Here is a 56,338-nt window from a genome sequence, read left to right on the forward strand (position 1 = left end):
GACCAGCATGGCACGACGATGGAAGCCATCGACGCAACGCATGTGTGGCAACACCGCCATTCATAGATGCCTGCCATTTCGTTCGCGGGTATGCCCGCATCTGCCACGCCGGTTAGCTTGGGTGGCATGACGATGACGCAACCGACCGCCGCCGAGCTCTTCTCGCTCGACGGAACCGTGGCTCTCGTGACCGGGGCGACCTCGGGTCTGGGTTTGGCGAGCGCCGAGCTCTTGGCCTCGGCCGGTGCGCGAACGGTGCTCAGCGGGCTCGCGGGCGAACGACCGGCCGAGGTCGCCGCGACGATCGCGGCACGCGGGCTGCCGATCGAGGGAGCCGTCTGCGACGTGACGTCGCTCGAAGAGCTGACGAGCCTCGTCGAGACCACGTTGGACCGATACGGCCGCATCGATACCGTCTTCTGCAACGCCGGCGCGGCGCTCGACACCGGCCCGCACACGACCAGCACCGACGAGCAGCTCGACCGGATGATCGATATCCACGTGCGCAGCGTGATCCGCCTCGCGAATCTCACGATCCCGCAGATGGCGCAGCGCGGCAGCGGCTCGTTCATCATCATGTCGAGCCTGTCGGGAGTGCGCGGCAACTCGCACATCGGCCTGTACGGTGTCACCAAGGCGGCGAACGCTCAGCTCGCGCGCAACCTCGCCGTGCAGTGGGGGGCGACCGGTGTGCGGGTCAACGCCATCTCCCCGGGTGTGATCGCGACCGAGTTCGCGAAACCGATCACGGAGGGCGCCGGCCGCGACGAGCGTCTGCGCAAGACCCCGATGCGCAGGTTCGGCGAACCGTCGCACGTCGCCGGCACGGTGCTCTATCTCGCTTCCGCAGCCGGGGGGTTCACCACCGGTCAGAACCTCATCGTCGACGGCGGAACCGTGGTGAGCGACTGACAGTGGATCGCGTCCCCGCACAGGGGCTCGCGCTCATGCAGCGCCGTCGCACGTCGATCTCAGGCGTCGGCGCCCTCCGCGTCGACTCCCTCCGCGTCGGCGGTCTCGAACTCGACGCGCTCCGCGGTCTTGCGCAGAATGCCGACCAGCCAGCGCAGCGCCGGGTCATCGTTCTTCGACGGGTGCCAGTGCACCGCTTCCACCAGCGTGCGATGACTCAGCGGCGTCTTCGCGACCGTGAGCCCGAGACGGGCCGAGAAGATCTCCGCGACGCGGGCCGGCACAAAGCCGTACATCTCCGTTCCCTCGATCATGTACGGAACGGGCAGGAAGCCGGGCACCTGCATCGCGACGCGCGGAGTCACCCCCGCTTCCACGAGCGCGTCGTTCGCCACCATGATGACGTCTTCGGAGAAGGTGACGTCGATGTAGGGCATCGCGGCGAGGTCTTCGAGCGTGAACTCATCGTCTTTCAATCGGGGGTGGTCGGCGCTCACCAGGCAGACGAAGGTATCGGAGAACAGCGACTGGCGCTTCCCCGGCACCCCGCGGTTCGCCGATGCGACCACGACGTCTTTGCGCAGCAGATCGACCGGATCGACCTCGACCAGCGAGTCGAATTCCACCGAGGCGTTCGGCGCCTCCTCGGCGAGCACCCGCAGCAGCGGCGCCGTCATCACCGAGAGCGCGTAATCCGATGCGGCGATGCGGAACTGCCGATCGCTGGTGAGCGGATCGAACATGGGCCTCAGATTGAAGGTGCGGCCCACCTGGTTCACGGCTTCGCGAACGAACGGCTGAAGCTTTCTCGCGCGCTCGGTCAGTTCGAAGCTGCGGCCGGACCGTACGAGCAGGGGGTCGCCGATGATCGTGCGCAGCTTGGCGACCGAGCTGCTGACCGCGGGCTGGGTCATGCCGATCGCCTCGCCCGCCCGAGTGAGGTTGCGCTCTTCGAGCACAGCGTCGAGCACCACGATGAGGTTGATGTCGATGCCCCGTAGTTCGTCCATACTGGCGATCCCGCTTCCCTGCGTATCGTCTCCAGCATAGCCGGGCTCCAGGGCCTGGCTCGGGCGGGCAGGGATCACAGGCGGTCGGGCCCGTAGGTGCGGCGGGCGGGCGGCGCGGTATGGCCCGGGCTCGCCTGCTCCACGATGCGGTTCTCGATCGTGCCGAGCCCTTGAACCGTCATCGTGACGACATCGCCGACCTGCAGCGGCGGGATCACGAGCTCGCCGCCGGCGCGCGCCCAGCGCTCGGACAGTGCGCCCTGCGAGGCGGTGCCGGTCGCGAGCACGTCGCCCGCACCGACCCATGCGTCGCGCGAGGCGTGCACGAGCATCTCTTCGAACGACCACGACATGTTGCGCAGGTTGTCGGTGCCGACGACCTCGCCATTGATCGCAACCGACATGTCGAGCGCGTACCGATCGCCTTCCCGGTACTGCTCGAGCTCGTCGGGGGTCGTGATCCACGGCCCGAGCGTGTTCGCGAAGTCCTTGCCCTTCGAGGGCCCGAGACCGACGCTCATCTCGCGCCCCTGAACGTCTCGTGCGCTCCAGTCGTTGAGCAGGCAGAAGCCGGCGATGTGCTCGTGGGCCTCTTCGATGGGCACGTCGCGCACGGTGTGCTTGACGATCATTGCGACTTCGAGCTCGAAGTCGAGCTTCTGCGTGAACGGCGGCATGGGTATGTCGGCGCCGCTCGGCACCACCGACCACGGGTTCATGAACAGGAACTGGGGGGCCTCGTACCATGCGGGCGGCACGCTGCCGTCGCCTCCCTCGGTCTTCTTCATGCCCGCGATGTGCGCTTCGAACACGAGGAAGTCGCGCATCGCGCGGGGCTGCACCGGCACGGCGAGCCGTGCATTCTCGATCGGCAGCTTCTGCATGCGCCCGGCGCGCAGGTCGAGATCGCGACGCACCTGCTCGTCGGCGTTCAACAGGTCGAGGATCTCGGGATCGCCCGGAATGTCTTGCAGCCTGCCGTGCTGCACCCGCCCGGTGTGGACGATGCCGTTCGACTCGACGTAGCGCGCGTACTGCGCCATCTTAGAAGTCCAGGGTCTCGTAGAAGTCGCGCTGACGGGTCTCGAGCGCCGGGATCGCCTGGCCGAGCGCCCACTGCTCGAAGTGCGGGTAGGTGCCGTGCTTCTTGAACGCGTCTTCGTCGGTGTAGACCTCGAAGATGCGGAACACGTTCGGTTCCTCGGGGCTCTGGTAGGCCTGGTAGTAGAGGTTTCCGGGCTCCTCGCGCGAGGCGGGCGAGAGCTTCTCGAGGGCCGCGCGAACGGTCTCCTCCTCACCGGCGTTGGCGATCCAGGTGGCGCTGCAAACGAAAGCCATTTCGGGTTCCTTTCTCTGACTTCTTCGTCGGGTTGTTCCCGGCATCTCACACGCTACGACCGTAGCCGGGTTCCGACTACCGACCGGGAGCGATGGTTCCTATCGCCGCGATCGCCGGTCAGCGGCTGCGGGCGCGCGAGCGCGCACGCGCCGGCGGGATCTCCGGCACCTCCACCGTCGCACCGACGGCGCCGCTCAGCTCGCCGATGCGTTCGATGCGAAGCGTCACCGTGTCGCCCTCGCGCAGCGGCGCGGGTGTGCGCGAGCCGTTGCGGCCCCAGAGCTCTCCGAGGCAGCCGCCATTGCCGGCCGTTCCCGACCCGAGCACGTCTCCGGGCACGACCCGCGAGTTCCGCGATGCGTAGGCGACGAGTTCGCCGAACGGCCAGCCCATGTTCGAGAAGAGGTCGTGGCCGACCAGTTCTCCGTTGATCAGAGCTTCGAGCTCGAGCGGCAGGAACCCCTCTTCGTCGACGAGGTCGTCGAACTCGTCTGCCGTGACGATCCAGGGGCCGAGCGTGGTGCCGAAGTCCTTCCCCTTGGCCGGGCCGAGACGCACCTGCATCTCGCGCGACTGCACGTCGCGAGCAGACCAGTCGTTCATGATGGTGTACCCGAAGATCGCCGCGGCGCCCTCGGCAGGGCTGAGGTTCGCTCCGCCGCGCGGTGCGGCGCCGATGACCGCGGCGACCTCGAGCTCGAAGTCGAGCGCCTCGGTCTGAGGCGGCGTGACGCTGTCGCCGGGACCGAGCACTGAATGAGGATTCGTGAAGTAGAAGGTCGGGTACTGATACCAGGCCTCCGGCACTCCGCCCTTGCCGTCGACCGACACGGCGACCCCCTCGACGTGCTCCTCGAAGGCGACGAAGTCCCGAATCGAAGCCGGTACGAGCGGGGCGAGCAGCCGCACCGTCTCGACGGAGGGCTCTTCCCCTTCCGAGGAGGCGATGACGCGCCTGCCGAGCGCGAGTGCCGCATCCAGCCCTGAGGCCAGCAGCGATGCGACCGTGATGCCCTCGGGAAAGGCGACGACCCTGCCGTCGTGCACGAGCCCCTCGTGCACGACGCCGCGGTGCTCCCAGCGTGCGATACGCATATCTCCGCCTACTCCTCGATCAGGGCGACGGCGCGGGTCCATCCGGCCGAGGCGCCGCGCACCTTGGCCGGGAAGCATGCGACGGTGAAGCCGGAATCCGGCAGCGCATCGAGGCCCTGCAGCTTCTCGATCTGACAGTAGCCGACATCGGCACCGGCCTTGTGCCCCTCCCACACGATCGACGGATCGCCGGTCTCCTCGAAGAGCTGCCGGTTGATGCTGACCGGCAGGTCCCAGCCCCACGCGTCGGTACCGACGACTCTGACGCCCTTGCCGGTCAGGTGCAGGGTCGCCTCGCGGCCGAAGCCGATGCCGGTGTCGATGTAATCGTCGCGCCCGTAGGCGGCCGAGGCGACGGTGTGCATGAGCACGATGTCGAAGGGCTGCAGCTCGTAGCCGATCTTCTCCAGCGCCTCATCGATGTCGGCGGGCGCGACCAGGTGACCGTTCGGCAGGTGCCGCAGATCGAGTTTCACCCCGGGCCTGAAGAACCAGTCGAGCGGCACCTCGTCGATCGTCCAGGCGCGCTCGCCGCCGTTCATGGTGGGGTGGTAGTGCCACGGCGCATCCACATGCGTGCCCGCGTGCGTCGTGATCGTGACGGTTTCGGCCGCGAGCCCCTGGCCATCGGGCAACTGCTCGGGCTCGATCCCGTACATCGCGTACATATCTTTCAGCCCGTCGATGTGATCCTTGTACTCGATCTTCGGCCGCAAGAACGGTGGATCGACGGGGATGACATCGTCGAGTGGCATCGAGAGGTCGATGAATCGCATAGGGGCTCCTTCGCTCGGTGCCTCTATCCTTCGCGTTCGGCGGCGGCGGCGACACCCGCTCCCGCAGATGCATGCCATCTGCCGTTCAGAGATCTGGCGGCGTACGCGAGGGCGATCCACGAACCGACCACGGTCGCGGTCACCACGAACGCGTAGGGGCCGGCACTGCGATCGCCCGCCACGCCGACGAGCGGTGCCGCAATACCGGCGAACACGAACTGCAGGGCCCCCATCACCGCGAGCGCCGTCCCGGCGAGGTGCCCGAGCTCGAGCAGAGCGAGCGAGGTGGCGGCGCCGAAGACGAATCCCATGCTGCCGCCGACGAGCAGCATCGAGGCGATCATGGTGAACGCGTTCACCGCGTCTGCCGCGACCGCGTAGAGCGCTACTAGGGCGCCGAGTGAGGCGATGGTCAGGCCGATCGAGATGAGCCTCGTGGGCTCGACCCTGAGAGCGAGTTTCGCAGCGATCGCGCTCGCGATCATCAGGCCGACGCCATCGGCCGCGAGCACGAGCGAGAACATGGCGGGGCTGAACCCCAGCATCGTCTGCAGGATGAACGGCGACGCCGAGACGTAGGCGAACACCGAAGCGAACCCCAAGCCGGCGATGAGGGAGGAGGCGACGAAGAGGCGGGAGCGGATCACCGCGGCGAGGCTGCCGACGAAGCTGCGCACCGAGGTCGCCGCGCGCCTCTCGGGCGGCAGCGTCTCGGGCAGGCCGAAGAGCGTCAGCGCGAGCGTGACCAGCGCGAGCAGCGCGAATGCCCAGAAGATCGACCGCCACCCGGTGAAGGTCAGCAGTTGCGCGCCGCCGACGGCGGCGACGATCGGTGCGACGCCGACGACCGCGCCCCACAGCGAGTACGCGCGCGTGAGCGGGCCACGGCTCAGCCGGTCGGAGAGCACCGCCCGCCCGAGGGCGAGGCCCGCGGCGCTCGTCAGCCCGAGCAGGCCGCACGCGAGGATGAGCACAGGAAGCGAGGTCGAGACCGCGCCCAGAACAGAGGCGAGCACCATACCGACCCCGCCCGCGAGCAGCAGACCGCGTCGCCCCAGCGCGTCGGAGAGCGTACCGAGCAGGAGCTGCCCGATCGCCACGCCGAACGTCGCTGCCGTGATGGTCAGCTGCACCCGGTCGGCACCGGCTCCGAACTCGGCGGCGAGCGCCGGCAGTGCCGGCAGCATCCCGTCGCTCGTGAACGGCCCCATCAGCGTGAGCGCGAGCACCGCGGCGATCATGCCTCCCGGCAGCGCGGCGTTCATCGCCGGCGCGCTCGGCGCGCTCAGGCGTTTCGGCGACATGAGTCAACTTCCTCTTTTTCTTCTGCGGGCCCGCAACCGGGTGCTTCGCAGAGCTGTGGCTAGCCGAGCACCGAGCCGCCGCCATCAACGACCAGGTTGACGCCCGTGATCCACGACGCATCGTCGGAGGCGAGGAACAGCGCGGCGTTCACGATGTCGTCCGGGCGCCCCACACGACGCATCGGGATGCGATCCCAGGTCTCCTTCAGCGGCTGCGGGGGGTCGTTGACGAGGAACGCGGTGGCCTCGGTCTCGATGAATCCGGGCGAGATGCACACCGCGCGAATGCCGAACGGCCCGCCCTCGACGGCGAGCTGCTGCGTGAGATTGATCACGCCGCCCTTCGCCGCACCGTGCACGTTCTGCGGAATGAACTCGACGCCGCGGATGCCCGCGATCGAGCCGATGTTGATGATTACGCCGCGGGAGGCCTTCAGGTGCGGCCACGCGTAGTGCACGGCGTAGAAGACGAGATTGAGCTCGAGGTTGATGTTCTTCTGCCAATCCTCGATCGGCATCTCGTCGATCGTGCGGAACGGTGCCTGCCAGCCAGCATTGTTGTAGAGGACGTCGACCGCCCCGTACGTCTCGACGGCGTCGTCGATCCACTGCGACACCTGCTGCGGGTCGCCCGCGTCGACCGTGAACCCGGAGATCTCGCCGCCCTCAGCCCTGATCTCTGCCACCACCCCGTCGAGCGCGGCGGCATGCAGGTCGCACCCGACGACCTTTGCGCCCTCTTCCGCGAATCGCTTCGCGGCCTGCTTGCCCATGCCCGCGCCGATACCACTGATGAGCACGACCTTGCCGTCATAACGTCCCATAATTCTCCTCCTCGAGTGCTTCCATCGTGCCGGGCAGCGCTGCCTTGAGCTCAGCTGATCGGGCTATGCCTGGTATCTGCTGCCGGCGTTCAACTCAGATGCGGCCCTCGCCGCCGTCGACGAGCAACGTCTGACCGGTCATGAAGCCGATGTCGTCCGAGACGGCGAACGAGACCACCGCCGCGATGTCGTCCGGCAGACCCGTGCGGGGGATCGCCTGGCGCGAGCGCACGGCGGCGAAATGCGCCTCGGGCACGTCCACCAGCGCGTGCTCGGTAGCGGTCAGCCCCGGAGCCACCGCGTTGACGGTGATGCCCAGCGGGCCGAGCTCCGTGGCGAGCGCCCGCACCATGCCGGTCAGCGCACCCTTGCTCGCGACGTAGTGAGTCATCTGCGGCGGCGGCGTGAACTGACTCGATGAGGTGATCATCACGATGCGCCCCCACCCCGCCGCGCGCAGGTCTGGCAATGCCGCCTGCACGAGGTGGAACGCCCCGTCGACGTTGATGCGGAACGTGCGCTGCCACTCGAGCGCGTCGAGCTGCTCGAACGGCGCGATCACCTGGTAGGCGGCGCAGTGCACCACGACCAGGGCCTGGCCGAGTTCGTCACGCACCCGGTCGACGGCGCCCGCCACCGCGGCAGGGTCGCCGAGGTCGCAGGGCACGTCGGCGATTCCGGCCCGCGGCCGCTCGGGCTGCAGAATGTCGAGGCTCGCCACCCGCATCCCGTCGGCGACCAGGCGTTCGGCGATGGCCGCGCCGATGCCGCGGGCGCCGCCCGTCACGATGGCAACGCGGGGCGCGCGCGCTCGATCTACCTCGTTCATTTCTACCTCGTTCATTTGCCCTCTCCTTCGAGTACTGGGAATCTGCGGTGCACGGGTCGGCCATCCGGGCCGGCCGCCGCGCTCACTCCGGGTTTCGGCCGACGAAGAAGTCGGCGAAGGAATCCATGCTCGGTGCGAAGCCCGAGGCGATGAGCCCCTGGCGCAGCTGGTTCATCTGCGGGTCGTGGATGCGCTGGGTCGGCAGGCGAAGCGGGCCGCCGTTGTAGCCGCGCAGCCAGCCCTGAAACTTCCACAGCTGCCGGTTGATGAAGTTGCCGCCGTTGAGCTGCTGCGACACCGCGCTCTTCGCTTTGCGCGCCGGGTGCATCTTCCAGTACAGCTCGGTCACCTCGTCGAACTTTTCTTCGCGCAAGAGCCGCATCGCCTCGGGAATCGTGGGGCCCCAGAACTCGTGATCGCTGGTCGCCGAGAACTGAATCGGCATCAGCTGCCCGAGCGGCAGCAGCTCACCCTCGATGGGGCACGAGATGACGACCTCGTCGCCGAACAGCCGGTACGCCTCGATGATGCCCATGATGCTCGGGAACCCGCCCTCGGCCTTGATGACTGCGATGTTCGGCACGTCGTCGAGCAAGCGGCGAATCAGCCGGGCCGGGATATCGGACGGGTGAATGCGGTTGCTGAAGCCCCACAGGAACATCGGGAACAGGATCACGGCGAGGTTCGTGGCGTCGCACACCGCCTTCGTGTAATCGTAGATCTCCTGCTCCGACTGCGGGTAGAAGTTCGGCGGGTACGAGAGCAGCACGAGTTCGGCACCGGCCGCCTCCGCTCCCTTCACCGCCTCGATGTTCTGCTCGAGATCGCTCCAGCTGGCGTGGTGCACGATGACGAGGTCGTCCCCGGCCTCGTCCTTCATGATCTCGAGGAACCGCAAGTACTCGGGCAGAGTTATGCTCACCTCCGAGACACCCAGGCTGCCCACGAAACCGTGCTGCTTGGCGAGGCGCACGTCGTGGCGGATGCCGAGTTCGCTGAGCGATCTCAGGTCGCTCGTGAACGAGGGAATGGTGCAGTTCACCGCTCCGACGAGTCGTTCGCGGGCCCAGTCGCGGGCCTCGGATTTCGTGTAATCGGCCAAGATCGTCTCTTTCCTTTCGGTGCCTGTGGGTTGCTGCCCGCGCCGCCGGGTTCGCCAGCTGGATCGCGGTGCAGCGGCCCGCGGCACGGTCGCTATTTGCGGATGGTGAGGATGCCTACGGGCAGTGGCGTGCCGACGCCTCGTTCCACCGCGAGTTCGTAGAGCATCTCGGCGATCACGATGTCTTGAAAGCCACTGCCGGTCGACTTGTAGACGGCGATGCCGTGCTCGGGCCGCTCGACGCGGCCGCCGAGAAGATCGTGCAGCGACACGGTGATGGCATCGATGTCGACGCCCGCCTCGCGCGCCGCGATCATGTCGCCGCTGTCGTGCACCACCTCGGCGGGCGCGTCGGCGATGACGATCGCGGCACGCCCGATGATCGCCGGGTCGAGCTCGCGCTGCGACCTGGTGGTCGAACCGACCGAGACGATGGTCGCGTCGTCGGCGACCCATTCCGACCGCACGGTCGGCGATTCGTCTCGCGAGCGCGCCGCGCACAGCACGAGGTTCGCCCCGCGCACCGCATCCTCCGCGCTTGCGACCGATGTGATCGTGATGCCGAGCTCCTCGGAGAGCTCCGCGGCGAAGCGCTCGCGGTTCGCCGCTGTGGGGCTCGTGACGCGCGCCTCGGCGATATCCGCCACCCGCGCGGCGGCACGCAGTTGCGCTCTCGCTTCGAAGCCCGAGCCGACCACGGCCGCCGTCGCCCGCCGCGCGGGAAGCAGGGCGGTGAGCGCCGCAGCGGCCGTCGCCGCGGTGCGAATGCCGGTGATGCGATTGCCGTCGATGAGGGCAGCGAGCCGCGAATCCCGCTGGTCGAAGAGCGTGATGAGATAGCTCGCGAGACCGTTGCGCATCGACGCGGCGATCGTCTTCGAACCGGCGAATCTGGCGCCCGGGGGCGCAGACGGCATCACCCGCTGCCATCCGGCGGCGGTCACCGCGACCGCGCGCTCGGGGGTCGCACCGATGTCGTCGGGCCTGCGGTACGCCTCGCGCAGCGCCTCGATCGCGCTCTCCCAGTCGGCCAGCGCCTCGACATCGGCGTCCGTCAGGAACAGCGTCGGCGGCTCCGCGTTGAACGCGTCTTCACTCATCGTGTCGTCTCCATCCCCAGCTCGCGGAGCACATCCGCGAGGATCCCGCCCTCGGGCACGATCGCTTCGCCACGGATGGCGAAGAACGATTCGAGCAGGTGGCGCCTCGTCGCCTCGCACGCAGCCCGCGCGTCGCGTCGCTCCGCTGCGGCGAGTATCTTGGCGTGGAACTCGTGCGCCGTCGGCTTCTGCATGTCGACACGCAGGCGAATCAGGTCGGCCTCGTCCTGCAGCACGCCGATGAGCCTGACGAGGCTCGGCGAGTCGGCCGCAGCGTAGATGACTCCGTGGAACTCGCGGTTGATGCGGTTGAATCGATCCGACGCGTCGACTTCGCCGCCCGCACTCGCCGCCGCGCCGAGCGGCGACTGCGATTCGAGTGCCGCGTGGAGCTCGCGCATGCGAGCGAGATCCACGTCGGAGAGCCGCGGCACCCCGAGCGCGGTCGCACGGCCTTCGAGGTCGATGCGCAGCGCGGTGACCTCTTCGAGCCGGTTCGGGTCGATGCCCATGACCACCGTGCCGCGATAGGGCTGACGGCGCACCATGCCGAGACCCTCGAGCTGCAGAATCGCCTCGCGCACCGGGGTCTGGCTCACCCCGAGCTCTGCAGCGATCTCGTTGATGTCGATGCGCGCGCCGGGTGCGAGCGCACCGCGGACGATGCGATCGCGCAGCTCGCGCACGACGGCGTCGGTCATTCTTCGGGGTTGCAGAACTGCCATGCCCCAAGGATTATCGATTATCGAATACCGAACTAGCGGTCCGGGGCCATGCCAGTCATCGCGATTCTCGATGGAAGAACGGCCCGCATCGTCGTACGCTCGCGGAGACGCACTGTATTCCGAAGAAGGAGCGCACCCATGGCCATCGCGACGATCAACCCATTCACCGGGCAGACAGAACGGACCTTCGAGGCCCACAGCGAGGAGGAGGTCGAACGCCGCATCGTCGGAGCGCAGAACGCCTACGAAGCGTTGCGATCCACCAACTTTGCGCAGCGGGCGATATGGATGCGAGCTGCAGCAGACCTGCTCGAAGAGGACGTCGAGAAACTCGCCCGACTCATCACCCTCGAGATGGGGCGCCCGATCGCCGGCGCGCGCGCCGAGGTATTCAAGTCCGCGAAGGGCCTGCGTTTCTACGCGGATCGCGCCGCAGAATTTCTCGCACCGGAGCCGCTCGCGGATCCCACCGCGGTGGGGGCGAGTGCAGCGGGCACCCGCTACGCACCCATCGGCGTTGTACTCGCCGTCATGCCGTGGAACTACCCGCTGTGGCAGGTGCTGCGCTTCGCCGGGCCCGCACTCATGGCCGGAAATACCGGGCTGCTCAAGCATGCGTCGAACGTGCCGCAGTCGGCCCTGTACCTCGACACCCTCTTCGAGCGAGCCGGCTTCCCGACCGGCGCCTTCCATACGCTGCTCATCCCCGCGGCGCAGGTCGAGCGCGTGCTGCGCGACAACCGGGTGAAGGCCGCAACGCTCACCGGTTCCGAGCCCGCCGGGCGGTCGTTCGCGTCGATCGCCGGCTCGGAGGTGAAGCACGTGGTGCTCGAGCTCGGCGGTTCCGACCCGTTCGTCGTGCTGCCGAGCGCCGATCTCGACCGGGCCACGACCGTCGCGGTCACCGCGCGCAACCAGAACAACGGCCAGTCGTGCATCGCAGCCAAGCGCTTCATCGTGCACACCGACGTCTACGACGAGTTCACGCGCCTGTTCTCCGAGAAAGTCGCGGCGCTGAAGGTGGGCGACCCATTCGACGAGACGACCGACGTAGGCCCGCTCGCCACCGAGTCGGGGCGCGACGAACTCGCCGAGCAGGTAGCCGACGCAATCGAGAAGGGTGCGAACGTGCTCGCGGGCGGATCCGCGCCTGACCGTGACGGCTGGTTTTACACCCCGACCGTTCTCGAGGGCATCACTCCCGAGATGCGACTCTACCTCGAGGAGGCGTTCGGGCCCGTGGCGACGGTCTACCGGGCAGAGAGTCGCGAAGACGCGCTCCGTCTCGCCAACGGCACGACTTTCGGGCTCAGCTCGTCGGTGTGGACCGCCGACGCCGATGAGCAGGAGTGGTTCGTCGACCATCTCGACGCGGGCGCCGTCTTCGTCAACGGCATGACCGCCTCGCATCCCGAGCTGCCCTTCGGAGGAGTGAAGGATTCGGGCGTCGGCCGCGAGCTCGCCGCCGCGGGCATCCGCGAGTTCTGCAACCTGAAGACGGTTTGGAAGGCCTGAGCCTAACCCCACTCATCACACGAACGGGGTCGGTCGTCCTCTTTTCGAAGAGTGTGACTGACCCCGTTCGTTTCGAAACTCAGCCGTGTCAGCAAGACTACGGGGCAACAACGATCTTGCCCGGCGCGTGCGAGGTCTCCAACGCCTGGAATGCTTCCACCACCGAATCGAGCGGGAACGTCTGCGCGATCGGGAAGACCAGGCTGCCGTCCGCCACCTGCTCGGCGATCGACGCGAGATTCTGCGTGGTGCGCGAGCCGCGCTCGACGTTCAACACGCCGAGCTCCTCGATCGCCGCATACGCCGCGATCGCCGCCATACGATCGACGGGAACCCCGAGCACCACCCCGGCGTCCAGCGCCTCCCGGCCGTGGCAGTCGTACACCGCAGTCACCTGGCCGAGTTCGCGCACGCGGTCGGCGAGGCCCTCGCCATAGGCCACAGGGATCACCCCTGCCGAACGCAGCATTTCATGGTTGCGCGGGTTCGCGGTCGCGATCACCTGCGCACCCGTCGCCGCAGCGAGCTGGGCCACCAGGAAACCGACCGCCCCTGATCCACCACCGACGAGCACAGTGTCACCCGCACCGACCGAAACGGTGTGCAGCACCGACACCGCTGTGAGGCCCGGCACGTGCAGGCTGCCCGCAGCCTCGATCGAAAGGCCCTCTGGGCGGCGCGTCAGGTTCTCGGCACGCACCACGACCTGCTCGGCCAGGGCACCGGCGCCGTGCCCGAGCACGTCATCGCCGACTGCGACCGGGGTGCCGTCCCAGTAGGTCGCGCCCTGGCCCACGGCGGTCACCGTGCCTGCGAGGTCTGACCCGAGACGCCGCGGGAACGGGGTCTCGACGGGGAAGAACCCGCTGCGCATCTTCGCGTCGAAGGGGTTGATGCCCGCAGCGCGCACCCGAACCGCGACCTTGCCCTCACCGGGATCGGGCGTCTGCACCTCGCGAATGCGAAGCACCTCGGGGCCGCCTACTTCGTCGTACTGCACTACTCGGGTCATCGTCGCTCCGTATACTCTCGGCTTCGTGTTCTCGCGACCACGCGGCAGGCAGGCGCCCACCGCAATGGTCAATCGAAATGACGGGCGATCTGCTCGGGTTCGAGCTGCACCGCCCAGCCTTCAATGGTGCCAGAATTCTCGTACTCCTCGATCTGCAGAATTCGTCGGCCGTGCTCGACGACGTGGTCGAGCCCGGTGCGAACGAACGCCGCGATCGAGAACCAGGCCTGCTCCTCCCAAGCTGCACCGCCCAGTACGAGCACGTTGGCGTCGATGATGCGGCGCGCGGACATCGCCTCATTCGGAGAACTCGTCGTGATGGCCCGCGCGCCGTTGATCTTGTTCGCGGCGACGACTCCCGCCAAGGGTTCGCCGACGACCAGTACCGCGAACGCGTCGATTCCAGCGTCCTGATCCTCGACCACCGACTTGCCGACGCGCACGGCGAACACCGGGTAGTCGTCGCCCGGGTCGAGCGCATCGGCGCCGTGCCAGACGACCTCGTGCCCGGCAGCGGTCGCACGCTGCTCCAGCGCTCGCGCCAGTTCGTACCCGCCGTGGTCGGCGGCGAAGTGAATACGTGTCATATTCTCAGAGCTCCCAATGGTTCTTGTTCAAAGTGGCGGGATCTTTCGCAAGGTACCGTGCGAAGCGCCCGTCGGGGTCGCGATCGGCGATGATCCGCTGCAGACGCGCGTAGTTGTCGTCGGCCATGAACTTGAGCTGGCGATTCGTGAAATCGCTGTCGCCCAGATACTGGCCGGCGGTCACGGGCTGCGCATGCGCCATGACCTCGTTCAACCAGTCGCGGTTGCGCTGATAATCAGAGGGGTCGTCGTACACGGTGTAGCTCGCGACGTACGCCTCGGTCTGCAGCGAGAACGCCATGTCGGGCAGCTCGCGCCGCATCGGGGCGTTGCTCATCCAGATGGCGAAACCCTTCTCCGTCGGGTTCGTCGTGAACAGCGGGCGGATCCCCTCGACCATCGCGGCGATGCCCTCGGGGGTGTTCTCGCCGTCGACCCAGAGGTTGTCGCAGATGTACTGCGCGTGCTCGGGGTTCTGCAGCTCCTGCTGAGCGCGATGCTCGGCGAGGCTCGACTCGGCGCAGTCCATCACGAAGATCGCGCGGTCGATGACCGGGCACTCGTTGAACGGAGCGAGCGCGGCCCTCGCCGATTCGTGGTCGTCCTCGAATGCGACACCCGTCACCAGGAACACGCGGCGGGTCTCACCGCCTGGCAGCGGGGTCGGGGTGCAGACCGCGACGATCTCGACATTCGTCGAGATCTCATGATGCGCCCGGTAGAGCCAGGTCATGACCTCGGCGAAATCCTCGAGCTCGTACGCATGCACGGTGTGCCCGAGGAAGCCGAATTTGGGGCGGGTGCGAATGTGGAACCGCACCACGATGCCTGGGAACGAGGGGCCCGCGCCGCGCGCGGCCCAGTACAGGTCGCTGTTCTGATCAGCATCGGCCCGCACCAGCTCGCCTTCCGCGGTGACCACGTCGACGGCGACGACCGACTCGGCCGCCCATCCCCAGCCGCGCTGATTCCAGCCCTGCCCGCCCTGCAGCAGGAAGCCGCCGATGCCGACCGAGGGGCAGTGGCCGCCGTTGAAGAACCGACCGCGCTCTTCGAGGAACGGCGACAGCTGGTCGCCGCCCTTCGTCGCCGGCCCGGCACTGACGATCTCCGTCGCCTCGTCGTAGCTGATGGTGTTCAGTGCGCCGAGATCGATGAGCAGCCCGCCGTCGCGCACGCTCCATGCCGCCCAGGCGTGGCCGCCGGAGCGCACCGCGACCGTCCAGCCCTGTTCGTTCGCGAGTCTCACGCCTGCGGCGACATCCTGCTCGCTGGCAGCCAGCAGCACCGCGTCGGGGCGACGATCTGGGCGGCGCCCGTTGAACACGCGGCCGAGTACGGCTTCTTCGAAATCGGCCTCAGCCGGCAGCACGAGCCTGCCGTCGAACTGATCGGTCGAAAGGGTCATCTTCGAACTCCTTGAGATTCGGGCACGGCAGCACCGCCGCGTATGTGGCTCCGAGCCTATGACTCGCGGTTTCGCGAGGCCAGGCTGAGTGACTGATGGCTACCATCGCGCAGGATCATCCACGAGAGCCAGGCCGCGACGGTCGCGGCCGCGACGAGAATCGCGAAGGGCGCGAGACTCGCACCGCCGCCGAGCGCGGTGAGGGGAGAGATGATCGAGGCGACGAGAAACTGTACCGCGCCGACGAGCGCGAGCGCCGTGCCGGCCGTGCTGCGCAGCTCGCGAACGGCGAGACCCATCGCGGGTCCCAGATAGAAGGCGATCGCCGAGGCGAAGCAGAACAGGCCGGGCAGCACCAACCATGGCGACGGCGATCCACCGTTTTCGGAAACGATCGCGCTCGCACCGACGAGCAATGAGCCGAGGCTCAGCAGCCCCAGTCCGATGGGAATGATCTGCTGATCGGTCAGCCGCGCAGCCAGGCGCGCGACGATGAAGCCCGCGGCCATGAGACCGATGCCGTTGACGGCGAAGGTGATGGCGTAGACCGTCGCGTCGAAGCCGAGCACGGTCTGCACGATGTACGAGGAACCCGCGATGTAGGCCCACGAAGCGGCGAAACCGAACCAGGCCACGAAGGCGCCGCAGAGGAACGGACGTGAGCGGAAGGCACGCGCCACGGTCGACGGGATGACGCGCAGCCCGCCGGTCACGCGCACCTCTCTCGCGAGCGATTCGGGTGCCCGGTACAGGGCTGCGAGGAGCGAGAGCAGGCAGACCGCGGCGTACCCCGCGAAGATGCCCCTCCACCCCCAGAGCGCCATGAAGGCGACGCCGAGCAGCGGTGCGATGACCGGGCCGATGCCACCGAGAGTGTTGAGGAGCGCGAAACCGCGAGTCAGCTGATCGGGACCTGCCGCGAGATCGCTGATCATCGCACGCGTGATGCCTGCGCCGAACGAGGTTCCCAAGCCCATGACGAGGCACGCGAGCACGAGCAGCGGCAGGCTCGGCGAAAGCGCCGCTCCGACACCGCCGATCGCGGCTGCCGCCGTGCCGAGAAGCAAGGGCGTACGGCGGCCGACGGCGTCGGAGAGCGGGCCCGCGACCAGCTGGCCGAGCGCGAGCCCGATGGTGAACGCGCTCAACGTCAGCTGCAACTGCTCGGCCGTCGAACCCAGCGATTCCGACATGACGGGGAGCCCGGGAAGGAAGACGTCAGAACCGAGCGGGCCGAGGATCGCCACCATGCCGAGTGCGAGGAGCACCGGGGTGGTGAGCCCGCGAGGGGGAGCGATGCCCCGAATCTGTGCTGTCATTGCGACTCCTCCGCGTCATGCCCATTCTCGGAGCGATCGGGTATTCCTACCCCCTCTTCTCCGCAATGGCTACCATCGTCGCCGCGTCTATAACATGAATCTGAATTCAGGTTTACTTTCTTATATCGTTATCGCTCAAGGAGGAGCCCATGACCCATACCGCCCCCGCCACCGACCTCGATCTTTTCGAAGCGTACGACCGCGAGCATCGGCTCGAGCAGTACCGCGAGCTACGAAGCACCGGAGAAGTGCACTACCTCGAGCGTCACGACGTGTACGCGATCACGGGCTACGACGCCGTGAAGACCGCGCTCGCCGACCACGACACGTTCATCTCGGGTGCAGGCGTAGCCTTCACCGATCCGGTGAACCAGATCATTCGCGGCACCACGCTCGCGAGCGATCCACCAGAACACGATCTGCTGCGCACTGTGGTGGCAACCGGCCTGCAACCGCGCGCCGTACGCGGACGCTCAGGCGAGATCGGGGAACAGGCGCGAAAGGTCGTTGCCGCCGCCCTCGAGAAGGAGGACATCGAGGGCGTTTCCGATCTCGCCCAGGCCATGCCGCTCTCGGTGATCCCCGACTTCCTCGGCCTGCCTGAACGCAATCGAGACAGGCTCTTCGAATGGGCGCAAGGAGGTACCGACAACCTGGGCCCGGCGAGCGAGCGCACCCCGCACAACAACGAGATGTCTCGATGCATCGCGGAGTTCACAGTCGAACTCGCCGAGCGGCGGGAATTCTCATCGGGCAGCCTCGGAGCAGAGGTGATCGCAGCGGCAGATGCCGGCCGCATTCCACAGGAGAAATGCCCGGTGCTGCTGATCGACTACTTGGGGCCCTCGCTCGAGACAACAGCCACCGCGATCGGACACCTGCTCGTCACCTTCGCCGAGCACCCCGAGGAATGGCAGATCCTGCGTGACGAACCCGCACTGGTCCCTTCGGCGATCAACGAGCTGGTGCGCTACGAAAGCCCGATCCGCGGTTTCACCCGTGTGACTTCGAGCGAAGCCGAGCTGTGCGGCGTGGCTCTCCCCGCCGGCGCCAGGGTGTGGACGCTGCTCGCCTCAGCCAATCGCGATGAGCGCAAATGGGAGCGCCCCGACGAGTTCGACGTGCGGCGAAACCCGCTCGATCATCTCGCATTCGGCTACGGCACCCACGGCTGCGCCGGGCAGGGCGTGGCCCGCATCGAGCTTCACGCGCTCTTCCACGCGCTGCTGGAATCCGTCGAACGCATCGAGCTGACCGCGGCGCCGACGATCGCCGAGAATTCGATGCTGAACACCTGGGCGCGCATTCCTGTTCGCCTCGTCGCCGAAGGGAGCACTCGATGAGAATCGAAGTGATCATGGAACGCTGCGAGGGACACGGTATCTGCGCCGAGCTGGCTCCCGACGCGTATTCGCTCGACCATGAAGGCTACGTGGTGTTCGCACATGATGGCGGCGAGGTGCCCCCGTCCGCTCAGGCTGCGGCAGCTGCCGGCGCCCGCGCATGCCCGGTGGCTGCGCTGCTCGTGCGGGAGGCCTGATGGCGGTCCCCACCCGTGGTCGCATCGTCATCGTCGGAGGCGGGCCCGCTGCAGCTGCGAGCGCGGTCGCGCTTCGCGAGATCGGGCATGACGGGGAACTCATCGTCATCAGCGACGAGGGTCTCGCGCCGTACTCGAAACCGCCGCTCTCCAAGGCATTCCTGACCGGCGGAGTACGATCCGCCGACCTCTCGTTGGGGACCGCGGATGCCGAGCTACGCCTCGGGACGCGCGTGAGTCGGGTGCACTTCGACTCGCGCAGCGTCGAGCTCGACGACAAGAGCCTCGTACCCTACGACGGCCTGGTGCTCGCCGTGGGCATGCGCGTCAGACGGCCGGCTGCGACAGGCGTCGAAGTGCTCGCCACGATGTCCGACGCAACGCGCGTCGCGAACGCGCTCCGAACCTCCAGGTCGGTGCTGGTAGTCGGCTCGGGCTTTCTCGCGTACGAATTGGCCTCTGCGGCGCGTGCGGCAGGTGCGGAAACGACGCTCGTCATCAAACCCGGCGCGCTGTCGGCCCGCTACGGCGTGCTCGAAGCGATCCTCACGATGCAGGCAGAGAGCGCGGGCGTGCATCTCGTGCGTTCGACGAACTGCGAGTTCCGGAATGGGGGCGCAACCACCGCCGAGGGCATCCGTCTCGAAGCCGATCTCGTACTCGCCGCGATCGGTTCGGAATTCGAGCGGGGAATCGCTCCTAGCGACGCTTCGCACGGGTTGCTCGTGGACAACCGCTGTCGAATGCGCGACGGCGTCGTCGCAGCCGGAGACGCAACCGTGACACGCCTCCCGAACGGCCTGCTCAGACGGGATGCCACCTGGACGAACGCCCTGCTGCAGGGCGCCGCGGCCGCGAGGGCGCTGCTGGACGACGACGCATCGCCCTATTCGCCGATGCCGTACGCGTGGACCGAGTCGTTCGGCCTCGAAGTGAAGGTTGCGGGAACGCCTCCGGTCGATGTCCGCCCCACCGTGGTCGACGGGACGCTCGACGAGGCGCGTGCGCTCCTGCGGTGGCCGGGTGGCGCCGCAGCGATCGGGTACCGAATACCGGTCGGCCGGCTGAAAGCGTTGGCAGCCGACGAACCTGCAACACTGGATGCATGACGCAGCCCGAACGCACTCCCGGCATGCGCGCACCGCAGCAGGCACGCTCGCAGCGCACGCTCGAACGCGTCCTTTCCGCAGGAGCCGAGGTTTTCGCCGAGCGCAGTTACGAGGGCCTCACCGTGGCGGAAGTCTGTCGCCGCGCAGGCGTCTCTGCCGGAACGCTCTACACGCGTTTCGAGGGTAAAGACGCCCTGATACGAGCGATCCACGATCATGTCATGGCGCAGCTCTCAGCGGAGATCGCCGAACTCTACGCGCCTTCGGCCGAGTGGGACCGGCTTCCGACGTTGGAGTTCACCGAGCGCGCGGTACGCCTGCTCGTCGAGCACTTCCGCACCCACGATCGCATCATTCGCGCTGTGGTGCTGCGCGCTGCGGTCGACGAGAGCCTGCGCGAGGTCGGCGCCTCGTCAGTGCGCGCAATGGCCGACGCGTTCACTTCGCGCACGCTCGATCGTGCGAACGACTTCGTGCACGACGACCCCGAGGCAACGGTCCGTTCGGTATTCGCCATGATCTTCGAGGCGATCTCCTGGGATGTCACCTTCGGGTCGGAATTCCGAGCCGCCGGCGCGCTCGGACCCGATGATCTCAACGATCGACTCGTCTCGGTAGCGCGCATGATGCTGCTGACGACGCCACCCGGATAGGGAACGGCGCCGTCAGCCCGGGGAAGCCCGCAAGCTCACACCGGAGGTGCGACGAACAGGCCCTTGTCGATGTCGTTGAAGGATTCGCGCGCGACCAGTTCGCTCATCTCCGCTGCGGTTCCCCACTGATCCTGCGTCGACAGGTGGCTGATGTCATGGCGCGAGGGGTGATAGGTATCCTCATCGATCACCGCGAGTTCGGTCGTGTACTCGATGGTGTTGCCCGCCGGCGACAAGAAGTAGGCGAAGGTGTTGTCGCCTGCGTTGTGGCGGCCCGGCCCCCAGATCATGCGGGTGCCCGAACGCAGGATCTTGCCGGCGCCGCGCATCCACTCCTCGATGCCGCGCATCTCGAACGAGAGGTGATGCAACGAGTGGTGCGGCCCCATCGCGACGGCGATCGAGTGATGGTTCGCGTTGCATCGCAGGAAATGCATCATGTCACCGCCGTCGGGGCGCACGAGGGAATCCGAGATGGCGAAGTCGAGATGATCGATGTACCACTGCACGGTCTCGTTCAAGTTCTTCGAGTTGAATACCGTGTGCGACAGCTTCACCGGGATCGGCTCGCGCTCGCGGATCTTGCGCGACTCGCGCAACTCGAAATCGGTCGAGAACTCGAGCACGCGCCCGTCGCCGTCGAACACGCGGAAGCCGTACCCGCCGCCGGGCTGGGTGAGTTCCTGCGGCTCGTGCACGAACTGCACCCCCTCGGCGCGCAGCTTCTCGGCGAGCTTGTGCAGATCGTCGCGATTCTTCACCCCGAAGCCGACGAGGTCGATCCGCTTCTCATCTCGGCGCAGACGCAGAATGAACGGCTCGGGTGAGCCTTCGGCTGCGAGGTAGACCAGCCCGTCTTCGCTCTTGACCTCGCTGAGGCCCCAGTGGCGGATGAAGAAGTCCCGCTCCGCCTCGAAGTTCGGGACCGCGAGCGCGGTATAACGCAAATGAGAGATAAGCCGTTCAGTCATCTTCGACCCTTCCTGATGAAAACCGGACGCGCACCTGGCACGATAACGACGAGGTTACGACTGAAGTGCCGCACTCAACCATCCGCTGGAGCGGATACCATGCATCGTGTGGCTACCACTGACCCCGACCTGAACCTGCTCATCGCGTTGCGCGCGCTCCTCGAGGAGGCGAACGTGACTCGCGCCGGCGAACGCATCGGCATGGGCCAGTCGACCATGTCCTCGGCTCTCTCGCGTCTGCGCACCGTGTTCCAAGACGAATTGCTCGTGCGGATCGGCCGAGACTACGAGCTGACGCCGCTCGCGCGGCAGATTCTTCCGCAGGTGCAACTCACACTTCCCCTGGTGGCGCAGGCGCTCGGTCAGGAGCAGCCGTTCCATCCCTCGAGCGCGAATCGGCGATTCACCATCCAGCTCACCGACTATGCGGCGATCGAGCTGCGCCCGGTGTTCGGCATCGCCGCAGCCGCAGGCGACGGTATCGCGTTCGACCTGCAGCGCTTGCCCTCCGAGCCGACCGAAGCGGATCGCGATCTGCTTGCGCACGATTTCATCGTCGCCGTGCCCGGCATCGGCATCGAGGTGCCGAGTATCGAAATGTTCCGCGACGAGTACGTCGTCATCGCGGCGCGCGACAATCCCGTGGTGCAGGGCGGGAGCATCTCGCTCGAGGATTTTCTTGCGAGCCCGCACATCCGCTGCGACTTCGGCAGGGCGCACATGACGCCCGCGGAGCGGCGCATGCGCGAACTCGACTTGCGCCTGAACGTTCGAGTGACGACATCGACGCTGCTGTCGATCCCGCTGATCATCGCCGGCACCGACCTGCTCGGGGTGGTGCCGAGCCGCCTGATCGAGCGCGCCGGCGACCCGACGGCCACGGTTGCGGTACCGACCCCGTTTCCCACGGTCGAACTGATCGAACGGCTGTGGTGGCACCCCGCGCACACGCACAACCCGTCGCACACCTGGTTCCGCGAAACCGTGGAGCAGGTCATACGGGCCGACACGCTGCACAACTAGGCCGGCGATACTTGGCATCGTCGCAGATGGGTGGCGGCCACCCTTCTCCCACGCTTAGCGTCTTCCGCAGGATGTAGGACGAACGTGTCGTCCGGTGGATGTAACGACGCATCCGTGAGGAGTGTGGCAAAGATGTCAGTCGAAAAGGTTCTCGTCGTCGGTGGAGGGTTCACCGGGTTGACGGCAGCGATCGCGCTTGCGGGCAAGGGCGTCTCGGTGACGCTGGTCGATCAGGCGCCCGCCTGGGCCCGGGTCGGGCATGGCCTGACCATTCAGGGCAACGCGCTGCGGGTGTTCAAGGAGCTCGGCGTCATCGACGAGATCCTGCAGAAGGGCTACCCCGAGGAGAGCGTGACGCTCTTGACTGCGGAGGGGCACCTCATCACCAAGCTCGAGACCCCGCACACGGGTGGCGAGGATCTGCCCGCCACCATCGGCGCACTGCGCCCCGACCTGCACGAGGTGCTGGTGAATAAGGCCGAGTCGCTCGGCGTCGAGATTCGCCTCGGTCTGCGCCTTGACTCGTACGAGAACTTCGATGGTCGCGCCGAGTCAACGCTGTCTGACGGCTCGGTGGAGTCGTGGGATCTGATCATCGTCGCCGAGGGCATCAAGTCGCCGACCCGCCCGAAGCTCGGCATCACCGAGGAGCGGGCCCCCAGCGGCCTCGGTATCTGGCGGGCGGTCACCGACCGTCTGCCCGAGATGACGGGCGCCATCGCGTTCCCCTCGGGCCCCGGCGGCGCGTTCAAGGTCGGCTACACCCCGGTGAGCGACACCCAGTGCTACATCTTCGTGCTGTGCGAGCCGGTGCGCCCCGACAACGGCCTCGAGGGCTGGCAGGAGGTGCAGCGGCTCATGGAGGGCTTCCACGGCGAGTTCGACTTCCTGCGCGAATCTCTGAACGCGGACACCTTCCTGAATTTCCAGGAGATCGAGTGGATCTTCGTAGAGGGCCCCTGGCATCAGGGTCGCGTACTCGCCCTCGGCGAGGCCGTGCACGCGGTGCCTCCGCTGATCGCTCAGGGCGCTGCGCAGTGCGTCGAGGATTCGTTGGTGCTCGCCGACTACATCACCGAGGAAGGCGATCTCGAAGAGCAGCTCGCAGCGTTCTACGCCCGCCGCATCCCCCGCATCAAGGGCGTCGTAGACGCCTCGCTGCAGCTCGCGCACTGGGAGCAGAACCCCGGTTCGCCCGACGCCGACCCCGGCAGGGTCATGGCGGAGGCGCTCGTCGCACTGGTGCCGGCACCGTGAGCGGCACGTTCAGGGTACCCCGCCGCATCGTCACCGGCCACGACGCCTCCGGTGTCTCCGTGATCGTGAGCGACGGCCCGGTACCCGTCACGAAGGAACTGCCCGAGGACGGCGTCACCTTCCACGAAGTATGGGAGACGACGCCCGCACCCGCGCCGATTCGGGCGGGCGCGGAGGACCCGACCATCGGCGAGGTCACGGTTCCGCCGCCGTCGCGGGGCACGCGGATCCGCATCAACGAGTTCCTGCCGGGCCACCTCGACGAGCGGGGCCTCCAGTCACCGGTGCACCGCACCGAGTCGATCGACTACGGCATCGTGCTCGAGGGCGAGATCACCCTGCTGCTCGACGACAGCGAGGTCACCGCCTACGCGGGGGACATCGTCGTACAACGCGGCACCGACCACGCCTGGGCCAACCGCGGCGACCGCATGGCGCGCGTCGCCTTCGTGCTGATCGACGGCGAGTACGAGGAAGACGTGCTCAAGGTTCTGCCCGAGAACGTGCGCGAAGGTCTCATGCTGCACGGCCCCCGCGACGGCGACGCGGCGAAGGAGCACGCCTCATGACCGCGCTCGACCACGTGGGGCTGTCGGTCTCCGACCTCGATGCCCAAGCCGAATGGTACGCGGGTGCGCTGGGGCTGAAGCCCCTTGAGCCGGGCGGCATCCCCGCCGTCGGCCTTCGCGTCGTGTTCCTCGTCGACCCCGACGACGGCTGGGCGATCGAGCTGCTGCACCGGCCCGGCTCGCAGCATCCGCCGCTCGCGACGAGCGCGCCCGAACACGTGCTGACGCAGGGGTACGGGCACATCTGCCTGCGAGTCGACGATGTGGACGAATTGTACGACAGACTCGTCTCGGCGGGTGCATCGTCGATCATGCCGCCCGGTGAATCCCCGGTTTCCGGGGTACGCATGGCGTTCGTCGCCGACCCCGAGGGCAACTTCATCGAGATGCTCGACCGGCCGGGCCCTCCCGGCACCCCGGGGAGCGCCTCATGAGCGAGATCAGACTCGCCGGCATCGCACTCCCCGGCATCGCGGGAGAGGTCTTCGTGATCACCGGCGCTGCGGGCGGTCAGGGAGCCGAAGAGGCCCTGCTGCTCGCGAGCGGAGGCGCCCGCGTCATCGCGGCCGACATCCAGGACTCGGCACCCGAGCTGCTGCGGCGCGCCGAGGGCTCACCCGGCCGGGTCGAATACCGACGCCTCGACGTGACCGACGAGGCGGGCTGGGCAGAGCTCGCCTCGTCATTGTCGGGCGCCCGGGTCAAGGGTCTCGTGAACAACGCGGGAGTCACGAGCCGGGTGCGCATCGGCTCGGTCGAACGCGCCGATTGGGATCGCGTGCTCGCCATCAACGTGACCGGCGCGATGCTCGGCATCCAGGCACTGCTCCCGCTGATGGGCGAAGGGTCCTCCATCGTCAACATCGGCTCGGCCGCCGGCGTCACCGGCCACTACACGGCCGCCTACACCACGAGCAAATGGGCGATCCGCGGGCTCAGCCACTCCGCGGCGACCGAACTCGGCCCGCGCGGCATTCGCGTGAACCTCGTGCATCCCGGGTACATCCACACCGAGATGACGGCGAGCGCCCCCGCAGCCTTCCTCGACGCCAACCTGCAGGTCTCCCCGCTGCACCGCGGCGGCCAGCCGCAAGAGGTCGCGAACGTCGTGGCGTTCCTCCTCTCAGACGCCGCGTCGTACGTGACCGGCGCCGAGATCGGCGTCGACGGCGGGCAGTTCCTCTCGGGCGTCGCGACATTCCTGTCGGACGCAGTGCGCCCGGCCCAGCAGGCAGCCACCCAGCAGTCCCCCACTGAGTAACAGCACACCCGCAAAGATGTGAGGATCCACTATGGATACGCAGAGATTCGACGACTACATCGCACGCTTCAACCGGCGCGACGAGACCGCATTCGAGGAATACCTCGCCGACGACATGCACATGCAGAACGGAACCCTCGAGTACACGGGCGTGCAGGGCATGAAAGATCACTATGCGAAGATCTGGTCGACCTTCGAGGAGCGCCTCGAGCCCACCGACTTCGTGGGTTCGGAGACGAATGTGGCGATCCGCATGGTCACGCACTTCACCGCGGAGCGCGATGACGCCGACTCGGTGTTCGGCCCGGTCGAGGCGGGCGACCGTTACACCTTCCGCGGCGTCATCTCGTACCGGCTGAACGACGAGGGCAAGTTCGCCGACATCCTCGTCGCCTACAACTCGTTCACCAGCATCCGCCGCGACGGCACCGTCACCGAGCTCGGTATCCCACACTGAGCCGCCGCACCGCGCAGCGACCCGCACACCGACAATCCCACAGACCGCACAAGCCAGGAGGCCCCATGTTCATGTATTTCCCAACCAACTACGTGTGGAGCATGGCCGTGGTGGCCAGTCTCAACAACGGTGGCTACATCGATGAGATCGATCGCGCGTGCAAACCCGTTCTGGAGCTCTCTCGCAACGGCGACGACGTCGGCACGGAAGAGCTGTACGCATCATGGGCGGCAGTTGCCGACCGCCTGATCGCCAAGGCGCAGGACGATGAGTCGCGAGGCCGTCGGATCGGCGCCGGCGAAACCTACTACCGGGCCTCGCTGTATACCTCGCAAGCGGAACGACTGCAGTCACCGAAGTGGGAAGGCCGCAACGCCGCGTACCAGAAGTCGATCGACCTGCTACTCAAGCACGTCGAGCTGCTGGAGGTGCCACTCACCACAGTCGACGTCCCGTACACCGAGAACGGTGTCGAGTCGGCGCTGCCCGGCTACTACTATCGGGCACCCGGCGAGGGGCCGCACCCGGTCATGATCCAGTGGAACGGTCTCGATTCAACAAAGGAGATGATGTACTACTCCGGGTTCCCACAGATGCTCGCGGCTCGCGGCATCTCCTCTCTGATGATAGATACCCCGGGCTCCGGTGAGGCATTGCGGCTTCGCGGCCTTACCTCCCGGCACGACACAGAGGTCTGGGCGGCTGCCATCATTGATTGGCTCGAAAGCAAGTCGGCAGACCTGAATATTGATTCAGAGCAAATCGGCATCGTTGGTTGGTCACTTGGCGGCCACTACGCGCCGCGTGCGCTCGCCTTCGAGAAACGGCTGAAGCTGGGAGTCGCATGGGGCGCGAACCACAACTGGTTCGAGGTACAAGAGGGCCGTCGTCAGCGCGAGGGAGAGAACCCCGTACCTCACTACTGGGAGCACGTCCGCTGGGTGTTTGGCGCGAAGGACGACGCTGAGTTCCTCGAGAAAACCCGCGGAATGACACTCAACGGTGTCGCCGAACATATCACCGCGCCTCTACTCATCACTCATGGTGTTGGTGACCGTCAGATCAACGTGAAGTACGCGCACCAGACATATGAGCAGGCCGTAAACAGCACAAAGCGCGAACTGCGCTTGTTCGACGACCCCGAGGGTGGCACCGAGCACATCTCAATCGACAACATGCCCTATGTTGCGGGTATCATCGCCGATTGGGTTGCCGAAACCTTTAAAGAAATTGAGTTGCCGTCGAATCCGAAGGAATAGGCTCGCGAAAAACGCGTTATTGTAAGAAGTGTGTTCCGGGGTCGGTGAGAATCCGAACCGGCGGTGACAGTCCGCGAACCTCGCACCTGCGTGGTTGAACCGGTGAAATTCCGGTACCGACGGTGATGTGTGGTGGCGAAGCCTCCGCGCTAGTCCGGATGAGAGGAACGCAGGAGTCCGGCTTCCGTGCTACCCTGCACACCCCCGGCATGCTCCGGGAGAAACAGTGCTGGATCGCGAGCTGCTTGACGACGCAATGCGCCGTTCGATCACGCTTGCCCGCCGCAGCCCCGCGGGCGATCCGAACCCGCAGGTGGGATGCGTGCTGCTCGGCCCCGACGGGCGAATCGTCGCCGAGGGTTGGCACCGTGGCGCGGGTACCCCGCACGCCGAGGTCGATGCACTCAACCATTTGCCCGCCGAGTGGCGGACACGGATGAACGAGCTCACCGCCATCGTGACCCTCGAGCCATGCAACCACACCGGTCGCACCGGGCCGTGCGCGGGCGCGCTTGTCGAGGCGCGGATCGGCGCGGTCGCGTACGGCACGAGCGACCCGGGCGAGGATGCCGGCGGTGGCGCCGAGACGCTGCGTGCCGCAGGCGTCGAGGTGATCGGCGGAGTGCGCGAGGCTGAGGCCCGCGCCGTGATTGCACCGTGGCTCGAGCGCCAGTCGCTCGCGACGCGCGAGCCCTCGGAACCAAGCACGTCACGGCCGCAAGACACCCTACGCGGCACAGAGACACCGGCCCTTTCACGGGCGCCGAGGCCGTTTGTCACCGTGAAGTGGGCGCAGACCCTCGATGGCCGCGCGGCTGCGACCGACGGTTCGAGCCAGTGGATCACCGGCCCCACCGCACGCGCCGACGTCCACCGCCGCCGCGCACTGGCCGACGCGATCCTCGTGGGCACCGGCACGCTGCTCGCCGATGACCCCTCGCTCACCGCGCGATCCGGCAAAGAGCTCCTCGTGCCCGCTGCCGAGCAGCCGATCCCCGTGGTGCTGGGTCGCCGCGCGGTTCCGGCCGATGCCCGGGTGCGCAAGCACCCGGCGCTCGCGGCGCACGGGCTCTCGGCGCCGATCCACTATGACGGAACCGACCTCGCGGTACACCTCGCAGATCTCGCCGAACGCGGCGTGCAGCGACTCTTCGTTGAGGGCGGGCCGACGGTCGCAAGCGCGTTCGTCGCCGCCGGGCTGGTCGACGAGGTGCTCGTCTACGTCGCCCCGGCGCTCCTGGGTGGGCCGCGCCTCGCGATCCACGATCTGGGCATCACGACCATGCGCGACATCGCGCGCCTGCAGTTCACCAACGTCGAAGAGTTGGGCACAGACCTCTTGATCACCGCAAGCCTCACCACAAAGGAGCACTGATGTTCACCGGACTCATTGAAGAGATCGGCGAGATCGTCGCCGTGACACCCGTGGGCGATTCGCTCCGGCTCACCGTGAAAGGGCCAAAGGTCACCGAAGATGCCGCGCACGGGGACTCAATCCAGGTCTCAGGTGTGTGCCTGACCGTGATCGAGCAAGGCCAGGCCGAAGACGGCGCCGGTACCTTTACCGCCGACGTGATGGCGCAGTCGATCAACATGTCGACGCTCGGTGCGGTGCGGCCCGGCGATCGCGTGAACCTCGAGCGTGCCGCCCGTGTCGACAGCCGCCTCGGCGGTCACATTGTGCAGGGGCACGTCGATGGCACCGCCACCCTGGTATCCACGACCCCCGGAGATGCCTGGCGTGTGTTGCGCTTCGCCTTGCCGCCCGAGCTCGCGCCGCTGCTCGTCGACAAGGGCTCGGTGACACTCTCTGGTGTCTCCCTGACGATCTCCAACATTTCAGGCGAGACCGAGGCCGAGCCGTGGTTCGAGGTATCGCTGATCCCAGAGACCCTCTCAGCGACCACACTCGGCCTTCTCGAGCCGGGCGATCGCGTCAATCTCGAGACCGACATTCTTGCCCGCCACGTCGCCCGCATGCTGCGCTTCGGTGCAGGCGCCACCTCAGACCTCGTACACGACTAAGGAACCACAGATGACCACTCCAGGAATCACCACCATCGACCTCGCCGTCGCCGCGATCAGAGCTGGCCGACCCGTGATCGTCGCCGACGACGAGGATCGCGAGAACGAGGGCGACGTGATCCTCTCAGCTGAGCTCGCCACCCCCGAGTGGGTGGCGTGGACTGTGCGCTGGTCGTCGGGCCTGCTCTGCGCGCCGATGTCGAACCAGATTGCCGACCAGCTCGAACTACCGATGATGGTGGAGCGCAACGAAGACGTACGCGGAACGGCATATACAGTGACCGTTGATGCCGCCGAGGGCGTGACGACCGGTATCAGCGCGAACGACCGCACGACCACGCTGAAGGCGCTCGCGAACCCCGGCGCCGTGCCCACCGACGTGCGTCGCCCCGGGCACGTACTTCCCCTGCGCGCAGTGAACGGAGGGGTTCGCGCCCGCGCCGGCCACACCGAGGCAGCGGTCGAACTCATGCGCCTCGCGGGCCTGCGCGAGGTCGCGATGATCGCCGAGATCGTCGCCGATGACGGCGACATGATGCGCTTGCCCGAGCTCATCGAGCTCGGCGCCGTCGAGGGCGTGCCGGTGATTACCATCGAGCAGCTCATCGCATACCTCAATGAGCATGATCCGCACGGGGTACCCGCTCTGCCCACCAGCCATCGCCAGGTCAGCCTGCGCGCCGACACGCTGGTTCCGACCGAGCACGGCCTGTTTCGCATGCGCGCGTACCGCGATCGCCGCAGCGGGGTGGATCACGTCGCCCTTATTGCCGCCGGCGACGGTGTGCCCGAGCTTGGAGAGGATTCTCTCGTGCGCGTGCACTCGGAGTGCATTACTGGCGAGGCATTTGGATCGCTGAAGTGCGAGTGCGGACCGCAGTTGCACGCATCGATGGATCTCGTGCACGAGCGCGGCGGCATGATCGTTTACCTGCGCGGGCAGGAGGGGCGTGGCATCGGCCTCGCGAACAAGCTGCGCGCGTACCAGCTGCAGGAGTCAGGCGTCGACACGCTCGACGCCAATCTACAGCTTGGCCTTCCCGCCGATGCCCGTGATTACACCGCCGCCGCCGAGATTATCGCCGATCTCGGCCTCAAGAGCGTGCGGTTGCTCACCAACAATCCCGAGAAGGTGTCGCAGCTCGAGGATTACGGCGTGCGCGTGAGCGAGCGCGTGCCTCTGTATGTCGGCGTCACCCTCGAGAACGAGCAGTACCTGCGCACCAAGCGGGATCGCATGGGCCACAGCCTGCCAGACGACGTGTCGCACAAGAACGGGGCAAGCGCATGAGCGGCCACGGAGCGCCGGGCCTTTCGGTCGATGCCACAGGGCTGCGCGTGGCCGTGATTGCCGGGAGCTGGCATACGGAGGTGATGCGCGGGCTGATTCAGGGCGCGCATCAGACCATCGTTGCGGCGAAGGCGGATCACACGCTGTTTCGCGTGGCTGGTGCGTTTGAGTTGCCGCTCGCCGCGCAGGCCGCCCTCACCGACGGCGGGTTCGACGCGGTGGTGTGCCTCGGCGTGATCATCCGCGGCGGCACCCCGCACTTCGAGTTCGTCTCGAACTCGGTAACCGACGGGCTGACCCGCGTGCAACTCGATACCGGGAAGCCCGTGGGCTTCGGGGTACTCACCACCGATACCGAAGATCAGGCACTTGATCGCGCGGGACTCGAGGGTTCGTCCGAGTCGAAGGGCGTGGAAGCCACGGAGGCGGCGCTGCACGCCGCGGTCGTGACGCGCAAGATCCGCACCGAGGGCTCCACGATGAAGCTGGTGCCCGGCGCCTGACGGCCTCCATCTGCTGGACGCTCGCGCAGGGTCGAGATCCACTGAACCCCGCGCGAGCGTCGACTCGGGCATCGTCACGAATTAACAGACGTATTGCATTCGTTGGTGCACCAACGATAGTCTGGGGATCGTCTCTCACTGAACGTGAGCTCGGACCCCACCCAGCCGCACCTGATCAAAGGAGTCCAGTCGTGCAGTTTTACCGTGACGGATACCGCCCGGGCGATCCCGACATCAAGCCCGCCGCCCCTGAAGGGCTCGCCCGCACTCCCGAGCTTCCCGATGAGGTTGACGTGCTCATCGTTGGCACCGGCCCCGCCGGCACGGTGCTCGCCGCGCAACTCGCCGAGTTCCCTGAGATCAACACGCGAGTCATCGAGCGCCGAGAGATTCCGCTTGAGTTGGGGCATGCCGACGGCGTCGCGTGCCGCACCGTGGAAATGTTCGGCGCCTTCGGACTCGCCGAGGCACTCATGCGCGAGGCTTACTGGGTGAATGAGGTTCGCTTCTGGGGCCCCTCCGAGGACGATCGCGCAAGCATTACCCGCACCGGCTGGGTCGAAGACACCCCGGATGGGCTGAGTGAGTTTCCTCATGTGATTGTGAATCAGGCCCGGATGCAGCAGTACCTTCTCGACTACGCCGCGAAGTCGCCCAGCAGGTTGGAGACCAACTACGGGATCGAGTTCGTCGAGTTGAGCGTCGGCGAGGGAGAGTACCCCGTGACCGTGACGCTGAAACACGTCGCAGGAGAACTGGCCGGAGAGGAGTTCACCGTGCACTGCAAGTACGTGGTGGGCTGCGACGGGGCGCGCAGCGGGGTTCGCCGATCGATCGGTCGCGAGCTTCACGGCGATGCCGCGAACCATGCGTGGGGCGTCATGGACGTGCTCGCCAACACCGACTTCCCTGACTGGCGCACGAAAAACGTGATTCAGTCGGCCGGCAAGGGGAGCCTGCTCATGATCCCCCGCGAGGGCGGCAGCATGGTGCGCATCTACGTGGATCTGGGCGAGGTGCCTGCAGGCGACCAGCAGATCCGCAAGACAAACGTTGAGCAGCTGACCGCAGTGGCCAACAGCATCCTGCATCCCTACTCGATCGACGTGCGCTCGGTCGCGTGGTCGTCGGTGTACGAGGTGGGCCAGCGCGTGACCGACAGGTTCGACGACGTGCCCGATGATGACGCGACGGGTCGACTTCCCCACGTCTTCATCGCGGGCGATGCCTGCCACACCCACTCGGCGAAGGCCGGTCAAGGCATGAACGTGTCGATGATGGACACGTTCAACCTGGGCTGGAAGCTGGCGGCTGTGCTGCGTGGCCGGTCTGATGCCGCGCTCCTCCACAGCTATTCGGCCGAACGGCAGAGCGTCGCGCAAGATCTCATCGACTTCGATCGGGCCTGGTCGGCGTTCATCGCGCAGCCCACCGTGGATCCCGAACACCCTGAACTTGGCGGGGTGACTGCCGAGGAGATGCGTGACCAGTTTGCGCGACAGGGGCGATACACCGCTGGCATGGCCACGAAGTACACGCCGTCAGCGCTGACCGGTGACGATACGCACCAGGCCCTCGCGGCAGGCTTCGAGATTGGCACGCGATTCCACTCGGCCCCCGTGGTTCGGGTCGCTGACGCCAAGCGCATGGAGTTGGGACACGCGCACCGTGCCGATGGCCGCTGGCGGATCTACGCGTTTGGTGACAACGACGGCACGGCATTGCTCGAGTTCGCACGCTGGCTCAGCGAGTCGCCTGACGCGCCCACGCAGCGATTCCGGGCAGCCGACGAAGACATCGACAGCGTGATCGACGTGCACGCGATCTTCCGCAGCGGGCATCACGAGGTTGACCTTCGTGAGGTGCCCGAGATCCTGCTCCCCCACTCCGGCCCGTTCCATTTGCAGGATTGGGAGAAGGTGTGGGCGGTGGATGCCAAGAGCGCTGACATCTTCTCAACACGCGAGGTGGCTGCGAGCGGAGCGGTCGTGGTCGTGCGTCCGGACCAATACGTGGCGCACGTGCTGCCGCTGAGCGTTCGCGAAGAACTCACTGAATTCTTCGGTGGCGTGTTTCTTCCCCGTCAGAGCACTGTTGTACGTTAAGTGATGTGTTGACTGATGCGTTGAAGGATGGGCCTGCGGGCGAGGATGGCATCGAGGCAGCCATTAGGCCTGTCGGCAAGGCTACCCCCGAGGGTGTCGGCGGGATCCACGATGCACACGAGCCGCACGCGCACATCGGCTTCCTCATTCGACGCGCGCAGCAACTGCATGTGGCGGTGTGGTCGAGGGTGGTGTCGACCGAGATCTCAAGCGTGCAGTACTCGATCCTCGTCACGCTGGACCGGCTCGGCGAGGCGAGCCAGCGGGAGCTCTGCGACGAAGCCGGTCTCGATCGATCAACCATCGCGGAGATCCTGCGACGCATGGAGCGCAACGGCCTAATCGAGCGTCAACGGTCAGCGGTGGATGCCCGTCGCAACACCGTTCGGCTGACCGCGCACGGTCTCGCTGAGCGGATTCGACTGAGGCCGCTGGTGAAGGCGGTGCAGCAGGAGCTCACCACCGGGCTGAGCGCAGCAGAGCGTGCGCAACTTGAGCACGGCCTCAAGCGATTGCTTGAGTCACCTGTGGCCGCGACCAGAATCGAGCTCTGAACGCGCCCGAATCAGGTAGGGAGCGAGTGGCTGCTTCGCAGCAGCCGAACGAGCCACTAGCGCCCACCAGAGCGTCCAGCGGAGGCGGCGACCTTGGAGCCTCGGCAGGTACGTGTCAGGTCGACCGACTACTCTGGCACCCGTGCCAGAAGACTCAAAACCCGCGCGAAGCCGCGCCGGTAGACGCTCCGCAGAATCATCCGCACCCACGGGCCCCCGCGCTTCACTGAAGCAGCTCCTCCCCTACCTCTTCGAGCAGCGCGGCCTCCTCGCGCTGGCACTCGCGCTCGGCATCGTCGGCGCGGCCGCCTCGCTCGCCCAGCCGGTACTGCTCGGCGAGGTCATCGGTCGCGTGCAGGTCGCCGAGCCCCTCGGGGTGCTGCTCTGGGTCCTCACCGCACTCATCGTGGTGAGCGCCCTGCTCAGTGGCATCCAGCACTACGTGTTGCAGCGCATGGGCGAGGGCGTCGTGTTCGCCTCGCGCCGCTCGCTCATCGGCAAGATTCTGCACCTCCCCATCAGCGAGTTTGATCGCCGCCGCACGGGCGACCTCGTCTCTCGCATCGGCAGCGACACGACCCTGCTGCGGGCCGTGCTCACGCAGGGCCTCGTCGAGGCGGTCAGCGGCCTCCTCGTGTTCTTCGGCGCGTTGATCGGCATGCTCGTCATCGATCCGCTGCTCTTCGCGATCACCTTTTCGGTGATCTTGGTCGCCCTGGTCGTCGTCGTGATGGTCTCCTCGCGGATCCGCCCGGCCGTCTCGCGGGCGCAAGAAAAGGTGGGCGACCTCGCCGCGCAGATCGACCGCTCGGTCTCGTCGATTCGCACCATCCGCGCCGCGGGTGCCGCGAAACGCGAGCAGGCCGCCACCGAGCGCGAGGCCGAGGAGGCCTACGTGCTCGGTCTCAAGGTCGCGAAGATCTCGGCGTTCATCGTTCCGGTGTCATTCCTGGCCTTGCAGCTGTCGTTTCTCGTGGTGCTTGGTCTCGGCGGGTTCCGCGTTGCGACCGGCGCGATCACCATCGCGCAGCTCATCACGTTCATCGTGTTCCTCTTCCTCATGATCACCCCGCTCGGCCAAGCCTTCGGTGCAATCTCGGCGATCAACCAGGCGCTCGGCGCGCTCGGCCGCATCCAAGAGATTTCCTCGCTCGAGACCGAGACCGCGCGCGATGCGGAACGCTCGCCCCTCGGGCGCACGGTTCCGCTCGCAGAGGCGGTGCGCGAGGGCGCTCCGGCGATCCACTTTGAACAGGTGCACTTCACCTACCGCTCGGCCGCACCCGAGCGCGTCGATGCCCGCGAGCTCGTGCGTGGTTCGGGTCGCGGCGGCCGCCGTGCGATTGAGTCCGCGCCCGCGGAGATCGTCGAGACCCCCGTGCTACACGGGGTGACCTTCGATGTTCCACGTGGAACGAGGGTCGCGCTCGTCGGCCCCTCCGGCGCCGGGAAGTCGACCATCCTCGGGCTCATCGAGCGCTTCTACGACCCCGATTCGGGCAGCGTCTCTTTGCACGGCGCGGATCTGCGCACCCTCGACCGCCTCGAACTGCGAGCGCAGCTCGGCTATGTCGAGCAGGATGCCCCGGTGCTCGCCGGAACCCTGCGCGAGAACCTCCTGCTCGGCGCCCCCGACGCGAGCGACGCGGAGTGCGAGCAGGTGCTGCGCGCCGTCAACCTCGGCGCCTTGCTCGATCGCTCGGCCACCAATGCCGGGCTCACCAACGGGCTCGACGCGCAGGTCGGCGAGCGCGGGCTGATGCTCTCGGGAGGCGAGAAGCAGCGCCTCGCGATCGCGCGCGCACTGCTGACCGCCCCGCCGATCCTCCTCCTCGACGAGTCGACCGCGAGCCTCGACGGCGTGAACGAGCGCCTCATGCGCGAGGCGCTCGACTCGGTGGCGACCGGCCGCACGCTCGTCGTGATCGCGCACCGGCTCTCGACCGTGGTCGATTCCGACCTGATCATCGTGCTCGATGGCGGCAGGGTCGTCGGTGAGGGAACGCACGAGGAGCTGGTCAAGACGGTGCCGCTGTACCGCGAACTCGCGCAGCATCAATTGCTCGTGCCAGAGGATACCCCGGGCATTGGGGAAGATTCCGTTTAGCCCGCGGGCCGAGTCACCGATTCGAGCAGCGTACCCAGCGCGGGCCGATAGTCGACGAGGTCGCCTTCCGGGGTGACCTCTGCCTCAACCAGCAGGTCGGTGTCGCCCAGTTCCACGACCGCGGTGAACTCCGTGTCGCCGGTGACGTGCTGCACGCGCGCGCCGTTTGCGAGCGTTTCGGTGCGCAGTGGATCGCCGTCGGCGCCAGCGCGCTCGAGCGCCTCCCCGGCATCCGCCGCCGTCGCGATACCGATCTCGACGATGAGCACGCGGTCGGGCGAGCGCAGCAGAAGCCCACCGTGAACCTGCGGCGTGATCCACCAGCCCGAGTCTGGGGTCACCGCGGCGACCGCGCCGAGGGTCGACATGTCGGTGTCGGCCCCGGCACGGAAGGCGGAGCCGAGGTCGAACCCGGAGTCCGTGTCGTCATTGACCCCGAATGCTCGCAGCCCGTCCGCCTCCTGGCCGGCAAGCCCCGCCCGCACGCTGGGCGCGAGCAACACCCAGACCGCGAGGGCGCTGCAGACGAGGAGCAGCATCGAGAGCAAGAGAAGGGCCCAGAATCGGGTGCCCTTACCGCGGGCGGGTGCTGGTGGATCCAGGTGGCGCTGTGCGTCTGCCATCATCGAGCTCACCCTCGCCTCACGATCGCGTCAGGCACCGCGCCGCCGAAGAGCTCGGTGACCGTGACGAGCTCGAAGCCGCGGTTCTGCAGGCCGATGATGATGTCTCCCGCCGCATTCACGGTGTCGGCGTGGGTGTCGTGAAACAGGATGATGTGGCCGGGCTGCGCGGGGAGGACCGCGCGCTCGTAGAGGGCGCTCTGGCCCGGCCTCTGCCAGTCGTTCGTGTCGATCGACCACAACACGGAGGGCATGTCGATCGCGGCCTGAGCGTCGGCGTTGATCGCCCCGTACGGGGGCCGATACGTCGCCACCGGCTGACCCGAAAGCTGCCGCAGCAGTGCAGCCGCATCGTGCACCTGCGCTCGGGCATCCGCGAGTGGGATCTTCGTCAGGGTCTTGTGATTCATGGTGTGGCTGCCCACCTCGTGTCCCTCGTCCGCCACCCGCGCCACGACCTCAGGATTGCCCCGGGCAGCCCCACCGATCATGTAGAAGGTCGCGGCTGCGTGATGTGCGGCCAGGGTGTCGAGCAGCTCAGGCGTGAACCCCGACGGTCCGTCGTCGTACGTAAGCGCGACGCAGGGCAACAGCGCGCAGTCGATGGGCATGCGCGCACCAGCAGCTGCCAGCCGAACGAATGGCTGCCCGGCGGCGGCTAGCAGCGCCCGCCGCTGATCGCTCGCCCAGCCATTAGCAGTCGCCGCGTCGACCTGCAGCACGGTCTGGCCGGTAGTCGGGCCAACACCGATGCCCTCGAGCTCTGACGAGGTGAGCCCCGGCGGCAGGGTCACGCGCAGCCCGCCGCCATCCGGGTGCGCGGCCGACGCGAGCGCCTCCGCGGCGAGGGCCAGTTGCGTGGCGTCGGGGGCTGCCAGGGGCGCGGTGCTGAGCGCCCCGGCCTGTAGGCGCAGAAGCTCACCCGCCGCGGCCCAGAGCTTGGCGGGTGCCTCCTCGCGCCACTCCTGCACGCCCTCGGTCATGCCCCCAGTGCTCACGTCGAGGTACAGGGTCTGCAGTTCGTCACTGGTGATGCCCGCGACGCTCCCGGTGACGGTGCGCATCACAAGCACCAGCGTGCTGCCGAAGGCGCCAGTCACCTCGCAGGTGATCGCGGTGCCCGTGCCTCCCACCGGCCCGGTCTCTGGCCGGCTCAGCACCTCGGCCGCGGGCCACGCGGCCGAACCCGCCACGCATCCCCGGTCGGCAAGCCCCGCCTCGACCGGGTGCACCTCGGGCACGTACGGCTGCCCCGACGCGCCGATCGCCGCCCAGATCAGCCGATCCACGTGGTCATTGAAAGCGGGCACGCCGGGCACATACACAAACCGAGCCGCCAGACCCAGCGCATCGTTGCGCAGCCGGTGCGGGGCAAGCCCCAGTTCGGCGGCGTCGAACGAACGGGCATCACCCACCAGCGCGAGCGACTCGGTCGCGGCTGCAGTGTCGTCTCGAATCAGTGGATCCGCGCCACCCGGTACCAGCAACACCCCGGCGGTCACGGCCGACTCGGGGGCGGTCGGTGGCAGCCACCCGGCAACGGGCTCGGCGGCGCACGCGCTCAGCGTAACGGCAAGCGCCAGGGTTCCTGCCAGCGAGAGGAGCAGGGCGCGCACGCGAGCAGGGCGCGCACGCGAGCGCTGAGCGAGCCGGCTCGCCATCGATTCCCCTTCCGCCTGGCACCATCGCCTGGGTCAGTTCGAGGCTATCGCGTGGCCTCTCGCGAGAAGAGCCATTCCAGTCTCGGTTCGATTACGGGGCGGCAGACCTTCGAAACCCACCCCATCGACAACACGAGGGTAAGGGCGATGCCGAACGCGATCAGGGCGAACACGCCGGGAACCCCGAACGCGCCGATCCACTCGGCCCCACCGGTTTCGCGCAGCGCCCAAATGATGGGGCCGTGCAGCAGGTAGACGTACAGCGTGCGTGCCCCCCACACCGTGATGATGCTGTGCCCGCGCGGCACGATGAGCAGCACCGCGAGGGTCATCGCGGCAGCGACGACGAGCAGGGCGAGCCGCACCCCCGAACCGCCGAGCGCGATCGACCACCACTCGGTGGGGGCCCAGCTGCCGATCGGGGCGCGCGCAAACAGCCACGCGTAGTCATCACGCCAGGTGAGCCAGGTGTCGATTCGCCAGGTGTCGCGCAGGCCCGGCAACGCAGCGAACGCCGCTGCAATCAGGGCGAGCAGAGCCCAGGCCGAGACCCGCGCGGCGCGGGCCGGCCGCAGAAACCAGTCGCCGCGAAACCAGCCGCGATCCACCCCGAGCCAGGCCGCAACAAAGAACGGCAAGAAACACAGCGTGCGCGACGCCGAGAACTGGGTACCGATCGCCGGGCTGAGACCAGCCAAGAGGGCCACGACAACCGAGAAGATGAGGGGGTGCTTCAGCCTCGCGATATACGGCAGCACAATGCGCATCGTCGCAAGCGTCACGAGAAACCACAGGGTCCAGGCGGGCGCCACGAGCCAGCTTTCGGGCAACCCGCGGCCGTTCACCGCCAGGTGCAGGAGCGCCCAGATGCCTTCCCACAGCACCCAGGTCACCAGCAATTGCACAGTGGATCGCGCCACCTTCGGTGTCGCCTCGGGCTTCGCGAAGAGGCCCGACAGGGCGATCATCGCGGGCATGTGGAAGAGGTAGATGAACGCGTAGGTGGCGAAGCCGAATGCGGTATCGGTGCGAATCGTCGAGATGGCGTGGCCCGCGACCACGAGCACGATCAGGATGAAGCGAGCGTTGTCCCAGAGCGCGACGCGCGCCCGGGGAGGTACGGTGTGTGCCGGGGGCACAGCAGCACCCCCGGGCCCGGTCGACGAGGTCGGCGCCGCCGCGGGGGTGTCAGATGCTGAATTCACCACTTCAGCGTAGGGGCGATCAGACCGCTGCGGCCCGCGCCTTATCCATATCAATGAAGGTTTCGGTGTTGAAGCGGTAGGCCGCGCGCACCTCGGCGATCACGCGCGCCCGCTCCTCTTCGCTGAGCCTTTCGCCCATTCGGTTCAGCGCCTCGCGATAGGTCTGCTTGAACGCAGGGATCGGGCCGAGTTCGGTGAAATCGTAAAACGCGATGCCGGCGCGATCGAATCCGTGCTGCTTCGCTACGAGCTTCGCAATCATCTGGCCACCCGACAGGTCGCCGAGGTACCGGGTGTAGTGCTGCGCGACGAGCCCGGGCAGCCACGGCTGTTCCCCGAGTTCGGTGATGCGATCCGCGTAGGCCTGAGTTGCAGGAACCGCCTGGATCTTGTCGCGCCAATCGGCACCAATGAGGAACTCGAGATCCTCCACGAGTGCGGGCAGGCGCACGAGTGCGGCCGGGTGAAAGGCGGCGAAGTCGGGATCTGCGGCGAGTTTCTCGGATGCCGCCTCAAGCGCTTCGTACACGAAGTAGTGCTGCGCGACGAGCGCCGTGTACTCCTCGATGCCAGAGCGCCCACGCATGATGTCTTCCATGTAGGTCGACCCCTCGCTGTCGGAGTGATCGCCCCAGGTGGCCTCGCGAATCGCCTGCGCGAATGAACCGTTGTCATCCGAAGTGGTTGCTGCGTGGGCGTGACCGCCGCCGTGCGGGTGCCCAGCCCCGTGTGGGTGTCCGGCGCCGTGCGGGGCAGCGGTGGTCTGCTCGGCTGCGTGCTCTTCGCGGGGTGTCACGCCCAGCTTCTCGCAGGCCGACTTGTAGAGCACGACCACCTCGCGACGAATTTCGGCGCGCTCGCTGATCGGACCCCCGGGCCACGGCACGGTGAGCTCGCTCTCTCCACTCGCGTCAGTCACGAGCCAGCGTCCTCCGGCGCCATCGAGCCCCACCATCACGCTGGCGGTTGCCTCGGGGCGCCCAAAGGCGCGCGCGATAAGCAGGTTGTCTTCTGGGTGATCGCCGTTCATGTGTTCAACTACGGCAGAGATCACAGAGGCTTCAAATTCATTCACCATCACATCGTAGTGAAAAATGGGGTAACTTACACCATTCATCTGATGAACTAGCTGCGAGACCCTCCGCTGCGCCCAACTGACTCTCGGCCTCTGGAAGGTAGACTCGCGATGTCCTATGCCCACTGAAGTGATCGGCGGTTCCGTGGTTTCGAAGCTTGCGCGACGCATTCGCGTTGCAGCACTCACCCTGGCTACGGTGGCGGCACTCGGCCTCACTGCCTGCACCGGGAACGGGGCAGTTTCGGGCGAGGCGGAGTCGAACTCGATCGACGCGGGGCTCGCAACTCGCATCGACGAGGCAGTAGCTTCTGCCATGCAGCAGAGCGGATCCACCGAGGCGATCGTCGGCGTCTGGACGGGCAGCGCCGGCGAGTACGTGCATTCCTACGGCGAGAGCCTGTCAGCCAACGCACTGATCCGCGGCGCGCAGGCCACGCAGCCGGTGATGTGCGCACTGCTGCTCGAACTCGTTGCCGACGGCACCGTGAGCCTTGACCGCGAGGTCGCGGCCGACGTCTCGCGCCAGGTTGGCATCGAGGGCGTCACCTACGGCCAGCTCTGCACCGCACAGTCAGGCCTTGCCGACTACAAGAGTCGCATCGGCGACATCTTCGTGAACAACCCGACGCGCCCGTGGAGCGACCGAGAGCTTCTGGCACAGGGCCTCGCCCACTCACCCCTCTCTTGGCCTGGGCTCGACGTGCACCCCTCCGATACCGACACGCTGCTGCTCGCGCGCGCGCTCCACCAGGTCACCGGGCAGTCAATCCCCGACCTTCTCGAGTCGCGGGTGTTCGGCAAGGCCAATATGCCTGCCAGCTACTTCCCGAGAGACGTGCTTACTGATGTCAGCCTTCCTGGAAACAGCCTTACCGGCCTCACCTATCCCGCTGCGGGCGGGGTTCCCCAGTGCGAGGTCGGTGTCGTGGAAGTCGCCGAGGTCTCTCCCTCGATGCTCGGTGGTGCCGGCGCCACCGTCACGACCGTGACCGACCTGAAGAACTTCTACACGAGCTACCTCGGGGGCCAGTTCGGCGGGGCCGAGGGAGCCGCCGTCTTTGCGGAGGCTCGCTCGACCACCAACCCCACTCGCAATGAGGCCGGGGAACCGGTGGGTGACACCGAGGAAGCCGCCGCGCTGATCGCGGCTGCCGAGGATCCGAACGGCCAGAAGTGGGGGTTCGGGTTCGAAAAGGTGCAGTCCCTGTCTGGCATGAGCGGCCAAATGACGGGCACGCTGACCGCTGCGTACCACGATCCAGCAACCGGGTTCTCCGTGGTCGTGGTGCTCAACAACTCCAGCATTGGGGCTGGCTTCGTGCGCACCCTGGCCTTTGAACTTGCCGCGATTTCCACCGAGGCCGGTGTCGGCCCGGCAGTGACTTGGGCATCGGCCGACTTCGCGGCCGCCCGCGCGGCAGCCGCGATCTGCCAGCCGGCCCCGGAGGAGCCTGCTCCAGCCGAGTAGCGTGTTTCTGCTAGGCTAGACAGGTCGAGATTTCAGAAATCTCGACCTGGGGATGTAGTTCAATGGTAGAACTTCAGCTTCCCAAGCTGATAGCGCGGGTTCGATTCCCGTCATCCCCTCGGAGAAATTAATCCCGACTTTGCGAGGAGTATTTCCCCTCGCGCTCGGAGGAGGCCGGCCATTCTTCACCCCACGAGTGGCACCCAGTTCGCCGCGGCTTCCAAGGGAGATCTTCCCGATCCGGAGGCGCTCTCCGACGGGATCTGGTCATTCGCCATGCCCATGGGAAAGTTCGGGCCTCCGTACAACCTCTGCTACATCATCGAAGATTCCGCCGGAGACCTGCACGTGGTCGACCCCGGGATCGATTCGGGCGAGAATTGGGCGCTCCTGCAGCAGAATCTGCGCGGGATCGGAAAATCGGTCAGCGACGTACGCGCCGTTATTGCGACGCACCTCCACCCCGACCACCTCGGACTTGCGGCGCGCATTCGCGCGGCATCGAGCGCGCGGCTCATCTTGCATCGCGAAGAAGACAACGCCGTGAGGGAGCTCACTCTCGGGACTCGCGAGGAGGACGTTTCTCAGCGCGCGGAGGGCTGGGGCGTGCCCGCCGCCTATCAGGGCAGGCTCGCAAGGTCCAAGACCTCCGCTCAGGTTTCGTCGTTTCCGCCCGCAGACCTACTGTGCGAAGACGGCGACAGGCTGCTCGTGCCCGGACGCGAGCTGCAGGTCATTCACACGCCCGGCCACACCTTGGGTCACCTGTGCCTTCGTGAGCGCCAGGAGCGAATCGTCTTCACCGGGGATCACGTCTTGCCAACGATCAACAGCGGTGTCGGTCTCGGCGGCAGCGCCTCGGGCAATCAGGTCGACGCATATCTCGTCAGCCTCGAAACGATCGCCGAGTTTGACGATCACGTGGCTGCACCCGGCCACGAATTCGGATTCCGCAACATCAGGGAACGCTGCGGCTCGATCGCCGCGCATCAGTTGCGACGAACCCGCGAGGTGCGCGCGGCTCTGGAGAGCACCCCACACGCCCCAGTCTGGGATCTGGCAAGCCGGCTGGCCTGGTCTGCTGGGTGGGAGAACCTCTCCGGCTACATGCTCGTGTCGGCCCTGTCGCAGACCGAAATGCACGTCGACTTCCTGCGCTCCGGCCTCGCCGAACGCCACCTGCAGTTGCACGGCACGAACTGATCGCATCGGCGCGCTACGGTGGATCCATGCGCATTGCCACCTGGAACGTAAACTCCATCCGCACCCGCGTTGGCCGGGTCGTCGACTGGCTCGTCCGCGAAGACATCGACGTGCTCGCGATGCAGGAAATCAAGTGCAAGCCGGAACAGTTTCCCGTCGCCGAGTTCGAGCGGGCGGGATACCAGCTCGAGATCCACGGCCTGAACCAGTGGAACGGGGTTGCGTTTGCGAGTCGCCACGAGATGACCGATGTGGCGCGTGGCTTCGACGGGATGCCGGGCTTCGGGAAGGCCATCGTCGGGCAGGAACACAAGCAGGGCACCGGCCCGAACGAGCTCCCGCTGGAGGCGCGCGCGCTGGGTGTCACCGTGGGCGACCTCAGGCTCTGGAGCCTCTACGTGCCCAACGGCCGTTCGCTCGAAGACCCGCACTACGCCTACAAGCTCGACTGGTTGCTTGCGCTGCGCACCAATGCCGAGCAGTGGATCGCCGAGAACCCGGACCTCCCGCTCGCGCTGATGGGCGACTGGAACATCGCGCCGACGGCCGCCGACATGGCCGACCCCTCGTTCGTCGAGGGCCGATCCACCCATGTGTCGCCCGACGAGCGCTCAATGTTCGCCTCGTTCGAGCAGACCCTCACCGACGTCGTACGGCCGATCGTGCCCGAGGGCTTCACGTTCTGGGACTACAAGGCCGGCCGCTTCCCGAAGAACGAGGGCATGCGGATCGACTTCATCCTGGGCTCGCCGGCCTTCGCTGGCGCGGTGACGGGTGCCGAGATCGCGCGCGATGAGCGGAAGGGCGACGGCCCGAGCGACCACGTGCCCGTGGTGTGTGACATCGACCCGTCGCTGCTGTTCGCGAGCTTCGAAGACGAAGACGACCGCCCGATGATCTTTGGCTAGGTGGTGGATCGCCGTGCCATGCCGTTCCCACGCGCACACGCACGCCAGCACGCTCACCGCGAGGTCTGAGCCGCCACACCGCTAGGGAAACGCGATGACCTCGTCGCCCCAGCCACGGCGCAGTTCCGCGTCGAGGTCGGGCACGACGCGATCCACACTTGAGATCACCAGCGTGCGACGCTCGAACTCGTCGAACCGCGGCTAGATCGGGGCGTCGGGGAGTCCGAGCGCGTCGGGCGACTCGCCCTTCGCGAAGGCTAGCCAGCGTGCACTCATGCGCGCAGAGATCGCGGCCGCCTGCGACCGCCCGCCGAGCTTGAACGAGAAATTCATCGTGGGGTCGTCGAGGTTGCGCCACACGTAGGGAACCTCGCTCGCATGCGTTGCCCCCAGGCCAATAAGGTGCAGCATCGGTGTGGCGTGGTCAAAGCGGTAGAGCCACACCGGGGCGACCGCGCTGTGCCCCTCGGCGATCCACAACGACGGGAGGCGAAACCCAATGTCGCGGGCGATGCCCAGGCCAACGGCTTGCCGCCGCACCCCCTCATACGCCGAACGGATCTGGGCGATCTCGGGCACTTCCACCTCGGGGCGCTCGCGAGCGATGTCGCTGAGCATCTCGCGAATGCGCTCATCGGTGATGGGCATGAGGGGCGACTTCATGAACTTGAAGACAGATGCCTCGTCTTTGTTGGTGCCGATGATGAGGGGGACCGGCAGCCCGCGACCCTCGCGCAGCACTTTGATCGGTGCCTCCGGCAGCAGGTCGCCATCGATGACCGGGGCGAACGCAATCGTGCCCGGTGCCTCCCCGGGCACCTGCGCAAAGACCTCGGCGGTCGCGGGTGCCAGCTTCTCGGCGGGAATCTCGCGCAATCCCTCAGGGTCGGCGATGGGCACCCGGTTCTGCCGAATGAAGCGCCTCGCCACGGCCGCGGCCCGTTCGGGCCCGTACACGCTCGACGCGGGCGAAGACTCCGCGATCGCGCGTTGGAACAGCCCCGCTGCCGAGGGAACCGCAAGGAGCGTCGTCACCAGCCCGCCACCGGCGGACTCGCCGAACACCGTCACCCGGCCCGGGTCGCCCCCGAACGCCACGATGTTCTGCTGCACCCACCTCAGCGCGAGCAGCACATCGCGGAGGGCGAGGTTGCTGTCGAACTCCCCCGGCTCGCCGAAGCTCGTGAGATCGAGAAACCCCAGCGCTCCCACGCGATAGTTCAGGGTGACCACGACAACCCCACCTCCGGCGAGCGCGCTCCCGTCGAACACGGTCTGGCTCCCTGAGCCATAGGTGTAAGCACCGCCGTGCAGCCACACCATGACGGGCAGCGGATCCGTGCCCTCGGGGGCCCACACGTTCAGGGCGAGGCAATCCTCGTCAAACACGGTGTCTGCGGGCAGCGGGACCGCCGGGTTGATCGGCTGCGGGCAGGCCGGGCTGAATTTCAGCGCATCAACCACGCCGAGGACGGGTTGCTGAGCCACGGGTGCTCGCCAACGCGCGTCACCCACGGGTGGCTGGGCGTAGCGGATCCCGCGCCAGATCCGCACGTCGCCCTCCGTGCTTCCACGAAACGTTCCGGCGGGCGAGGTGGCGATCGGGGGCGCTGGGGTCATACCGCCATTATTCAGTCTTCGCGAGGGCGTCCTTCCACGCCACGCGGCCGCCGGTGCGCAGCACCGAGTTGCTGTACATGCGGGAGCCGATCCACAGCACCACCGCGAAGGTGACCAGCAGCACTGCCAGCGCGGCCATTGGCTCCCACCACTCGGCGGTTCCGAGGTAGAGCCGCAGCGGCATCGCAACCGGCGCCGACAGGGGCACGTAGCTCAGGACCGCGATCATTCGCGCATTATCGAAGAGAAAAATAACGAGATAAAACGGGATCATCACGAGCACCATGACCGGACTCGTCACCGATCCGATGTCCTCCTGGCGCGACACGAGCGAAGCGAGGGCGGCATACAGAGTTGCGATCAGTACGAACCCGAAGATGAAGAGCACCCCGAACCACCCGAGTGCAGTGCCGAGCTCGGCGAAGAGGATCTGCTGGCCCGTGGCGAGCAGCCCGATCGAGGCAAGTGCGACAATCGCGATCACCTGCCCCACAGCCAACACCGTCATGCCGAGAATCTTGCCCGCGAGCAGCGCCCGCGCCGAGACCGTGGCGAGGAGGATCTCGACGATGCGGGTCTGCTTCTCCTCCACGACGCTCTGGGCAGTGGTCGTGCCAAACGTCATCACGCTCACGAAGAAGACCATGCCGAACGCGAACGACACGATGTACGCGAGGAAGAAATTCTCGATGATCGGGTCGAGTAGTTCGACCTCGGGTGACGTAGAGAGCACCTGTACGAGATCGCTAGGGGCGCTCTCAAGGGCGATCACGGTTACGGCGGACTCGCCAGTACTCTCGGTGCCTTCGGCGCTGCTCGTCGCGCCAAGCTCACCGGCTCCTCCCGGCACGACCGCGGCGTCGACCTCGCCCGATTCGACGAGTTCTCGGGCAGCCTGACTATCCGCGACCTCGGTCACCTCAAAGCCGGCGGATTCAAGCGCCGCCGCACCCTCGCCCGCTACGGCGACCTTGGTCGGGCCACCGAAGCCACCGATCTTTGACGCGAACCCACCAGCGAGCGCGCCCACGAGCACGATGAGCAGCAGAATCCCCGTTGAGATCAGGAAGGCCTTGCTCCGCAGCCTGGTCGTGATCTCGCGCTCCGCCACGATCCACGCGGCCCTCGTGGCGGTCGGACGGTGCACCGCGCTGCCTGCCTGAGTGCTCATTGCACGACCTCCCGGAAGATCTCGGCGAGCGTTGGGGTGACGCGGGCGAAGCGCTGCACCACGGTGGATCTGCTCTCGCCCTGCACCGCTCGTGCGAGCACGGCCTGTGCCGCGGCCTCGCTCTCGGCGTCGAAGCGCACGCGGCCTCCGTTGAGCTCGGTCACGGTGATGCCCGGCATGTCGCGGGCCCAGCCGGCATCTACGGGGTCGGTCCTGTTCTCGTTCGTGTTCTCGACTGTGGTCGCGAGTTCAAGCTCGTAGCTGAGGCCGGAATGTTCGCGCCTCAGTGATTCGCGGGATCCGGCCGCGAGGATCCGCCCGCCACCAATGACCACGATGTCGTCGCACAACCGCTCGACGATGTCGAGCTGATGCGAAGAGAAGAGCACCGGGAGGCCCTGCGCGGCGTAGTCGCGAAGCACCCCCATCACCACTTCGACGGCGAGTGGATCGAGCCCCGAGAACGGCTCATCAAGCACGAGCGCGATCGGGCGGTGCACGAGCGCGGCGGCGATCTGCGCGCGCTGCTGGTTGCCGAGCGACAGGCTCTCGAGCAGGTCGTTCGCGCGCTCGCCCAGCCCGAGGCGTTCGAGCAGAGTGCCGACCTCCGCCTTCGCGTCAGAGGCACTGAGCCCGTGCAGTCGGCCCAGGTACACCAGCTGTTCCGCGACCTTCATCTTGGGATAGAGGCCGCGTTCTTCCGGCATGTACCCGATTCTCGCCCGGTCCCGCGGGGAGAGCGGGGAACCGTCTCGCGTCACCTCACCACCATCGGCGGCAAGCACCCCCAAGATGATGCGCATGGTGGTGGTCTTGCCCGCGCCGTTGCCGCCGACGAACCCTGTCATGCGTCCGCTCGCAACGGTGAAACTCACATCGTCGAGTACGCGACGCTCGCCGAAGCTGCGCGTGATTCCTCTGAGCTCAAGCACCCGGTTCCCCCCTTACGCTTCGCTCCGCGGCGACCGGAACGACGAAACCCCCGCGAGTGTCGCGGGGGTTTCGGATCGGAGCCGACTGTGGGATTTGAACCCACGACCTGTTCTTTACGAGGGAACTGCTCTACCCCTGAGCTAAGTCGGCATGGTCCGAGCAATCCCGGCACACAATCGACTACTTTACCACGACTCGCGGGGCGTGAAACAGCACGCTACGCGGCGCAATTTGGGTCGCTCGCAGGCACCGCACCAGTCAGGAAGTACTCGTCGACCGCCGCGTTGACGCACGGGTGCTCACCGTAGGCGGTGTGCCCCTCCCCGTGATACGTCACGAGCACGCCGCTCTCGAGCTGATCCGCGAGCGATACCGCCCACCGATACGGGGTCGCCGGATCGCCCGTGGTGCCCACCACCATGATCGGGTCTGAGCCCGCCGCCCGCACCGCGTCGCGGCTCTCGACCCCCGGAAACGGCCATTCCGCACAGAACGTATCGCCGTATCCCTGGAACCGCCCGATCGTCGGCGCGATGGCATCGAGCTCAGCTGCCTGCGCACGCATGCGCTCGATATCGAGCTCTGCGCCTCGCGGATAGTCGAGGCAGTTGATCGAGAGGAAAGCCTCCATGAGGTTGGTCTGGTACACACCATCCACGCGGTCGTAGTAGAAATCCGCGAGGATGAAGGCGGTCTCGGCTTCTTCGTTCGCAACCTCAGCAAAGAGATCGTCGAGGTACGGCCAATTGACCTGCGAATACAGGGGGGTGATGATGGCGGTGAGCATGGTGTCGGTGCCGAGCATGCGGCCATCACTCGCCTCGATCGGCTGCTGATCCACCTGGTCGATGAGCGCGCCGATCTGCGCCATCGATTCGTCGACAGTCTTGCCGGCAAACATGCAGTTCTCTCGAGTCAGGCAATCGGCGACATAGGCGCGCAGCGCCGCCTCGAAGCCGAGGGTCTGCTCGCGCACAACGTCAGCCTCGGAGGCGGTGGGGTCGGTCGCGCCATCAAGCACGAGGCGCCCCACGCGATCAGGGTAGGCATCGGCGTAGCGCGCGCCAATGTAGGTGCCGTAGGAGTAGCCGAGGTAGTTGAGCTTCTCGTCTCCGACGATGGCTCGCAGCATGTCGAGGTCTTTCACGGTCGACATCGTGTCGACGTGCCCGAGCAGCGGCCCGGTGGCCTCAAGGCAGGCCTCGCCGAATGCCGCGCTCTCCTCGGCAGCGAGCGCGATCCACTCAGCGCTCCCGCGTTCGAGATCTTGCCCCTCACCGAGGCTGAAGAGGAACTCATCCATCCCTTGGGCATCGAGGCAGGTCACCGGCGACGAGGCTCCGGTGCCGCGCGGATCCCAGCTGACGATGTCGAAATTCTGCTGCACAGACTCGCCAATTCCGCCGTCGACCGCGTACCGCGCGTAGTCCACGCCCGAGGCCCCCGGGCCCCCGGGGTTCACGAAGAGGCTCCCCTGCGATGATCCACTCAGCGCGGGTTGACGGATCAGCGCCAGGGTGATGCGTTCACCCTCGGGCTCGTTCCAATCGAGCGGGGCGAAGACCTCCGCACATTCCATGCCGTCGCCACAGTCACTCCACCTGGGTGTCTGCGCGTCAAAGCGCTCAAAGTTCGCCGAGGGTGCGCGGTCGGTGGCTCGCGAGGCAAAATCTCGCGCGAGTTCGATCAGCGGGGCGCACCCGCTGAGCGTGAGGGCACCGACTGCGGCGAGCGCCACGGCCGCGAGGCCGATGCGGCGACGAGAAGAACCGGCTGACCGGCCCGTGCCTCGACGCCTGGCCTTGGCCCCGGACTCGACCCCGGAATTTGTGTCTGTTCGAGCTTCGCCCATGGTGCGCTCCCCACTCATTGATGTGTCATCGATTCAGCACCCTGCCGCGCGATACCTGCAAAGAGTGCCTCGAGCACGAGCCCCGGGGTGACCGCGCGCACGAGGCGTTCCCGAGCCTGCTCGACCATCGACACCGCCTCCAACGCCCGCTCTGCGCCCCATTGCGTCGCCAGCTCTTCGATGCGTGCTTGATGCTCGACATTGACCAACTCGAGGCCGGCCCCCAGCGACGTGAGCAACACGTCACGGTACAGCGAGAGGAGGTCGGTCAGGACGCGGTCGATGCCATCGCGAAGGCTGCGTTTCGCCCGCCGCGACTGATCTTCCTCGAGGTTGCGCAGTTGCGCACGCAGTTTGGGCGGGATCGCTGCGCCAGCAGAGATGCCCAGGTTGCGCAGCGCCTCCTCCCGCTCGACCGCATCGAGTTGCTCGGTGAATGCTGACGCGTCGGCCTCCGCGACCTTCACCAGACCGGCTGCGGCGCGCATCGCATCGCCCAGGGTGTCGACCGCCAGTGCGAGGTCAATCGTGCGCTCACGTCTCGCCATCGCTTCGGGGTCACTGGCAAGCCTGCGGGCCATACCGATGTGGCTCTGCGACAGCCGCGCCGCGCGTTCCGCGACCGCGAAATCGACCCCGTCTCGCTCATGCAGCAATGCAGCAATCTCTGCGGGCGACGGAGTGACGAGCTTGACGGATCGGGCACGCGAGCGGATGGTGGGCAGCAGGTCGGCCTCACTGGGCGCACACAACACCCACACCGTGCGCTCGGGAGGTTCTTCGAGCGCCTTGAGTAGCACATTCGAGGTGCGTTCGGGCATCCGATCCGCGTCTTCGATGACGATGACGCGATGGCGACCGGTTGCTGGCGAAAAGTACGCCGTGGTCACGATTTCACGCGCCTCGTCGATGGTGATGAGGAGCTTCTGCGTGGTGAGCACGGCGAGGTCGGGGTGCGTGCGAGAGCGCACCTGCTGCCAGACCGCGTCGAGATCTTCCGCACCGCGCGCGATGAGCGCGGCCGCGAATCGCAGTGCGAGGTTCGAACGACCCGAGCCCGGCGGGCCGGTGATCAGCCAGGCGTGCGAGAGGTCGTCGCTACCTTCAGCTGATGCGGCGTGCTCGAGCGCCCGCACCGCCTCGGGTTGCCCCACAATCTCGTCCCAAAACCCCATGGCATCAGGCTATCGCGAGGCACCGTCACGCGGTTGCCCGCAATCAGCGCAAGACCGGCTCATGCTCGCCACCGCCCGTCCGCTTCTGCTGCATCATCTCGTTGTCAGACCGCTTGACGAACTCGTGCGCCGATTCACCCTCTCGGTATTCGGCAATCCCCGCAGACCAGCCACACGCGGTCGCCTGCCCCCGGAGGCGCTCGACCAACACTCGCGCCTCTTTCGTCGAGGTTCGAGGGAGAAGCAGCACGAATTCGTCGCCCCCAACACGAGCCACACTGTCGCCGCTTCTCACACCCTGAACCAGCGCGCTTGCAACCTGCTGGAGAACGATGTCGCCTTCGTGATGCCCGCGGGAATCATTGATTGACTTAAACCCATCGAGGTCGAGGAAGATCATGGAGAGTGGTTCTCGCGTGCGCGCCACTGTGAGAATTTCCTTCTCCAATAAGACATCAAACCCGCGTCGATTCCACACGCCACACAAATGGTCGGTGAGTGATGACTCCTCGAGGTTCAGCTTGAATCGCCCAAACACCTCGGTCAGGAGTATCGAGAGGCCAACCAGCGCGACGGCAGTGAGATAGGCATCGTTTGACGGGTACCGAACGACGATAATCGTGGCAAAGAGCACCAGGCAGGTATAGCCCACCAGCCGCGCGTATTTGGTCGGAAGAAACCAGGCATACAAGACGATGACCACCACCGTGAGCATCGCAGCCACCGTCGCGCGGCTCAGGCTCGTGCTGTTCGCGATCAGAAACAAGAGAACAGCAAGATAGATTCCACTGGTAATAGCAGCTGTATCCAAGCGAAGACGGCTGCCGCGCGCGAGAACTACCAGAGTGACCAACAAAGCAATTCCAGAGACCGTGATGGGTACCCAGAGCGGGGGACGGTTCTCGGGCGGGAAGATCGTCGCGGCGAGACCGGCAAACACGCCACCCGAGAGAAACATCGCTGCCAAGGCAAGCGAAAGTTCAGATTGTCGTCTGAAGGTCCGAGACCGTCCGCGGTGAGGCACGATGTCAGTGTATTGCCCCGCACCGACATCCTTCTCCGGTCGGTGCAATGTTGGAGGCAGTGTAACTATCAGCTGACTCTTCCTGCCTGATTACACGGAGAGATCCACCAGGATCGCTTCCGCAAATTCGAGTGTCGCGCTTCCAGCGCTGAGTTCTTGCACCAGCGCACCCGCGCCCGGGCACTGATCCACTGACAACAGCAGCCGCACCTCGACCGCTTCACCGTACCCCGCTTCGCCCACCTCGTACCCGCGGCGCCTTGCCTCGGCCTCGACCTGCGGGGCGAGTGCGTAGTCGACAGTGACGAGCGCCGGGATCCGCTCTGCACGTCGCACTCGACCGGCCTGGGCGACCGCCTCGGCAACCGCTGCGCGGTAGGCGCGGGTCAGCCCGCCGGCCCCGAGCAGCACGCCCCCGAAGTAGCGTGTCACCACGGCAATCACGTCGCTGAGCCCGGCCGAGACCAGGGCATCGAGCATGGGTGCGCCCGCGGTGCCGCTCGGCTCGCCGTCGTCGTTCGAGCGTCGGGTGCGCCCGCCCGCACCCAACACGAACGCGCTGCAGTGATGCCGGGCACGTGGGTGTTCGGCTCGCACACGCGCGATGGTGGATCGCGCCTCACCCTCATCAGAGACGCGTTCGAGGCGCGTCAAGAACCGAGAACGCGAGATCTCGAGCTCGGTGTCGACCGGGCCCGCGATGGTGATGTACTCGGCACTCATGCCTCCATTCTGCCGGGTCGCGGCTCCCGTCTGCCGGGTCGCGCCTCCCGTCTGCCGGGTCGCGCCCTCGCTCGTTCGCTCGCCGAGGAGTCGCAATTCCACCACGTGCGGGGGTCTGGTGGTGGAATTGCGACCCCTCGGCGCAGGGCAGGGCAGTCGGGGCAGGGCAGGGTAGTCGAGGCAGGGCAGGGTAGTCGGCGCAGGGCAGGGTAGTCGGGGCAGGGCAGAGAGGGATGGCAGTCGCGGTAGGCTCGGGGCGTGAGCGTGCGGGTGGATAGTTGGGTGTGGGCGGTGCGGCTCGCGAAGACGCGCAGCCAGGCCACTGCGGCCTGCCGCGCCGGGCACGTGCGGGTGAACGGTAACCCCGCGAAGGCGGCGCAGGCCGTGAACATTGGGGACGAGGTGCGGGTGCGCCTGCACGGATTCGACCGCATCTACAAGGTCACCGGGCTCGCGACGAGGCGAGGCAGCGCCGCCGACGCTGCTCAGTATTTTGAGGATCAGACTCCCCCACCCCTGCCCCGCGTCGAGCGCCCCGCCGACATCCTGCGCGACCGCGGGGCCGGACGCCCGACGAAGCGCGAGCGTCGCGACATCGACCGCCTGCGCGGCCGCGACGAGGAGTCGCAACGCGACTTCGAGGGCTAGCGCAAGGCTCCTCGCCCCAGCACACCGTGCCACACACTGCCGCACCGTGCCAGCGCAGGCGCACCCCCTGATCCAGGTCGACATGAAAATCCGCGCTACTTGTGCGGTCTTTCGGGCCAGAATAAACCGCACAACATGAGCGGATTTTTCGTGTCTGACGAGCCCGCGTCGCTCTGCTTTCAGATCGCCCCGCTACCCTTGACAGGTGCCCACGCCCGCCCCGAGTCTGCTTGCTGCCACGCCCGATCACATGCCGCATCTGCAGCACCTCTCTCCCAGCGAGTGGCACCACCTCGAGCGCACACACCAGGCACGGGCCGCTGCCCTCACCGCCGCACACCGCGAGCGGCGCGCCCGCGGAGAGAAGCACCCGATCGAAGATTTTCTATGGACGTATTACTCGGTCAAGCCGGCCGAGCTCGCCCGCTGGCATCCGGGGGCGGGGGTCGTGCTCGCAGACGCGGGGGTGGATCGCGCAGCCTGGCGACACTACACGATCGTGGCAGCTGTGAGCGGCGCGGGACGCACGGATACGGAGTTCCCGAACGCTGCGCGATCCACAAGCGAAGCGTGCGACGTGACGGTCGACCTCGACACCTACTTCGCGAAGCGCGGCGCGACCGTCGACTTCGTCGAGCAGCTGCTCGCGGCGACCATCGAGCACACCCCGCAGTACGGGTGCTTCGGCCTGCACGAGTGGGCGATGGTGTATCGGCTCGCCCCCGATCAGGTGCGCCATGCCGGGCTGCCGCTTCGCATAGGCCACGCGGCCACTGACGCGGTCGTTGAGAGCCACCGCATCGCCTGCACCCACTTTGACGCGTACCGCTTTTTCACGCATGAGGCGGCCCCGATGAACACCCTGCACCCCACCCGCGAAACGCAGGGGCAGCTCGAGCAAGCGGGGTGTCTGCACGCCGGCATGGACGTCTACAAGTGGGCGGCGAAGCTCGGCCCGATCGTGCCCGGTGAGGTGCTGCTCGACGCGTTTGTGTTCGCTCGCGACATCCGCGAGGTCGACATGCGCGCATCCCCCTACGACGTGACCGGGTTTACGGGGGCAGACGGCGTGCCGCTCACGCCGATCGCCATTGAGACCCCCGAGGGCAAGCGCCTATACGCCGAACTGCAGCGGGGTTTCGCGGCCCGCGGCAACGCACTCCGCGAGCGGGTGCTCGCGGCGATCAGCGTGGCGCGACGGGCGTTCGACGCTCAGACCGCGGCCCGATAGCGCGCAACGCCCCGAGGATCGCGACGAGGTCGACGAGCTCCTGCATCCACGCGCCGACGAGTGCGGGCAAGAACCCGAACGCGGCCACGAGCATGAGCCCGACGCTGATGATGATGCCGAGCCAGATGCTCTGCAGCGCGATCCGCACGGTGTCGCGGCCGATCCGCACCGCGCGCGCGAGGCCCGCGATGTTGTCGAAACGGTTCACGAGGTCGGCCGATTCGCTGGCAGCGGTGGATCCGCGCGCCCCCATGGCGAAGCCGACCTCGGCGGCGGCGAGCACCGGGGCATCGTTGAGGCCGTCGCCAGCCATGAGCAGCGGTCGCACCTTGACACCCGCCACGATGCTTACCTTGTCGCTGGGCTTGCACTCGGCGTGCACCTCGTCGATGCCGAGGCGGTCGGCGATCGGGCGAGCGGTAGCCTCAACATCGCCGGTGATCATGAGCATGTGCTCGATGCCCATCTCACGCAACTCGGCGACGGTGTCGGCGGCCTCGTCGCGCAGGCGGTCGCGCATCACGATGGTGCCGGCAAAGCGATCCCCCAGCGAGACGTAGATGCCCAGCTCCCCGGCGGCGAGTTCCGCGCGCCGCAGGTCGGGCGCCGCCTCGTGCACCCAGTCGGGCTTGCCCACGCGCACCTCGCCCGACGCGCCGAACGCGCCCATGGTCAAATGTCCGGCCAGGATGTCAGCAGTCACCACCTCGGCGAGCACGCCCTGCGTGGCGATTTCCTCGGCGCGCTCGACCGGGAGCAGCGCGAGCCCCTGTGCCTTCGCCGCGTCGATGACTCCGTCGGCGAGCACGTGCGACGAATAGACCTCAGCCGACGCGGCGAGCTGCAACACCTGTTCCTCGGTGAACCCCTCACCGGTCAGCACACGCTCGAGGTCGGGGCGGCCGCTGGTGAGCGTGCCGGTCTTGTCGAACGCAACCGCGCGCACGCGGGAAAGCTGCTCGAGGGTGCCGCCACCCTTCACGATCAGGCCGAAGCGAGCCGCCCGGCTCATTCCGCCGAGGAAGGCCACCGGCGCCGCGATGAGCAGCGGGCACGGGGTCGCCACGACCAAGACCTCGGCGAAGCGCACCGGGTCGCCGCTCACGGCCCAGGCGATGGCGGCGATGGCGAGCGAGAGCAGCGTAAACGGCACCGCGTACCGATCCGCGAGCCGCACGACGCCAGCCTTGCTGTTCGCCGCCTGCTCTACGAGCCGCACGATCTGCTGGTACTCGCTGTCTTCCGCGCGCGCGACCGCCCGCATGCGCACCGCCATCGATCCGCTCACCGCGCCGCTCAAGACCTTCTCCCCGAGCGCGCGCTCCACGGGCAGGCTCTCGCCGGTCAGGGATGATTCGTCGAAGGTGGCGGAGCGATCCGCCAGCACCGCGTCAACCGGCACCAGCTCGCCGGGCCGCACCAGCAGCTCGTCGCCGACCTGAATCTCGTGCACGCCCACGGTCTCGGTGTCGCCCGAGGGCAGGATGCGGGTCGCCCGCTCGGGCGCGCGAGCCAGCAGTGCGGTCAGCTCGCGCTTCGAGCGGCCCTCCGCGTAGTCTTCGAGCGCGGATCCACCGGTGAGCATCAGCACCACGACGAGCGCGGCCCACGGCTCACCCACGAGCACCGCCGCGGTGATCGCGGTGACGGCGAGGATGTCGAGGCCCACGTGGCCGCGCAGCAGTTGGCGCACCATACTCACGGCCTCCCACGCGGCAATCGCGAGGGCATACACGCCGACGACCCAGGGCGCCGCATCGCGCGCAGGGGTCGCGAGCATGATCAGCCCGATTACGCCCACAACGAGGGTCGCGGCAACGAGGGGGTAGCGGCCTGCTGCGGTGAACATCTTCGACATGTCACCCATTCTCGCCCGTTCTCAGGCCGAGCGCATCGAAGGGAAGGCTACCCTTCCCGCGCCTCGTCGGCGAGCTGCATGTGGTGGTGGATCACCTCGGCGACCACGAAGTTAAACCACTTTTCTGCAAACTCGGGATCAAGCTGGGCATCGCTCGCGAGCGAGCGGAGACGCGAAATCTGGGTCGCCTCTCGCGAGGGATCGGAGGCGGGCATATCGAACTCAGCTTTCAAGCGACCCACCTCCTGCGTGCAGCGAAAGCGCTCGGCAAGCATGTGGATCAGCGCGGCGTCGATGTTGTCGATGCTCGAGCGCAGGCGCCGCAATCGGGCCTCTGGCGTTTCGGTGCTCATGGTGTGCCTCGATCCGCTCAGTCGAGGAGGTCGTGGCGCACGACGACCTGCTCGCGCTCGGGG

55 protein-coding genes, 2 tRNA genes and 1 riboswitch (1 of these 58 only partly in view) are annotated in these 56,338 nt (G+C 67.0%); of the genes, 26 read left to right on the forward strand and 31 right to left on the reverse strand.

Annotation, left to right across the window (positions count from 1 at the left end; genetic code table 11):
• Positions 1–126: 126 nt before the first annotated feature.
• Entirely contained in the window at positions 127–912 is a 786-nt protein-coding gene (locus tag ACTNFK_RS11880) for an SDR family NAD(P)-dependent oxidoreductase (RefSeq protein ID WP_435936586.1), read from the forward strand.
• Between the two features lie 59 nt (positions 913–971).
• Here ACTNFK_RS11880 and ACTNFK_RS11885 read toward each other — a convergent pair whose 3' ends face one another.
• The 11 genes from ACTNFK_RS11885 to ACTNFK_RS11935 form a co-directional block, all read right to left on the reverse strand.
• Positions 972–2,000, reverse strand: coding sequence for a LysR family transcriptional regulator (locus ACTNFK_RS11885; RefSeq protein ID WP_435936587.1), 1,029 nt, complete (start codon positions 1,998–2,000; stop codon positions 972–974).
• Positions 1,997–2,965, reverse strand: a complete 969-nt coding sequence (locus ACTNFK_RS11890; protein WP_435936588.1) for a fumarylacetoacetate hydrolase family protein — start codon at positions 2,963–2,965, stop codon at positions 1,997–1,999. Before ACTNFK_RS11890 ends, ACTNFK_RS11885 begins: the two co-directional genes overlap by 4 nt.
• A 1-nt stretch (position 2,966) precedes the next feature.
• A complete protein-coding gene (locus tag ACTNFK_RS11895; protein WP_435936589.1) occupies positions 2,967–3,260 on the reverse strand; it encodes a putative quinol monooxygenase in 294 nt (97 codons plus the stop codon).
• Positions 3,261–3,378: 118 nt separating this feature from the next.
• Positions 3,379–4,356: a fumarylacetoacetate hydrolase family protein gene (locus ACTNFK_RS11900; RefSeq protein ID WP_435936590.1), complete on the reverse strand. Its 978-nt coding sequence runs from the start codon at positions 4,354–4,356 to the stop codon at positions 3,379–3,381.
• 8 nt (positions 4,357–4,364) lie between these two features.
• Positions 4,365–5,132 carry a cyclase family protein gene (locus tag ACTNFK_RS11905; RefSeq protein ID WP_435936591.1) on the reverse strand — a complete coding sequence of 256 codons (768 nt, stop codon included), beginning with the start codon at positions 5,130–5,132 and terminating at the stop codon, positions 4,365–4,367.
• Between the two features lie 23 nt (positions 5,133–5,155).
• Positions 5,156–6,436: a Bcr/CflA family efflux MFS transporter gene (locus tag ACTNFK_RS11910; protein ID WP_435936592.1), complete on the reverse strand. Its 1,281-nt coding sequence runs from the start codon at positions 6,434–6,436 to the stop codon at positions 5,156–5,158.
• 59 nt (positions 6,437–6,495) lie between these two features.
• Positions 6,496–7,260 (reverse strand): SDR family NAD(P)-dependent oxidoreductase, encoded by a 765-nt coding sequence (locus tag ACTNFK_RS11915; RefSeq protein ID WP_435936593.1) that lies wholly within the window; start codon positions 7,258–7,260, stop codon positions 6,496–6,498.
• 94 nt (positions 7,261–7,354) lie between these two features.
• Positions 7,355–8,104 carry an SDR family NAD(P)-dependent oxidoreductase gene (locus ACTNFK_RS11920; protein WP_435936594.1) on the reverse strand — a complete coding sequence of 250 codons (750 nt, stop codon included), beginning with the start codon at positions 8,102–8,104 and terminating at the stop codon, positions 7,355–7,357.
• Between the two features lie 67 nt (positions 8,105–8,171).
• Positions 8,172–9,191: a dihydrodipicolinate synthase family protein gene (locus ACTNFK_RS11925; protein WP_435936595.1), complete on the reverse strand. Its 1,020-nt coding sequence runs from the start codon at positions 9,189–9,191 to the stop codon at positions 8,172–8,174.
• 92 nt (positions 9,192–9,283) lie between these two features.
• Positions 9,284–10,291: an ornithine cyclodeaminase family protein gene (locus tag ACTNFK_RS11930; protein WP_435936596.1), complete on the reverse strand. Its 1,008-nt coding sequence runs from the start codon at positions 10,289–10,291 to the stop codon at positions 9,284–9,286.
• Entirely contained in the window at positions 10,288–10,992 is a 705-nt protein-coding gene (locus ACTNFK_RS11935; RefSeq protein ID WP_445117166.1) for a GntR family transcriptional regulator, read from the reverse strand. Before ACTNFK_RS11935 ends, ACTNFK_RS11930 begins: the two co-directional genes overlap by 4 nt.
• Positions 10,993–11,154: 162 nt before the next feature.
• Here ACTNFK_RS11935 and ACTNFK_RS11940 point away from each other — a divergent pair, with 162 nt between their 5' ends.
• Complete coding sequence (locus ACTNFK_RS11940; protein WP_435936598.1) at positions 11,155–12,531, forward strand: NADP-dependent succinic semialdehyde dehydrogenase; 1,377 nt, start codon at positions 11,155–11,157, stop codon at positions 12,529–12,531.
• Between the two features lie 97 nt (positions 12,532–12,628).
• On the opposite strand, the gene ACTNFK_RS11945 is transcribed toward ACTNFK_RS11940, so the two are convergent.
• The 4 genes from ACTNFK_RS11945 to ACTNFK_RS11960 all read right to left on the reverse strand — a co-directional run bounded on the left by ACTNFK_RS11945 (position 12,629) and on the right by ACTNFK_RS11960 (position 16,857).
• Complete coding sequence (locus ACTNFK_RS11945) at positions 12,629–13,543, reverse strand: NADP-dependent oxidoreductase (protein WP_435936599.1); 915 nt, start codon at positions 13,541–13,543, stop codon at positions 12,629–12,631.
• Positions 13,544–13,611: 68 nt separating this feature from the next.
• A complete protein-coding gene (locus tag ACTNFK_RS11950) occupies positions 13,612–14,130 on the reverse strand; it encodes an RpiB/LacA/LacB family sugar-phosphate isomerase (protein ID WP_435936600.1) in 519 nt (172 codons plus the stop codon).
• Positions 14,131–14,134: 4 nt separating this feature from the next.
• Positions 14,135–15,538: an FAD-binding oxidoreductase gene (locus ACTNFK_RS11955; RefSeq protein WP_435936601.1), complete on the reverse strand. Its 1,404-nt coding sequence runs from the start codon at positions 15,536–15,538 to the stop codon at positions 14,135–14,137.
• Between the two features lie 56 nt (positions 15,539–15,594).
• Positions 15,595–16,857 (reverse strand): Bcr/CflA family efflux MFS transporter, encoded by a 1,263-nt coding sequence (locus tag ACTNFK_RS11960; RefSeq protein ID WP_435936602.1) that lies wholly within the window; start codon positions 16,855–16,857, stop codon positions 15,595–15,597.
• A gap of 149 nt (positions 16,858–17,006) precedes the next feature.
• Between ACTNFK_RS11960 and ACTNFK_RS11965 the strand changes: the two genes are divergently transcribed.
• The 4 genes from ACTNFK_RS11965 to ACTNFK_RS11980 are packed head-to-tail and all read left to right on the forward strand — an operon-like array spanning position 17,007 to position 20,159.
• Positions 17,007–18,200: a cytochrome P450 gene (locus tag ACTNFK_RS11965; RefSeq protein ID WP_435936603.1), complete on the forward strand. Its 1,194-nt coding sequence runs from the start codon at positions 17,007–17,009 to the stop codon at positions 18,198–18,200.
• Positions 18,197–18,397, forward strand: a complete 201-nt coding sequence (locus tag ACTNFK_RS11970; RefSeq protein WP_435936604.1) for a ferredoxin — start codon at positions 18,197–18,199, stop codon at positions 18,395–18,397. The genes ACTNFK_RS11965 and ACTNFK_RS11970 overlap by 4 nt, the downstream gene beginning before the upstream one ends.
• A complete protein-coding gene (locus ACTNFK_RS11975; RefSeq protein ID WP_435936605.1) occupies positions 18,397–19,506 on the forward strand; it encodes an FAD-dependent oxidoreductase in 1,110 nt (369 codons plus the stop codon). The genes ACTNFK_RS11970 and ACTNFK_RS11975 overlap by 1 nt, the downstream gene beginning before the upstream one ends.
• Entirely contained in the window at positions 19,503–20,159 is a 657-nt protein-coding gene (locus tag ACTNFK_RS11980) for a TetR/AcrR family transcriptional regulator (protein ID WP_435936606.1), read from the forward strand. The genes ACTNFK_RS11975 and ACTNFK_RS11980 overlap by 4 nt, the downstream gene beginning before the upstream one ends.
• Positions 20,160–20,194: 35 nt before the next feature.
• Here ACTNFK_RS11980 and ACTNFK_RS11985 read toward each other — a convergent pair whose 3' ends face one another.
• The gene (locus tag ACTNFK_RS11985) at positions 20,195–21,130 is read right to left on the reverse strand and encodes a VOC family protein (protein ID WP_435936607.1); all 936 of its coding nucleotides are present in this window, start codon (positions 21,128–21,130) and stop codon (positions 20,195–20,197) included.
• Between the two features lie 108 nt (positions 21,131–21,238).
• Between ACTNFK_RS11985 and ACTNFK_RS11990 the strand changes: the two genes are divergently transcribed.
• The 14 genes from ACTNFK_RS11990 to ACTNFK_RS12055 all read left to right on the forward strand — a co-directional run bounded on the left by ACTNFK_RS11990 (position 21,239) and on the right by ACTNFK_RS12055 (position 35,541).
• On the forward strand, positions 21,239–22,153 hold the full coding sequence (locus tag ACTNFK_RS11990; protein WP_435936608.1) for a LysR family transcriptional regulator: 915 nt from the start codon (positions 21,239–21,241) through the stop codon (positions 22,151–22,153).
• A gap of 132 nt (positions 22,154–22,285) precedes the next feature.
• Positions 22,286–23,410: an FAD-dependent oxidoreductase gene (locus ACTNFK_RS11995; protein ID WP_445117167.1), complete on the forward strand. Its 1,125-nt coding sequence runs from the start codon at positions 22,286–22,288 to the stop codon at positions 23,408–23,410.
• A complete protein-coding gene (locus tag ACTNFK_RS12000; protein WP_435936610.1) occupies positions 23,407–23,979 on the forward strand; it encodes a cupin domain-containing protein in 573 nt (190 codons plus the stop codon). Before ACTNFK_RS11995 ends, ACTNFK_RS12000 begins: the two co-directional genes overlap by 4 nt.
• On the forward strand, positions 23,976–24,413 hold the full coding sequence (locus tag ACTNFK_RS12005; RefSeq protein WP_435936611.1) for a VOC family protein: 438 nt from the start codon (positions 23,976–23,978) through the stop codon (positions 24,411–24,413). Before ACTNFK_RS12000 ends, ACTNFK_RS12005 begins: the two co-directional genes overlap by 4 nt.
• A complete protein-coding gene (locus tag ACTNFK_RS12010; RefSeq protein ID WP_435936612.1) occupies positions 24,410–25,240 on the forward strand; it encodes an SDR family NAD(P)-dependent oxidoreductase in 831 nt (276 codons plus the stop codon). The genes ACTNFK_RS12005 and ACTNFK_RS12010 overlap by 4 nt, the downstream gene beginning before the upstream one ends.
• 31 nt (positions 25,241–25,271) lie before the next feature.
• Entirely contained in the window at positions 25,272–25,697 is a 426-nt protein-coding gene (locus ACTNFK_RS12015; RefSeq protein WP_435936613.1) for a nuclear transport factor 2 family protein, read from the forward strand.
• A gap of 65 nt (positions 25,698–25,762) precedes the next feature.
• Positions 25,763–26,956 carry an alpha/beta hydrolase family protein gene (locus tag ACTNFK_RS12020; RefSeq protein WP_445117168.1) on the forward strand — a complete coding sequence of 398 codons (1,194 nt, stop codon included), beginning with the start codon at positions 25,763–25,765 and terminating at the stop codon, positions 26,954–26,956.
• Between the two features lie 27 nt (positions 26,957–26,983).
• Positions 26,984–27,130: riboswitch (FMN riboswitch) on the forward strand.
• A gap of 82 nt (positions 27,131–27,212) precedes the next feature.
• The gene (locus tag ACTNFK_RS12025) at positions 27,213–28,331 is read left to right on the forward strand and encodes a bifunctional diaminohydroxyphosphoribosylaminopyrimidine deaminase/5-amino-6-(5-phosphoribosylamino)uracil reductase RibD (protein WP_435936647.1); all 1,119 of its coding nucleotides are present in this window, start codon (positions 27,213–27,215) and stop codon (positions 28,329–28,331) included.
• A complete protein-coding gene (locus ACTNFK_RS12030; protein WP_435936615.1) occupies positions 28,331–28,981 on the forward strand; it encodes a riboflavin synthase in 651 nt (216 codons plus the stop codon). Before ACTNFK_RS12025 ends, ACTNFK_RS12030 begins: the two co-directional genes overlap by 1 nt.
• 10 nt (positions 28,982–28,991) lie before the next feature.
• Positions 28,992–30,272 (forward strand): GTP cyclohydrolase II, encoded by a 1,281-nt coding sequence (gene ribA / locus ACTNFK_RS12035; protein ID WP_435936616.1) that lies wholly within the window; start codon positions 28,992–28,994, stop codon positions 30,270–30,272.
• Positions 30,269–30,775, forward strand: coding sequence for a 6,7-dimethyl-8-ribityllumazine synthase (gene ribH, locus ACTNFK_RS12040; protein ID WP_435936617.1), 507 nt, complete (start codon positions 30,269–30,271; stop codon positions 30,773–30,775). The genes ribA and ribH overlap by 4 nt, the downstream gene beginning before the upstream one ends.
• A gap of 191 nt (positions 30,776–30,966) precedes the next feature.
• Positions 30,967–32,880 carry an FAD-dependent monooxygenase gene (locus ACTNFK_RS12045; RefSeq protein ID WP_435936618.1) on the forward strand — a complete coding sequence of 638 codons (1,914 nt, stop codon included), beginning with the start codon at positions 30,967–30,969 and terminating at the stop codon, positions 32,878–32,880.
• A gap of 8 nt (positions 32,881–32,888) precedes the next feature.
• Positions 32,889–33,434: a MarR family winged helix-turn-helix transcriptional regulator gene (locus ACTNFK_RS12050; protein WP_445117169.1), complete on the forward strand. Its 546-nt coding sequence runs from the start codon at positions 32,889–32,891 to the stop codon at positions 33,432–33,434.
• 142 nt (positions 33,435–33,576) lie between these two features.
• Complete coding sequence (locus ACTNFK_RS12055; protein ID WP_435936620.1) at positions 33,577–35,541, forward strand: ABC transporter ATP-binding protein; 1,965 nt, start codon at positions 33,577–33,579, stop codon at positions 35,539–35,541.
• Here ACTNFK_RS12055 and ACTNFK_RS12060 read toward each other — a convergent pair.
• From ACTNFK_RS12060 to ACTNFK_RS12075, 4 genes are read right to left on the reverse strand one after another with little or no spacing between them, the layout of a single operon-like run.
• Positions 35,538–36,167, reverse strand: coding sequence for a hypothetical protein (locus ACTNFK_RS12060; RefSeq protein ID WP_435936621.1), 630 nt, complete (start codon positions 36,165–36,167; stop codon positions 35,538–35,540). The two genes, ACTNFK_RS12055 and ACTNFK_RS12060, sit on opposite strands and share 4 nt — an antisense overlap.
• A 5-nt stretch (positions 36,168–36,172) precedes the next feature.
• On the reverse strand, positions 36,173–37,825 hold the full coding sequence (locus ACTNFK_RS12065) for a polysaccharide deacetylase family protein (protein WP_435936622.1): 1,653 nt from the start codon (positions 37,823–37,825) through the stop codon (positions 36,173–36,175).
• Positions 37,826–37,869: 44 nt separating this feature from the next.
• Positions 37,870–39,030: an acyltransferase family protein gene (locus ACTNFK_RS12070; protein WP_435936623.1), complete on the reverse strand. Its 1,161-nt coding sequence runs from the start codon at positions 39,028–39,030 to the stop codon at positions 37,870–37,872.
• A gap of 19 nt (positions 39,031–39,049) precedes the next feature.
• Positions 39,050–40,105, reverse strand: coding sequence for a biliverdin-producing heme oxygenase (locus ACTNFK_RS12075; protein WP_445117170.1), 1,056 nt, complete (start codon positions 40,103–40,105; stop codon positions 39,050–39,052).
• A gap of 118 nt (positions 40,106–40,223) precedes the next feature.
• Here ACTNFK_RS12075 and ACTNFK_RS12080 point away from each other — a divergent pair, with 118 nt between their 5' ends.
• The 4 genes from ACTNFK_RS12080 (at position 40,224) to ACTNFK_RS12095 (ending at position 43,687) form a co-directional block, all read left to right on the forward strand.
• The gene (locus ACTNFK_RS12080) at positions 40,224–41,576 is read left to right on the forward strand and encodes a serine hydrolase domain-containing protein (protein WP_435936625.1); all 1,353 of its coding nucleotides are present in this window, start codon (positions 40,224–40,226) and stop codon (positions 41,574–41,576) included.
• 48 nt (positions 41,577–41,624) lie between these two features.
• A tRNA-Gly gene (locus ACTNFK_RS12085) sits at positions 41,625–41,695 on the forward strand.
• 157 nt (positions 41,696–41,852) lie between these two features.
• On the forward strand, positions 41,853–42,779 hold the full coding sequence (locus ACTNFK_RS12090) for an MBL fold metallo-hydrolase (protein ID WP_435936626.1): 927 nt from the start codon (positions 41,853–41,855) through the stop codon (positions 42,777–42,779).
• 26 nt (positions 42,780–42,805) lie between these two features.
• Positions 42,806–43,687, forward strand: a complete 882-nt coding sequence (locus ACTNFK_RS12095) for an exodeoxyribonuclease III (protein WP_435936627.1) — start codon at positions 42,806–42,808, stop codon at positions 43,685–43,687.
• Between the two features lie 201 nt (positions 43,688–43,888).
• On the opposite strand, the gene ACTNFK_RS12100 is transcribed toward ACTNFK_RS12095, so the two are convergent.
• The 8 genes from ACTNFK_RS12100 to ACTNFK_RS12135 all read right to left on the reverse strand — a co-directional run bounded on the left by ACTNFK_RS12100 (position 43,889) and on the right by ACTNFK_RS12135 (position 52,290).
• Positions 43,889–45,307: a carboxylesterase/lipase family protein gene (locus ACTNFK_RS12100; RefSeq protein WP_435936628.1), complete on the reverse strand. Its 1,419-nt coding sequence runs from the start codon at positions 45,305–45,307 to the stop codon at positions 43,889–43,891.
• 7 nt (positions 45,308–45,314) lie between these two features.
• Positions 45,315–46,478 carry an ABC transporter permease gene (locus ACTNFK_RS12105; RefSeq protein ID WP_435936629.1) on the reverse strand — a complete coding sequence of 388 codons (1,164 nt, stop codon included), beginning with the start codon at positions 46,476–46,478 and terminating at the stop codon, positions 45,315–45,317.
• Positions 46,475–47,410 carry an ABC transporter ATP-binding protein gene (locus ACTNFK_RS12110; RefSeq protein WP_435936630.1) on the reverse strand — a complete coding sequence of 312 codons (936 nt, stop codon included), beginning with the start codon at positions 47,408–47,410 and terminating at the stop codon, positions 46,475–46,477. Before ACTNFK_RS12110 ends, ACTNFK_RS12105 begins: the two co-directional genes overlap by 4 nt.
• Positions 47,411–47,489: 79 nt before the next feature.
• Positions 47,490–47,561: transfer RNA gene (locus ACTNFK_RS12115), tRNA-Thr, on the reverse strand.
• Between the two features lie 67 nt (positions 47,562–47,628).
• Positions 47,629–49,263 (reverse strand): alpha/beta hydrolase, encoded by a 1,635-nt coding sequence (locus ACTNFK_RS12120; RefSeq protein ID WP_435936631.1) that lies wholly within the window; start codon positions 49,261–49,263, stop codon positions 47,629–47,631.
• Positions 49,264–49,277: 14 nt separating this feature from the next.
• Positions 49,278–50,438, reverse strand: a complete 1,161-nt coding sequence (locus ACTNFK_RS12125; protein WP_435936632.1) for a DNA polymerase III subunit delta' — start codon at positions 50,436–50,438, stop codon at positions 49,278–49,280.
• Positions 50,439–50,481: 43 nt separating this feature from the next.
• Positions 50,482–51,462: a diguanylate cyclase domain-containing protein gene (locus ACTNFK_RS12130; protein ID WP_435936633.1), complete on the reverse strand. Its 981-nt coding sequence runs from the start codon at positions 51,460–51,462 to the stop codon at positions 50,482–50,484.
• 90 nt (positions 51,463–51,552) lie between these two features.
• Positions 51,553–52,290 (reverse strand): YigZ family protein, encoded by a 738-nt coding sequence (locus ACTNFK_RS12135; RefSeq protein WP_435936634.1) that lies wholly within the window; start codon positions 52,288–52,290, stop codon positions 51,553–51,555.
• Positions 52,291–52,443: 153 nt separating this feature from the next.
• Between ACTNFK_RS12135 and ACTNFK_RS12140 the strand changes: the two genes are divergently transcribed.
• Together ACTNFK_RS12140 and ACTNFK_RS12145 are read left to right on the forward strand one after the other, a co-directional pair.
• Positions 52,444–52,833: an RNA-binding S4 domain-containing protein gene (locus ACTNFK_RS12140; protein WP_433647414.1), complete on the forward strand. Its 390-nt coding sequence runs from the start codon at positions 52,444–52,446 to the stop codon at positions 52,831–52,833.
• Positions 52,834–53,038: 205 nt separating this feature from the next.
• Positions 53,039–54,064: a 3-methyladenine DNA glycosylase gene (locus tag ACTNFK_RS12145; protein ID WP_435936635.1), complete on the forward strand. Its 1,026-nt coding sequence runs from the start codon at positions 53,039–53,041 to the stop codon at positions 54,062–54,064.
• Here ACTNFK_RS12145 and ACTNFK_RS12150 read toward each other — a convergent pair.
• The 3 genes in view from ACTNFK_RS12150 to ACTNFK_RS12160 are tightly spaced (at most 47 nt apart) and all read right to left on the reverse strand, a layout consistent with a single transcriptional unit that may run on beyond the window.
• Positions 54,018–55,922, reverse strand: a complete 1,905-nt coding sequence (locus tag ACTNFK_RS12150) for a heavy metal translocating P-type ATPase (protein ID WP_435936636.1) — start codon at positions 55,920–55,922, stop codon at positions 54,018–54,020. The genes ACTNFK_RS12145 and ACTNFK_RS12150 overlap by 47 nt on opposite strands.
• Positions 55,923–55,969: 47 nt before the next feature.
• Positions 55,970–56,275 (reverse strand): chorismate mutase, encoded by a 306-nt coding sequence (locus ACTNFK_RS12155; protein ID WP_433647416.1) that lies wholly within the window; start codon positions 56,273–56,275, stop codon positions 55,970–55,972.
• A 17-nt stretch (positions 56,276–56,292) separates the two neighbouring features.
• Positions 56,293–56,338, reverse strand: partial view of an adenylosuccinate synthase gene (locus ACTNFK_RS12160; protein WP_435936637.1) — the end only. The gene runs 1,241 nt beyond the window's last position; only the last 46 of its 1,287 coding nucleotides appear in the window; its start codon lies off the right edge, out of view — the gene reads right to left on this strand; the stop codon is at positions 56,293–56,295.

This window comes from Leucobacter fengyongliangi (assembly GCF_052386045.1).

Coding starts and splice junctions, on each gene's coding strand:
- ACTNFK_RS11880 (WP_435936586.1), top strand. CDS start 127: ATGACGATGACGCAACCGACCGCCGCCGAGCTCTTCTCGCTCGACGGA.
- ACTNFK_RS11890 (WP_435936588.1), bottom strand. CDS start 2,965: ATGGCGCAGTACGCGCGCTACGTCGAGTCGAACGGCATCGTCCACACC.
- ACTNFK_RS11895 (WP_435936589.1), bottom strand. CDS start 3,260: ATGGCTTTCGTTTGCAGCGCCACCTGGATCGCCAACGCCGGTGAGGAG.
- ACTNFK_RS11900 (WP_435936590.1), bottom strand. CDS start 4,356: ATGCGTATCGCACGCTGGGAGCACCGCGGCGTCGTGCACGAGGGGCTC.
- ACTNFK_RS11905 (WP_435936591.1), bottom strand. CDS start 5,132: ATGCGATTCATCGACCTCTCGATGCCACTCGACGATGTCATCCCCGTC.
- ACTNFK_RS11910 (WP_435936592.1), bottom strand. CDS start 6,436: ATGTCGCCGAAACGCCTGAGCGCGCCGAGCGCGCCGGCGATGAACGCC.
- ACTNFK_RS11915 (WP_435936593.1), bottom strand. CDS start 7,260: ATGGGACGTTATGACGGCAAGGTCGTGCTCATCAGTGGTATCGGCGCG.
- ACTNFK_RS11920 (WP_435936594.1), bottom strand. CDS start 8,104: ATGAACGAGGTAGAAATGAACGAGGTAGATCGAGCGCGCGCGCCCCGC.
- ACTNFK_RS11930 (WP_435936596.1), bottom strand. CDS start 10,291: ATGAGTGAAGACGCGTTCAACGCGGAGCCGCCGACGCTGTTCCTGACG.
- ACTNFK_RS11935 (WP_445117166.1), bottom strand. CDS start 10,992: ATGACCGACGCCGTCGTGCGCGAGCTGCGCGATCGCATCGTCCGCGGT.
- ACTNFK_RS11940 (WP_435936598.1), top strand. CDS start 11,155: ATGGCCATCGCGACGATCAACCCATTCACCGGGCAGACAGAACGGACC.
- ACTNFK_RS11945 (WP_435936599.1), bottom strand. CDS start 13,543: ATGACCCGAGTAGTGCAGTACGACGAAGTAGGCGGCCCCGAGGTGCTT.
- ACTNFK_RS11950 (WP_435936600.1), bottom strand. CDS start 14,130: ATGACACGTATTCACTTCGCCGCCGACCACGGCGGGTACGAACTGGCG.
- ACTNFK_RS11955 (WP_435936601.1), bottom strand. CDS start 15,538: ATGACCCTTTCGACCGATCAGTTCGACGGCAGGCTCGTGCTGCCGGCT.
- ACTNFK_RS11960 (WP_435936602.1), bottom strand. CDS start 16,857: ATGACAGCACAGATTCGGGGCATCGCTCCCCCTCGCGGGCTCACCACC.
- ACTNFK_RS11965 (WP_435936603.1), top strand. CDS start 17,007: ATGACCCATACCGCCCCCGCCACCGACCTCGATCTTTTCGAAGCGTAC.
- ACTNFK_RS11970 (WP_435936604.1), top strand. CDS start 18,197: ATGAGAATCGAAGTGATCATGGAACGCTGCGAGGGACACGGTATCTGC.
- ACTNFK_RS11975 (WP_435936605.1), top strand. CDS start 18,397: ATGGCGGTCCCCACCCGTGGTCGCATCGTCATCGTCGGAGGCGGGCCC.
- ACTNFK_RS11980 (WP_435936606.1), top strand. CDS start 19,503: ATGACGCAGCCCGAACGCACTCCCGGCATGCGCGCACCGCAGCAGGCA.
- ACTNFK_RS11985 (WP_435936607.1), bottom strand. CDS start 21,130: ATGACTGAACGGCTTATCTCTCATTTGCGTTATACCGCGCTCGCGGTC.
- ACTNFK_RS11995 (WP_445117167.1), top strand. CDS start 22,286: ATGTCAGTCGAAAAGGTTCTCGTCGTCGGTGGAGGGTTCACCGGGTTG.
- ACTNFK_RS12005 (WP_435936611.1), top strand. CDS start 23,976: ATGACCGCGCTCGACCACGTGGGGCTGTCGGTCTCCGACCTCGATGCC.
- ACTNFK_RS12010 (WP_435936612.1), top strand. CDS start 24,410: ATGAGCGAGATCAGACTCGCCGGCATCGCACTCCCCGGCATCGCGGGA.
- ACTNFK_RS12015 (WP_435936613.1), top strand. CDS start 25,272: ATGGATACGCAGAGATTCGACGACTACATCGCACGCTTCAACCGGCGC.
- ACTNFK_RS12020 (WP_445117168.1), top strand. CDS start 25,763: ATGTTCATGTATTTCCCAACCAACTACGTGTGGAGCATGGCCGTGGTG.
- ACTNFK_RS12025 (WP_435936647.1), top strand. CDS start 27,213: ATGCGCCGTTCGATCACGCTTGCCCGCCGCAGCCCCGCGGGCGATCCG.
- ACTNFK_RS12030 (WP_435936615.1), top strand. CDS start 28,331: ATGTTCACCGGACTCATTGAAGAGATCGGCGAGATCGTCGCCGTGACA.
- ribA (WP_435936616.1), top strand. CDS start 28,992: ATGACCACTCCAGGAATCACCACCATCGACCTCGCCGTCGCCGCGATC.
- ribH (WP_435936617.1), top strand. CDS start 30,269: ATGAGCGGCCACGGAGCGCCGGGCCTTTCGGTCGATGCCACAGGGCTG.
- ACTNFK_RS12060 (WP_435936621.1), bottom strand. CDS start 36,167: ATGATGGCAGACGCACAGCGCCACCTGGATCCACCAGCACCCGCCCGC.
- ACTNFK_RS12065 (WP_435936622.1), bottom strand. CDS start 37,825: ATGGCGAGCCGGCTCGCTCAGCGCTCGCGTGCGCGCCCTGCTCGCGTG.
- ACTNFK_RS12080 (WP_435936625.1), top strand. CDS start 40,224: ATGCCCACTGAAGTGATCGGCGGTTCCGTGGTTTCGAAGCTTGCGCGA.
- ACTNFK_RS12090 (WP_435936626.1), top strand. CDS start 41,853: ATGCCCATGGGAAAGTTCGGGCCTCCGTACAACCTCTGCTACATCATC.
- ACTNFK_RS12095 (WP_435936627.1), top strand. CDS start 42,806: ATGCGCATTGCCACCTGGAACGTAAACTCCATCCGCACCCGCGTTGGC.
- ACTNFK_RS12100 (WP_435936628.1), bottom strand. CDS start 45,307: ATGACCCCAGCGCCCCCGATCGCCACCTCGCCCGCCGGAACGTTTCGT.
- ACTNFK_RS12105 (WP_435936629.1), bottom strand. CDS start 46,478: ATGAGCACTCAGGCAGGCAGCGCGGTGCACCGTCCGACCGCCACGAGG.
- ACTNFK_RS12120 (WP_435936631.1), bottom strand. CDS start 49,263: ATGGGCGAAGCTCGAACAGACACAAATTCCGGGGTCGAGTCCGGGGCC.
- ACTNFK_RS12125 (WP_435936632.1), bottom strand. CDS start 50,438: ATGGGGTTTTGGGACGAGATTGTGGGGCAACCCGAGGCGGTGCGGGCG.
- ACTNFK_RS12150 (WP_435936636.1), bottom strand. CDS start 55,922: ATGTCGAAGATGTTCACCGCAGCAGGCCGCTACCCCCTCGTTGCCGCG.
- ACTNFK_RS12155 (WP_433647416.1), bottom strand. CDS start 56,275: ATGAGCACCGAAACGCCAGAGGCCCGATTGCGGCGCCTGCGCTCGAGC.